Genomic DNA, 57,671 nt, shown 5'->3' on the forward strand with positions numbered 1-57,671 from the left:
GGAGTGTTGCCGTAATTTCCGGTAGGATCACGCGGCTGCTCATTCCAACGAAAGCAAGTGGCATCACGAAGGCGCCAGACAGGGCAAAACGGTAGCGCCACGAGAGCGTCAAAAAGAGCGCCACGGTGCTGAAAGCGAAAAGTGCCAGCGTTACGTACGGTTTTTCGAGTGGCAGATACCCATACTCGCGATACTCAATGCCAAGCACCAGAAAATTCAGCAATACGCCAAATGTAGCGCTAAAATAGGCCGCGTTCTTATTGCGTTCCGTATCATCATTGATAAAGCGGAAAAAATACCATGACGCGACAAGGTAGAGCGCTAAACTCAGATGATAAATAATAAATTCCATTATGAGACTCCTCTTGGACGTACAAGCAACTGTGGTGCCGCAAAACGCTTCGTAATCGCTGCTGCAATCGCTTCCAGCGGAAGAATATCGTCAATCGCACCACGCCGAACCGCTTCTTTGGGCATCCCATAGACCACGCAGGTTTCTTCGTTCTGCGCAATCGTATAACCACCCGCCTGCTTGATTTCAGACATACCGAGTGCTCCGTCATCACCCATGCCTGTCAAAATCACCGCTGTCGCATACATTCCCACCGCTTGCGCTACCGAACGAAAGAGCACATCGACGGAAGGGCAGTGGCGTGTCACGGGTGGACCTGCAACAACATTAACAAAATACCCACTTCCATCGGCACGTACAACAAGGTGACTGCCGCCAATGGCAATTAACACCTCTCCATGGCGCACACGATCACCATCCGCTGCCTCTTTCACACGCATAGCGCACAGCGAATCAAGTCGCTGTGCAAAGCGAGCCGTAAAGATCGGTGGCATATGTTGCACAACAACAATACCGGGCGTATCCGCTGGAAGCGCGCTGAGTACAATACGCAAGGCATCGGTTCCCCCGGTAGAAGAGCCTATCGCTATTATAGGCTCTGAATGTTTTCCTGCCTTGTAAGGAGCAGGGGGAAGTATGACATCAGGAAGCAACTTCGGCGCGGCATGCGCGGCTTTCCGTTGCGACGGCGTTTTCCCGGAAGAAGATCGAGAGGGTGAGAGTGGCACGCGGTTCTGTTGACCTCCACAGGTATAAATAGACCGCAAAATCTACCACGCCTCGCCCAAATCTGCAAACGCTTCTCGGTGCAACTCACATCAAAGTTGCTTGCAGCCCCGCACCAGAAATTATGCTGGGCAATAAAAAATCGCTCCACCGTTCTGTATATTTTTTACGCAAAAGCAGCCTTTGCCCTTGACAAGATATTCCCCTGAAGAATAGTATTCCGGTGTTGGCACTCTCTTTCGTGGAGTGCCAATTGTAATGGAGCGTACTATGCATGTGTTTGATGAAAGAAGCCAGGTCATCCTGAATGATATTGTCAAGCTCTACATTGAGTCGGGCGAACCAGTTGGATCGCGGACGCTATCGCGCAGCTCGGGTTTAAACCTGAGTGCTTCTTCAATTCGCAATATCATGAGCGATTTGGAGTACATGGGCTTTATTGCTCAGCCGCATACCTCCGCAGGGCGCATTCCAACCGATGCAGGCTATAGGTTCTTTGTCGATACCCTCATCACGCATCGAGGAAAATCGACCACCGAACCCGGCATGCGCAATGAGATCCGTCTCCGCTTGGAGCAACAGGCGGGCGATAAGCAAAAGCTTTTTCATGAAGCAAGCCGCCTCCTCTCCTCGCTGACCTCGTGCATGGCGATTGTCAGCGCTCCGCGACTCTCGTCGCTGCCAGTAAAACATATCAGTTTTATGGCGCTCGGCGACCGCAAAATGCTGGTCGTTCTCGTTACCGCAGGCGGTATGGTGCAAAATGCCATCGTCGACACACAGCACGTCATCACTGCCGATATTCTGGAGCGGATAAACCGCTTTATGCAGGAACACATCAATGGACACTCCCTGAGTGATGCCAGAAAAAAGCTGCGTCGCCTCATGCGTCAGGAGATGGAAGAGTTCCGCACGTTGCTGGAAAAAGTGAGCGAACACAAAGATATTTGCGATAATCAACTTTTCATGGATGGCTTTCTGCAAATGTTCGATGGGCGGCAAGCTCCCTCGGGTGATATTGCTAAAATGCGCCAGCTCTTCAGCGCCTTTGAAGAGAAAAAAGTCGTCTTTGAGTTGATCGACAAATGCATCGACGCTTCTGGGGTAAAGATCTTTATTGGCACCGAGAACCCTGTGGAGTCAATGTCCGACTATACCGTCGTCACACAGAACTACGGCTCCGACCCACTCTCCCCAATGGGAGCCATCGGCGTCATCGGCCCCAAGACCATGAACTATCATCACGTCATTGACATCATCGACATAACCGCTTCTGCGCTCGGTGCGATGGTACGTGAATAATACCAAAAGAACATTCAGCAAAATGGAGTGGACATGAATCAATCACATGAAGAACAACTGAACACCAACACAGAACCATTGCCGGAAAATGACGCTTCCGCAGAAACTTCCGCCGGTTCGGAAAGTATGGAGCAGGTGATCGAAAAACTCGAAGCGCGCATTGCCGCTAAGGAAGACGAACGGATGCGTTTGCTTGCCGAATTTGACAACTTCAAAAAGCGCAACACGCGCGAGCGTCACGACGCTATCCGCTACGCAAACCAAGGGCTGATCGGTGAAATGCTTGGCGTGCTCGACACGTTTGACCTTGCTGTTAACCATATTGCCGATCCCGAAGCGAATAAGTCCATCGTCGACGGCATTGACATGATGAAGAAACAACTTATGACCGTGTTGAAAAAACACGGGCTTGAGGAAATCACCTCGTCCGGAGAGTTTGATCCGAACTTGCACGAAGCCGTGATGCAGAGTGCTTCGGACAACCATGAAGACGGCCATATTGTCGCCGTCATGCAAAAAGGCTATCGCCTACACGACCGCGTTATCCGACCAGCAATGGTCAGTGTGTGTAAGAAATAAACGAAACATTAAATACGGAGGACACTCTCATGGCTAAAGTTATTGGAATCGACCTAGGAACCACGAATTCGTGTGTATCAATTATGGAGGGTGGCGACCCAAAAGTTATCGCCAACGCTGAAGGGAACCGCACCACCCCAAGTATCGTTGCTTTCACCGACAAAGGGGAACGGCTGGTTGGTCAAACCGCCAAGCGTCAAGCTATCACGAACCCTGAAAACACTGTATTTGCCGTCAAGCGTTACATCGGACGGAAGTTTGATTCAGAAATCGTACAGCGCGATCTGAAAAACCTGCCGTTTAAACTGGCTGGCGCCAGCAACGGCGACGTGAGCATCTCCGCTCAAGGAAAAAATTATTCGCCGCAGGAAGTCAGCGCAATGGTACTGCAAAAAATGAAGCAGACCGCTGAAGATTACCTTGGCGAAACCGTGACAGAAGCGGTTATCACCGTTCCCGCTTACTTTAACGACGCCCAGCGTCAAGCGACCAAAGATGCTGGTAAAATCGCTGGACTCAATGTTCTGCGGATCATCAACGAGCCAACCGCCGCTGCGCTGGCGTATGGTTTGGAAAAGAAATCAGACGAAGTGGTTGCCGTCTACGACCTTGGCGGCGGAACTTTCGACGTTTCTATCCTTGAAATCAGTGAAGGGGTTTTTGAAGTTAAATCCACTAACGGCGACACGCACCTTGGCGGCGAAGACTTCGACCAGCGGATCATCAATCATATTGCTGACGAATTCAAAAAAGAGAGCGGCATCGACCTGCGTAACGATAAAATGGCATTGCAGCGCTTGAAAGAAGCCGCAGAAAAAGCCAAGCATGAACTTTCCGGCTCCATGGAAACCGAAATCAACCTGCCGTTTATTACGATGGATCAATCCGGCCCAAAACACCTGCAAATGCGTCTGAGCCGCTCAAAGCTGGAGCAATTGGTCGAAGATCTGATTGCCCGCACCATTGAGCCATGCCGCAAAGCGCTGGCGGATGCTGGCCTGAAAGCATCGGACGTCAACGAAGTTATCCTCGTTGGCGGGATGACACGGATGCCAAAAGTACAACAAGCCGTAAAAGATTTCTTCGGTCGCGAACCGCACCGTGGTGTCAACCCCGACGAAGTAGTAGCCATCGGCGCCGCCATCCAAGGTGGTGTCCTGAAGGGCGACGTAAAAGACGTTCTCCTGCTTGACGTTACTCCGCTCAGCCTCGGGATTGAGACGCTCGGTGGCGTCATGACGAAAATCATTGAGCGCAACACCACGATTCCAACCAAAAAGTCGCAAACGTTCTCGACAGCCGCTGACAACCAGCCTTCTGTCAGCATTCACGTCCTACAAGGCGAGCGCGAAATGGCCAACGCCAACAAATCCCTTGGCCGCTTCGACTTGATGGATATTCCACCAGCGCCACGCGGTTTGCCGCAAATCGAAGTCACCTTTGACATCGACGCCAACGGGATTGTCGCCGTTTCAGCCAAAGACCTTGGCACGGGCAAGCAGCAATCCATTGTCATCCGCGACTCTTCTGGCCTTTCTGAAGAAGAGATCGAAAAAATGGTCAAAGATGCCGAACTGCACGCCGAGGAAGATCGCAAAAAGCGCGAAGTGATTGAACTGAAAAATCAGGCCGACACACTGCTCTATTCAACCGAAAAAGCCCTTGGCGAGCATGGCGACAAGCTCCCAGCTGGCGATAAAGAAAACATTCAGTCCAAGCTAAATGCCTTGCGCGAAACGCTCAAAAGCGAAACACCCGCAAAAGAAACGATAGAAGTACAAATCAAAGAGCTTTCCGAAGCCTCCATGAAGCTCGGCGAAATCGTCTATCAGGCCTCACAAGGTGGCGCTGAAGAGACAGCTGGAGGCGGTTGTGGTTCTGGTGGCTGCGGCACAGAATCAGCTCCGCACGAAGAGCCAAAGAAAAAAGATGATAACGTGATGGATGCAGAGTTCGAAGAGGTTGACGAGAAAAAGAAATAAGGTTTATGGTGTTCCACAGAATGACCGCACCTTACGTGCCATAAACGCGCGTTGCCCGCAGTATAGTGTTTTACTGCGGGCTTCGTAGCTTACTGATTAGGATAGTATCATGTCAAAACGGGACTATTACGAAGTACTTGGTGTCAACAAGAACGCTTCTGATGTTGAAATCAAAAAAGCGTATCGCAAGCTTGCCATCCAGTTCCACCCCGATAAAAACCCGGGCAATGCCGAAGCCGAAGAGAAATTCAAAGAAGCAACAGAAGCGTATGAAGTCTTGAGCGACGGGCAAAAACGGGCGCAATACGACCAGTTCGGCCACTCCATGAATGGTGGCTTTGGCAACTACAAAAGCCAAGGATTCCAGAACGTTAATTTTGAAGATATTTTCGGCGACTTCGACGATATTTTCAGTGCTTTTGGTGGCGGAGGTTCGCGCCGCCGTTCTTCGCACAGTGGGCCACGTCCACAAGCCGGAAACGACCTGCTCTATACGCTCGATATCACGTTTGAAGAAGCCGCCTTTGGCGCCAGCAAAACCATCCGCGTCCCACGTAACGAAACCTGCCCCAAATGTCAGGGCTCAGGTGCGAATTCACCCGAGGATGTCGAAACCTGTCAAACCTGTGGCGGCAAAGGACAAATCCGCCGCTCGCAAGGGTTTTTCAGTATTTCTCAACCCTGCCACTCCTGTCAGGGGCTCGGAAAAACAATCAAAAATAAATGTTCCCACTGCCGTGGACAGGGCTCAGTACGGGTTGAAAAAAGCCTCTCCGTCACCATTCCTGCCGGAGTTGAAACCGGCAACCGTCTCCGACTCACGGGAGAAGGCGAATCTGGGCGACACGGTGGCCCTGCGGGCGACCTCTATGTCGAAATGCGCGTCGCGCCGCACCCAATCTTCAGACGCGATGGCAATGATATTTTCTGCGAAGTGCCCATACCCTTTGCCACCGCGGCACTGGGTGGCTCGCTTGAAGTGCCAACCCTCACCGGCAAAGCCAAATTGAAAATCCCCGAAGGGACACAATCCAATAAGCTTTTCCGCCTGAAAAGCAAAGGAATTGCCGATGTGCGTGGGCGCGGCATTGGCGACCAGATTATTCAGGTTGTCGTCGAAACGCCAACCAACTTGACAGAACGACAGCGGGAGCTTTTACGTGAGTTTGACGAAGCGAGCAGCGAAAATCATCCGATGGGGAACTCTTTCTGGGAAAAAGTAAAAGGGCTGTTTCAGTAGCGGATACTCGCGCCGCCTGCGCAAAAGACTATAACTACTATCAATCTACTTGACTAACAAGAGGGGCTGCGCTAAATTCCCTGCTGCTGGTATCTTTTACCCAAAACAAGGAGGCATCATGTCACACAAAGCGGAAACCATTTTACTCCATGCCGGCCACACACCCGACAGCACAACCAACTCACGTGCCGTGCCGATTTACCAAACAACGTCCTACTCGTTTGACAGCAGCGAGCATGCGGCTAACCTTTTTGGGTTAAAAGAGTTTGGCAACATCTATACTCGCCTAATGAACCCAACCACGGATGTTTTGGAAAAACGTATCGCCGCGCTGGAAGGTGGCGTTGGTGCGCTGGCTGTTGCCTCCGGCCAATCGGCCATTACGCTCGCCCTGCTCAGCTTGGCGCAAGCCGGCGACGAAATCGTTTCTTTTAATAATCTTTACGGCGGCACCTATACCCTGTTTAATTACACCTTTGCCCGCATGGGAATTAAGGTAAAATTTGTCGACTCATCTGATCCAGAAGCAATCCGTGCTGCCATCACGCCGAAAACTAAAGCGGTATACGCCGAAAGTCTGGGCAATCCAAAGCTGAATGTTACCGACCTCGCAGCGGTCAGTCGCATTGCCCACGAACACAACCTCCCGTTTGTGCTCGACAACACCCTCACCCCGTACCTACTTCGTCCTTTCGAACATGGTGTAGATATCATCGTCTACTCGGCGACCAAGTTCATCGGTGGTCATGGCACATCGCTGGGCGGCTTGATCGTTGATAGTGGCCGTTTTGACTGGACGGTCAAAGAAAATGGTGCGCCGAAATTCCCGCTCGTGAGCGAACCAGAACCAAGCTACCACGGCATCAACTTTGTCGAGGCACTCGCGCCGATGGGGAACATTGCCTACATCATTAAAGCTCGTGTGACACTGCTGCGCGATATGGGGCCGGCTATTTCGCCCTTTAATGCATTTCTCCTGCTGCAAGGGCTGGAAACACTCCACCTGCGCATGGAACGCCATTCGCAGAACGCGCTTGCCGTAGCGAATTTTCTGACCACACACCCCAAGGTCAATTGGGTGAACTATCCGGGTCTGCCACAAAGCCCCGAAAAATCACGCGCCAACACGTACCTTCCGCTCGGCGCGTCAGCCATTATCGGCTTTGGCATTCAGGGGGGCAAAGAGGCTGGCATTAAGTTTATCGACAGCGTCAAGCTCTTTTCACACCTTGCCAACGTGGGCGATGCCAAATCACTGGTCATCCATCCCGCGAGTACCACCCACTCGCAACTCAGCGAAGCACAACAAGTGGCAACCGGCGTTTCACCCGACTACATCCGCCTTTCGATTGGCATTGAACATATTGACGATATCATTGCCGATCTCAATGCGGCGCTTGCTGCGGTGTAATGGACTATTTCCTTCTCCGCGCTGTTGTCGATGAAATCAACGCGCATACGGCTGGGTGCCGTGTGCGCGATATCGTTATGCCCGAATGGCATCAGCTTTTTATGGTGCTGAGCAACCAGCGCGTGTTGGCATTCAGCGCCCTTGCCTCGCCCAACTATCTCGCCCTCGCCCCGCAAGGTCACCCGATTACTGGTGTTGATCGCGACTATCCTTTTGGTCGCATCCTGCGCCATTCGCTCAAAGGCGCCTACTTACTCAAAGCGGCGCTCTTTGGCGTTGGCGAACGGTTGGTTCGCTTAACCTTTGGCACCGTCAACGAAGGGCGTAAGCAAAAATTTCACCTCGTCTTTGAAGTGATGGGACGCCACTCCAATCTTTTTTTTCTGAGTGAGGCAAAGGAAATACTGGCCGTTCTGAAAGAAAACAGCGACCTCTCCACTGCCCGACCGCTGCTAAACGGTTCGTCCTATTCACCGCCACCCAGCTCAAATCGAGCCTGGCCGGAACACGGCACCGACTTTAGCGACCTTCCACAGGCGAAGAAGTCTATCGCCTTCCCCCCATATTTGATCGAATACTTTCACCGCTTTCCTGATGAATTTCCTCCATTCATGCAAGCTATCGAAGCAAAACACTATCAATGCGTGCGTCATGAATTTGGCACACGCGAGTTTTATTCCGTCGTACCGCTGACACATGCCGCCATACAGGAATATTTTACCTCGCCCTCGGCGCTTCTGCTCCAAGAAAAACAACGCGAACGCAGTGGCTGGATGGTGCAGCGCGACAAACTGGTGCGCCGTATTGATGAATTGATCGCACGTGAGCGCGAACGGATTGTAGAATTCACCGCGGAAAAAGAAAAACGTCAGAATTATCACGACCTTCTGAAACAAGCGGAACTCTTGAAAGCACATCTCTACGTGCCCATTGTCGAAAACAGTGTGCATTGCGTCGACTATGCCACCAACACAACAATGGATATTCCCATTCCACCCGATACTACGCCGACTGAATACATGAACGCGCTTTTTATCCGTGCCCGCAAAGATCGCACGGCGCTCTTTCACCTCGCCGCGCAAATTGCGAAACGGGAGGAGCGCCTGGCCACACTGGAACAAGAGCAGTATCACCTCCGCTGGGCGCAAGGGATGGAAGAAGTTGTCGCCACCCGCGAATGGCTGTTAGGGCAGAAAACCCTTCCGAAAAAGGGCAAACGAAATCAAAACAAAGGGATCAGCCGCATTAAACGGCTAGAGGTTGAGGGTTACGAGGTAGCGGTAGGTTTAAGTAGCCGCGCCAACGACGAAGTCACCCTGAGCGCCCGCCCCGACGATTGGTGGTTTCACGCCAAAGATATCCCCGGCTCGCATGTCGTCATTCGCGCCCACAACCGTGCGGAACCACCGGAAAATGTTCTCTTTACAGTGGCCGCTATTGCCGCGTATTATTCACGTGCTTCCGACGCAACAAAAGTTGAAGTAGACGCCACGCGCCGCAAGTATGTCCGCAAAGTTGCGGGCGCCGCGACCGGACTCGTCTACTACACGCATCAGCGCAATTTTATTATCAGCGCTGAAGCCATGCAAAACGTACCGTCACTGACGCTCTGTTGAAACACTCGCAAACACTCAGGATGGATGAGCACCCTGACAAAGGAACGGATATGCAACCATCAGTCGCCTTACTGTTCGGCATTCACTGTCACCAGCCGTACAAGAATTTTTCGTGGGTCGTTGAAGGAGCCTCCAAACAAAGCTACGCACCATTCCTTGAAGTTGCCGAATCTTTTCCTGACTTTCGCTTTGCCGTCCACTATAGCGGATGGCTCTTCCAGTGGCTCCAGCAGAATAGCCCCGACGTGTTTGAACGGATGCAACGAATGGCTCGCCGTGGCCAAATAGAGTTTTTTACCGGTGGCTTTTACGAACCCGTCCTTGCGGCCATTCCACATGAAGATCGCATCGCGCAAATCGAAATGCTTTCGGAATTTATCCGTACCCACTTTGGTCAACGGCCACGCGGCCTTTGGCTGACAGAACGGGTTTGGGATGCTTCGATTGTCCCTTCGCTTGTTGCTGCTGGTGTGGAATACGCCATTGTCGACGATTACCACTTTTTTTCGGCGGGTTTTACCCCCGAAGCGATGAATGGCTACTACCTGACCGAGGAGGGTGGCAAAAGCCTGAAGCTCTTTCCGATCAGCGAAAAACTTCGCTACACCATCCCATTCAAGCCCGAATCAAAAACCATTGAAGTGCTGGAAAACGCGGCTGATCCCAAACGGCTCGCCGCCATGACCTTTTTTGACGATGGCGAAAAATTTGGCGTCTGGCCGAATACCTTCCCGTGGGTGTACGGCGACCGCAAATGGCTGGCGACATTCTTTGAAACTCTTTTGCAAAAACCGCACATTATCCCAACGCATTTTAGCGATTATATCGTGCAAGAGCCCGCCCTCGGACTCGCCTACTTGCCGACCTGCTCCTATCAAGAGATGGGGCAATGGAGCTTGCCACCGCATCAGGGAACCGTTTTCGAACAGTTTACCCATGAAGTAGCGGCCACCAACCCAGAGCGCGCGGCCTTTGTCAAAGGGGGCATCTGGCGTAACTTTCTCGTGAAATATCCAGAATCAAATAACATCCATAAAAAAATGCTCCGTCTCGCAACACTCGCCAAAGGGTCGAGCGCACGCGAAGCACTCTTTCAGGGGCAATGTAACGACGCACTGTGGCATGGTGTCTTCGGTGGACTTTATCTGCCAAACCTCCGCTATAACGTGTACGAAGCGCTGAACCGCTGCGAAAAGCTCTCGGGCAAACGCGGCATTCAAGCTGGCGATTTCGACCTTGATGGGTACGACGAAATACTTGCCCGTACCGAGCAATATTTTGCGGCGATTTCGACCCGTCACGGTGGGCAATTATTTGAACTCAGTTCGCTTGAAACCATGCTCAATTATACCAATACCCTTTCGCGTAAACATGAAGCGTACCACGAAGCCCTGAAAAAACCGGCCACCCCCGCCGAAGAACCAACGGCAGAGGCGACCCAGCCGACAACTCAAAGCGACGAAATTGCGACGATTCACGGTGCCGATGCCGTGGCAGAAGATTACTCGGTCCACTTGCTTTACGACTGGCACCTGAAATATTCGGCCATCGACCACCTGATGGGGCGGATGCCAACGGTGGAAGATTTTCGCTGCGCAGATCTGTGGGAACAAGGCGACTTTGCCAACCAGCCCTTTCAGATCGAACAGCGGACGCTCAGCGATGTTGAGCTGGTACGTCATGGCGGCATCTATCACTGGGATAAAAAAACGGCTGATGTTTCGATTCGCAAAAAATACCGTTTCCTTTCTGGCAGCATCGTGGTCGACATCACCATCACCACGCCATCGACCACGCCGCTTGAGTGTATCTATGGATGCGAATGGAATATCCACATTCCATCGGATGGTGCGCTGCAAGTCGGCGACGAGATATACGCCAAAAGCGAATCGTTTAGCTGCGAGCACGCGCGGAGTGTAGAAATGACTGACCCTATGTTTCATACCCCGTTACGCCTTTCGACGTGCACGGCAAAACACCTGCTCTCGTTTCCAGTATCAACCGTTTCCAAATCCGAAGGGGGGATCGACTTGACCTATCAAGGCAACTCGCTACTCTTCGCCGTTCCGCTGCGTCTCAGCGCGGAAGCGCCAGCAAAATTTAGCTTTATGCTTGCGCTGAGTGGTGAATAAAATGTCGACTACCTTGCGTCGGGATCTATTTCAGCGCTTTGACGTCGTCTACGAGCCAGGTGTTACCCGCATGCCGCTGTGGGAGCGTGTCGCACCCGGCGCACATAACACTACACGCCCACCGCATGACCCACACTGCCCGTTCTGCCCAGGCAATGAAGTGTACGCTTCGTTCACCATTGCCCAAAAATTGAACCGCAAAGATGGCTCATGGCAACAGCGGGTAATCCCGAATCGAGTTCCACTTTTCTCTGTTGAAGGGGAAAATGATGCGCACGGCGATGGCGTGTATGACGTCACGAAAGGCGTCGGGGCGCACGAAATCCTGATAGAATCGCGCCTACATAACCAACACCCCTGGGATATGAGTGTGGTGGATCTCGAAACCAACCTTCACCTCTGCGCAGAACGCATGCGAGATCTGGCCAAAGATATTCGTTTTGCCTATATTTCATTTAGTCGACACGCAGGAGTATTTAGCGGGAGTGGCATCGCCCATCCACACACGCAGATATTCGCACTGCCGGATGTTCCACTTGAAGTCAGGCGGGTGGCAAACGCACAGAACGAATATGCCACCTTCCGCAACCGCTGCTTAGTCTGTGATATGATCCACCAAGAGCGCGAACATCGCAAACGGGTGATTGCGGAGAATGAGGCATTTTTGGCCATCGCGCCGTATGCCTCCCGTTGTCCCTTTGAAATGCATCTGTATCCCAAGAAACATCAGGCTGATTTTGCCGACTTAGAAAGTGGAAAGTTTCTGTCACTTGCTTCTTTGCTCCATGAGTGTTATGGAAAGTTACACCGTGCACTGGGAAATCCGCCGTTTCATGTCAACCTTTTTACCCAATCAAGAGGAGATACCCCCTCTTGCTCTCATTGGCATATTGAAATACTTCCTTGGGTCGCACCGATCGGGTCGCTCACGACCGCAACGGGGATCTACATGAATCCGGTTACCCCGGAAATGGTGTGCGGGGGAGAAGGCTCTGACCGATGAACTTTTGGAGGAATAATGGAAAAATTACTTGAGCTACCACGTGAAGAATTGATTCGTATCGGGCGAAGCTTCAATATTATCGGACGCACGCGGATGAGTAATCATCAGCTAGCAGAAGCTATCTTCCGTATTTCGCGTGAGAGTGGAGTGTCATCGTTTTTCATCCACCGCAATGAAGGCGAACACCTGCGCATCGAATTCAACAATATCTACCTTCCGAACGAAATCGGGAGCACGCGAGCCTGCATACTCTACCGCGATCCGCTGTGGGTTTTTACCTACTGGGAAGTGACACGCGCCCTCTTGCCAGAGGGCGATAACTACCAGTTTACCCTCCGCGTGGTCAATGCTGCCACCCACCACGTGCATACAACGGTTGACGATGTGGAGCGCATTGGCCGCTGGTATCTTTGCTTAAATGCCCCAGAAACAGAATTTTATGTTTCTATTGGCGTTACCTTTGCCAATGGCGATTTCCGGGAGTTCGTCCGTTCCAACACCATTAAAATGCCAGCAATCAGCGTGGCAGAAGAATCAGCCGTGGCGCAATTCCTGAATCGCGCCACAGGAGCTATTGCTGAATACAACGTTGCTGAATCGGAATTGCTACGCGAAGAGTGGGATCAGCAGATTATTGTCGAAGAACTCGACTCGTCCCTCAGAATCCATCTCCCAGGTTCGAGTGGAAAATACCACGACCTTCGCAATTCTTCATCAGGCGGATACTAATATGGAACATCAACCCCGCGGGTACGTCAGCATCGTACTCCATTCACATCTACCATTTGTAAAGCACCCAGAACATGAACGCTTCCTAGAAGAAAACTGGCTCTACGAAGCGATGATGGAAACGTATATTCCGTTTTTGATGTCACTAGAAAAGTTGGAATCCGAAGGGATTTACCCCCGCATCACCGTTTCTATGACGCCACCACTGTGCCACATGCTGGAAGACGAACTCCTCAACCACCGCTTTGAAGAGCACCTCCTGCGTCTGCTCGAACTGCTCGACAAAGAAGTACAGCGCGTTGCAGGTGATGGCGAAGCCGAGCAGGTGGTCTATTTCTACCGCGAACGCTTCCAGTCAATCCTTGCGTACTATCGTGACACGTTACAGCGGAGTATCCTTGGCGGCTACCGTCGCTTTATGGAAAGCGGCGCTATCGAAATTATCACCTGTGGTGCCACCCACGGATTTCTTCCCAACCTGCGCGTCACCCCGCGCAGCGTTCACGCGCAAATCGCCCTTGGCGTTGCCTCGTACAAACGGATTTTCGGTCGCCAACCCCGTGGCATCTGGCTGCCCGAATGTGCCTACTACGAAGGATTGGAAGATGTGCTTGCCGAACACGGCATCGAGTACTTCCTGACTGACACCCACGGCCTGCTCTTTTCCCGCCCACGTGCCTTGTATGGTAACTACGCCCCTATTGTCAGCCCACGCGGCGTCGCCGCCTTTGGCCGTGACCAAGAATCAAGCAAACAAGTCTGGTCGAGTAAAGAAGGGTATCCCGGCGATATCCGCTACCGCGACTTCTACCGCGATGTCGGTTGGGATTTGGAGTACGAATACATTAAACCCTATATAAATCCAGATGGAAAGCGCGTTTTTGTCGGCCTGAAATACTACCGCATTACCGGCGATAGCGATCATAAAGAACTCTACGATCCTGCCGCAGCGCAAGCTATTGTGCAGGAACATGCCAGCAACTTCCTGTTCAACCGTGAAAAGCAAATCGAATACCTACAAGCGGCGATGGGCAAAGCTCCAATAGTCGTTTGCCCGTACGATGCGGAACTCTTCGGCCACTGGTGGTACGAAGGGATCGACTTCCTCTACCACTTCTCGCGCAAGATGGCACAGGATCAAGATAGCATTGCTCCAATCACGCTTGGCGAATACCTTGACCGCTTCCCCGAACAGCAGATCGCCAGACCGGCAGCTTCCACTTGGGGCGATAAAGGGTACAACGAAGTATGGTTGAACGAAGGCAACGACTGGATTTACAAATACCTGCATGATTGCAGCATTACCCTCAGCGAACTTGCCCGCAAGTACGCCACCAGCGCGACACCAGAGCAAGAACGACTGCTGAACCAACTCGGGCGCGAATTGCTCCTTGCCGAATCGAGCGACTGGGCATTTTTGATGACCACCCGCACCGCTGCGGAGTATTCGTCAAAACGCACCGTTGAACACATCGAAAACTTCCGCCGCGTGCGCCACATGCTGGAAGGCAGCGAACCTATTGACTGGGATTACATCGAGTCGATTGAATTCAAAGATTCAATCTTCTACCGCGAGATGGACTTCCGGCTCTACTGCCCGTAATATGCAAGCCATTTGAAAAGAAAAACCCCACCGGCAGTAACGTCAGTGGGGTTTTCTTATAAACACAAGGCGCGGGCTCTTCGCTATATTTTCGTCATAGAGATTACCGTACTGGGGATTACAATAATTTGCAAAATTGAAGTTTCGGCTTTGAAAGCCTATTGCTAGTCAGCGGGAGGTTTCCTATGAATTTTGGCATTCTTGTATTCAATCAGGTAGAGGAACTTGATTTTGTAGGGCCGTGGGAGATGCTCGCCATGTGGAAGAAAAATGCCAATGGCCCAGAAAACTGCATCATTGTTAGCCAATCGCTTGAGCCAATCATTTGCGCAAAGGGATTGTCAATCAACCCACATGTTTCGTTTGCCACGTGCCCTCCACTTGATTTCTTACTCGTTCCAGGTGGACAAGGGACGCGGCAGGAAGTGAATAATCCAGTGCTTGTCGATTTCGTTGCAAACCAAGCAAAGAATTGCAAGGCGATCCTATCGGTATGTACTGGCTCCTTTGTGCTGCATGCTGCTGGGCTTTTATCAGGTAGGAAGGCAACAACTCACTGGGGTTCGCTGGAGCGCTTACGTGCGCTTGGGGACGTAACAGTTGTTGAACAACGTTACGTCCAAGACGGTAACATATGGTCATCCGCTGGTGTTTCCGCTGGAACTGATCTCATGCTCGCATTTATTGCCAGTACTGCTGGTGACGCAGCAGCAGGCAAGGTGCAATTTGCTTCAGAGTACTACCCCTCCTCAATCAAATACGGCGGGTTTGAAAACCATGAGCAAGCTCCTGCATATATCAAAGCCAAAGCTATTTAACGCTTACTCTGCCAAAAACGCGAACCGCGCCAGAAACAGCGCTGCCAGCGCCCACACCAGTGGACTCACTTCGCGGATTCTTCCCGAAAGTGCCTTGACAATTGGATACGAGATGAATCCGAACGCCAGCCCCGTTGCAATACTAAACGTCAACGGCATCATAATCATAGTAAGAAAAGCGGGGATGACTTCGCTCATGTCGTCGTATTCAATATGCAACGCGTTCTGTAGCATCAGACCGCCGATGATAATCAGCGCTGGAGCGGTTGCGACGGCAGGGACAACGCCAATAATTGGCGTAAAGATCAAGGCAACCAAGAAGAGCCCACCAACAACCACGGCGGTCAGTCCGGTTCTTCCCCCTTCGGCAATCCCCGAAGCACTTTCAAGATAGGTCGTTACGGTACTGGTTCCCAAACAAGCGCCGACGGTGGTGCCGATACTGTCAGCCATCAGTACGCGGTTGGCGCGCGGAAGTTCCCCTTTTTCGTCGAGATATCCCGCTTGTTTGCTCAGGCCAAGCACACAGCCGATGGTGTCGAACATATCCACGAACAGAAATACAAAAATGATCTCTAATACGCCGAGCATGATAGCGGCTTTAAGGTCGAAGGCTAAAAATGTGGTTTCAATATCGGTTACGGCAGGAAGGCCAAAAATAGCGTCTGGCAACTGCGCCACGCCTGCCAGCAGTGCCAACACGGTACTCGCAATGATTCCCCAAAGAATCGCCCCTTGGGTTTTGCGCGCAATCAGTGACGCGGTAAGGAGGAGCCCAACAATACCGACCAACACGGCAGGCTGCGTTAAATCGCCCAGTCCAACGAGCGTGGCAGGATGAGCGACAATAATCCCCGCATTTTTCAACCCAATGAATGTGATAAACAGGCCAATCCCCAGCGAAGTGCCAAGTTTAATCCCATTAGGAATAGCGCGGATCAGCACTTCGCGTAGACGCAATGCAGTCAGGATGATAAAGATTACTCCGGAGATAAACACCGCTCCCAGCGCCGTTTCCCACGCGTATCCCATGCCAAGCACCACAGCGTAGGTGAAATAGGCGTTGATCCCCATGCCAGGCGCAAGGGCGAAAGGGTAATTGGCGTACAGCCCCATAATCAACGACGCGGCAGCCGCCGAAACGCACGTGGCGAAGAGTACGGCATTGAAGTTCATCCCGGCGCTACTGAGCATGTTGGGATTGACAAAAATAATGTAACTCATGGTGATAAAGGTCGTGACGCCTGCCATGAATTCTTGTTTCGGGTTTGTTCCATGGGCTTTGAGTTGAAAATACTTCTCTAGCATGTTGTCTGCTCCTCCCTTATCTTCTACGACGCGGCGCGCGCGGCCTACCGGTGTTTCTCCCTGCACTCTCTTCTTCTGGTGGCAGTGCCACCATCGCTTCACGCGGTGGTGGCGCAGTCATGCTTTCATCGGGATGAATGTATTCAAACTTCTGTCCGATATACGTTTCGATATCCGGCAAAAAGAACGAGTCATCTTCATCGGCAAAACTGACAGAAATGCCCGATGAACCTGCTCTGCCGGTTCGTCCAATGCGATGAACGTAATCTTCCGGATCGTTTGGAAGCGAGTAGTTCACAACGTGCGAAATCGCATCAACGTGAATTCCCCGCGCAGCAACATCCGTAGCAACCAGCACTTTAATCGTTCCTGCTCGGAAAGATTCCAGCGTTTTTATCCGCTTTCCTTGAGCAATGTCACCAGAAAGAATGGCACTTTTAATACCATAGCGGTTCAGCTTTTCGCTGAGGCGGCGCGTTTCGTCACGTCGATTAGCAAAGACGATAACTCGCTCTAAGCTATTTTGAATAAGCAGGTTATAAAGCAGTGGGAATTTTTGATCGCGTGTCAGGATGTACACGGTTTGTGTAATAGTCGAGGCGGTGACATGGTCGGGCTCAATTTCGACGCGTACCGCATCCGTCGTCCACTGTGACGAAAGATTAACCACATCCGTCGTCAGTGTTGCGCTGAAAAAGAGTGTCTGGCGGCGATTCTTGGGCGGCGTAGCATTGATAATCTGTTTAATATCGGGAATAAATCCCATATCGAGCATACGGTCAGCTTCATCGATAACCATAATTTCCACTTTGCCAAGATGGACGTCGCCACGGCGTTTAAAATCAAGCAAACGTCCGGGAGTCGCAACAATAATATCTACCTGCTGCTGCTCAAGCAAACGGCGCTGTTTTTCAAAATCGATACCACCGAACAGGCAGACGATTTTAGCAGACATATATTTGGCCAGTACTCGAGCATCTTTCTCGATTTGCAATGCCAGTTCACGCGTCGGTGCCATAATAAGCGCCCGTGGTGTACCTGGGCGGATGCCTGGCAGTGGCGACACGAGCAGACGATGGAGGATAGTCAAAAGAAAGGCTGCGGACTTCCCCGTTCCGGTTTGCGCTTTTCCAGCAGCATCCTTTCCTGCCAAGGTATGCGGCAAGATGAACCCTTGTATCGGAGTACAGTAGGTAAAGCCCGCCTCCGATATCGCCCGCATAAGCTCCAGCGGCAATCCAAGGTCGTGAAAGCGGATTTTTCCCTCTTCCGGTTCAACACGAAATGACTCCAGTTCCCACGGCTCCTGCTGCAGTATTTCTGGGATAATCGGCTCGGGCAGTGATGAGAGAACGTCACGCCCACCTTCTGCCTGTAACGATTTATCTCGATTTGGTTTACGGCGACGACGGCGCGACTTTGGCGCAACCTCGCCATCAACAGATTCCGTGTGACTTGAATGAGACTCTTGCGCGGGGGTGTAAACGGGTATTTTGGCTGGTGCCGCAGAAGGATGGCGGCGAGAAGGAAGGATAACTTCTTCAGAAATAATGACAGGTGCTTTGCTGGCGCGGCCAAACCACTGCTGGAGTTTTTTGCGAATTTTCCTGATCAACGTTCATTCTCCTCATGGCATTTAAGATAGGATGCTATCGTATACAATCGAATTGCTCAGCCGAGAAATATACAACACCAGTCAAAAAAGCGCACTTGCTATTTCGTTGCTCCCACGGCACTATGCGCGCCATATTTCCCCGTTGGAGCGATTGCGATGTATCTTCCTGTTAGCCGTGCCGAAGCCCACACCCTAGGCTGGGATCAATTCGATATTATCCTTGTCAGTGGCGATAGTTACATCGACAGCCCGTTTATTGGTGTCGCTCTACTGGGGAAAATTCTGGTCGCGGCAGGTTTTCGCGTCGGCATTATCCCACAACCCGACATGAACAGCAGCGACGATATCACGCGCCTAGGCGAACCGCGCCTCTTCTGGGGAGTGACGGCGGGCAGTGTCGACTCAATGGTTGCCAACTACACCGCCCTGAAAAAGAAGCGGCAGCAGGATGATTACACCCCCGGCGGCGCCAACACTCGCCGCCCCGATCGAGCTTGTATTGCGTATACGAACCTCATTCGCCGCCATTTTAAGCCTACCGTCCCCATTGTCCTGGGAGGCATTGAAGCGAGCCTGCGCCGAGTAGCGCACTACGATTTCTGGGATAACCGTATCCGCCGCTCGGTGCTGGTGGACGCCAAAGCTGACTACCTCCTGTACGGCATGGCGGAGCGATCGATTGTCGAACTGGCCTGCGCCCTGCGCGATCGGCAGCCCGTTTCGGCTCTTCGCGGGCTCTGCTTTCTCAGTCGTGAAATGCCAGTAGATGCGCTTGAAATACCGGATTACGAAACCGTAGCCGCCGATGCTGACGCCTTTACCGCGATGTTCCACATGTTTTATGCCAATAACGATCCACTGACCGCCAAACCGCTTGCGCAAAAACATGGTGACCGCTATCTGATCCAGCAGCCACCGGCGCATTACCTCAGCGAAGCGGAGCTAGACGCCATCTACACGCTGCCATTCGAGCGCGAACTCCACCCAGCGCACCGCCCGCAGGGAACCGTGCGGGCGCTCGACACCATCCGCTTTTCCGTCGCCACGCATCAGGGATGTTATGGCGAGTGTAATTTCTGCGCCATAGCGGTGCACCAAGGGCGCACAGTACGCTCCCGCTCGGCACAATCAATTGAAAGCGAAGTGCAAGCATTTACCCGCCACCCAAAATTTCGCGGGATTGTTTCCGATGTGGGTGGGCCAACCGCTAACATGTACGGCTACGAATGCAAAAAAAAGCTGCGTCACGGCAGTTGTCAGCATCGCCGCTGCCTCGTGCCACAGCGCTGCGAGCAGCTTCCCGTCGAACACCAATCCCAGCGCAAATTACTGGAACGGCTGCGCAAAATCCCCGGCGTAAAGAAAATCTTCGTAGCCTCAGGAATTCGCCATGATTTGATTCTGGAAGATAAACAACACGGCCTCGCCTACCTTGAAACACTGGTCGAGCACCACGTTTCTGGGCAAATGAAAATTGCCCCCGAACACACCGAACCCAAAATTTTGGAACTCATGGGGAAACCAGCGGCGGGAAATCATCTGGAAAAGTTTTGCGAACTCTTTGCGTCTTTAAACCGCAAACACCAGAAACAGCAATTTTTAACCTACTACTTTATCGCCGCACACCCCGGCTGCGACGAACGCGCGATGGAAAAGCTTCAGAACTACGCTAGCCGCGTGCTGCACATTCAGCCGGAGCAAGTACAAATCTTTACGCCAACACCATCAACCTATTCCAGCCTCATGTATTACACAGGAAAAAATCCTTTTACAGGCGAAAAGTTGTTTTCAGAAAAGAATATGGCCGGAAAAGAGCGGCAAAAAATGCGGTTACAGAAAAAAAGCCGGTAGGCACTGGGTACTCTATCCGATAATCCCCCCATTATTAGATAGGGGGTGGGAGAGACATTCCACAGTAAGTCGCGGTTTGCTCCATTGCCAGAGTTTTGCGTTCGGCGGTGTGAGCACTTTTTCCCAAGTGCCTCTTTTCAAAGCTCGGCATTTGGCTTTCCGTATACATTCGCTATATCAAGAGCAATCAGCGATGAACGATCGGATACCCTTTCGCTTGCCAGTCGGGGTATCCGCCGCGGTACGTGTAGACATGGCGATAACCAGCAGCATACGCCGCCATCGCTGCGTCTGGGGCTAGACTGCAATTGTATCCACGGCAATAAAAAATCAGGGTTGTCTCTTTATCTGGCGGCAAAAAGCGGGCGATGGTACTGAACATGTTTGATTCTTGAGAGGTAATATTGATCGCTCCGCTGATATGTCCCGTCACGTACTCTTGATTACTCCGAGTATCCACCACAACAGTATTCTGCGCACTTTCGATCCGCTGCTTCAGCTCTTCAGAATTCAAATCAGCAACTTGCGCGAATACCGATGACGATCCCCAAAAGCATATACACAATAGTCCAATCAGGCTTACCACGCGACGAGTCATATTATTCCTCCGATACGGTTTCGCCATGTACTTCGCACATGACGAAACAAATCTAGTACGCCCAACGGTGGGAAGCAACCACATTTATCCTTTATGAGGCATTTTTCAGTAAACTACACTCAGGCCGCGAAACCGCTGCCCATTATCGAATAAAGACCTACCGGATGGAAAAAGTTCCGCCAACGCAGAGTGTTGATCATATCCCGCCTCCAGCACCAGCGCACCTCCAGCAACGAGATATTCCGGCACCTGCCGCGCGAGAATACGATAAAAATCGAGTCCATCGCTTCCGCCATCCAGTGCCTGAGCCGGTTCCGCTTGCACGTCGCGATCTAACGCCTGCATGTGAGCCGCATCAAGGTAGGGCGGATTGCACACAATCAGCGAAAATTTCCCGGTAACTTCGGCAAACATATCGCTTTGAACAACGCTCACCGCGCTTTCGCCACCATGACGCGTGACATTTTTTTGTACATACCCCAGCGCAGTGTCGTCGATATCAACCAAGGTTAGCGCCACTTTTTCCGCACGACCAAGCTTGACGACGGCAATCCCAAAAGCACCACTGCCGCAACACAGATCAAGGATGCGCAACACGCCATCAATGCGGGGCAACTGTGGCAGCAGGTCAATGGCGGCGAGAGCCAGCACTTCGGTGTCATAGCGAGGAATCAGCACCCCTTTGCCAACGGTAAAATCAAGGCCAAGGAAATTCTGTTCGCCCACAATATACGCCAACGGCTCACCGGCAACGCGCCGTTTCAGTAAGCCTTTAAATGTCGTCAGTTCTTCTGGTGTAACCGGACGATCAAAATAGCGGTAAATATCCATTCGATTCGATAGCTGGCAAGCAAGAGCAATTAACGTCTCCGCACAAAAACGCGGCGCGTTGACATCGCGCTCAGCGAAATAGTCGCTCGCCCATTTCACCAGTCGTTGCAGCGTCCAGATTTCACTCACCTTGACTGAGTTCCCCGGCGCGGACAGTGCGGATCAATGTTTCGATAATCTCATCAAGATCGCCTTCGAGAATGGCGTCGAGACGGTGCAGCGTCAGGCCGACACGGTGATCAGTCACACGCCCCTGCGGATAGTTATAGGTGCGGATTCGTTCCGAGCGGTCGCCGCTGCCAACTTGCTTTTTACGATCGGCACTGCGCTCATCGTCAGCCTCCTGCACGGCGTGATCAAGAATTTTAGCACGCAGAATCCGCATCCCTTTGTCTTTGTTTTTATGCTGCGAACGTTCATCCTGACAGGTAACGACAATGCCAGTTGGAATGTGGGTGATGCGAATGGCTGAATCGGTGGTATTGACGTGCTGACCACCAGCGCCACTCGATCGGTAGACATCAATCCGCAGGTCAGTGGGATTGATATCAATATCAACCTCTTCGGCTTCGGGTAAAACGGCTACGGTCACCGCTGAGGTATGAATGCGGCCACTTGATTCGGTCGCCGGAACGCGCTGCACGCGGTGAGTGCCGGATTCGTACTTGAGTCGCGAGTACGCCCCCTTGCCGTTAATCATAGCAATCACTTCTTTGTATCCACCAACGCCAGTTTCGTTGACACTCAACGTTTCTACTTTCCAGCGGCGACTTTCGGCATAATAACTGTACATGCGGAACAGATCGGCAACGAACAAGCCCGCCTCATCGCCACCTGTTCCGGCGCGGATTTCCAAAATAACGTTTTTATCGTCATTCGGATCTTTGGGGGTCAGCAGTTCGGTCAGTTCGTTTTTTAGGCTCACTTCGCGCTCTTCCAGCATTTCGATTTCGGCAATCGCCAGTTCACGCATATCGCGATCTTTTTCCGTCGCCACCAGTTCGCGGTTATCTTCAAGATCGCTAAGCACTTTTTTGTAGGCGTTAAATACCTGTACAATTTCAGAAAGGTCGCTCACCTCTTTCGAGATATCGCGGAATCGACGGTTATCTGCCGCCGTTTCTGGAAGCGTAAGTTGGCCGCTGAGCAGTTGGTAGCGTTCTTCTAGGGTCTGGAGCTTATCAAGCATAGGGGGAAACCTCGGTATAAATCAGTACAGCCGAGGAGTATAGCAGTCTGTTGAACTCTTGGAAACTAGAGAGGTGACTCGATAACCGCAAATTTCTAACAAAAAAAAGCCGGGGGAAAATCCCCCGGCAAAACATTAGATCCTGTCTGGCCCGGATAGTACACTCCTTGATGAGCCTGCGCTCCGTGCTATCCAATTCATATCGTATTCTTATGAAGTGATTAGCGGAGGAGCTGCATGAGCCCTTGTGGCAGTGCATTAGCCTGAGCCAGCATACTCTGAGCAGCTTGTACGAGCATTTGCTTCGAAGTAAACTTCGACATCTCTTTGGCAACGTCTACGTCACGGATACGAGATTCTGAAGCTTGCAAGTTTTCACCCGCTACACTCAAGCTGTTGATCGTGTGATCGAGGCGGTTCGATACCGCACCGAGTTTCGCCCGTTCCGAGTTTACCATACCAAGCGACTTATCGATCTTGGTGATCGCTTTTTGCGCCAGTTTCTGGTCGACTAACAGAACATCTTCAAGACCAAGTGCCTTCACATCCATCTGACCAATACTGGTGTTCATGGTCTGACCTTCGTTAGCACCGATCTGGAAATTGATCGAGTTGTCAACAAGGTGCAGATACATGGTTTCCGGAGTTGAGTCAGCGGTAAAGTCGAACTTCTGCAGGGTGCTGTTATAGCTTGCGGTGATGCCGATGTTCCCTTTGAAGGCTACATCGACCCCTTGGATGACGTTCTCCATCAATCCATCGCCAACAGTGTCTTTTCCGACAGGGCGGCCGGTGTGGGCATCGGTAACGTTGACGGTGTAAACGTTTTCTTTCGCAGATTGAATTTCGCTGAGGTTCAGTGCATCAAGTAGTTTTTGGTCAGCAACAAGGCTGATTTCACCTTGAGCACCATTAAAGAGTGAACGGAGCAGGATGGTGCCTTCGACAGCCGCATCAGTACCGCTGACGCCTGAACCTTTGCCGATGAACTGCGAAACCATATTATCGGTCTCTGCACTGCCCATGGTAATACCAAGGCCTTTGTCTTTATCAGTAATAGCAGTTTTGAATTTATCAACCAAGCTGCCAATCGTATCAGCCGACTCAAGGTAGACATCTACCTGCTTGCCATTGCCATAGAGGGTCATTTTCTGCGATACAGCAAATACGCTGGTTCCATCAGGAGTAATGAATGACTCTATGTCGCTCAGTTTCGTATATGCCGAGGCCAAACCTGACGTTCCACGAATCTCCATATTGACCGCACTGTCACGCATCGTCCCTTCTTGGTTCGCTTTGGTTTCAAGTGTGATAGAGCCGATCGTCATTGAACCGGTTTTTTCGTCAAGTTGAGCGATGTGGTAGTTGATGTCTTTTGGGCCAGCTGTCAAAATGGTGTTTTGGATACCATTCTCTTCACCAGCGATAAAGTATGCTCCCCGCAGTTCGCGTGGGGCTCCTGTGGCGCCATCGTCAAAGCGTTCGTCGATCTTAATCGCCCCTGCTCCCTGCGACATCAAAACACCGCTGGTGCTACCATCAAGCACGTTTGCAATGTTATCATCTATCGTCAGAAGAACTTTATCACCTTTGACAATTTTGTCACCCGTACCAAGCTGCATGATAGCGCCAGATTCAAAAACACTGGCAACTGCGGTTTTATCGTGCGTCTGTCCCGCAATGCCAGCAGCACCAAGTTGTACTTGACCCGTGTCACTGACCGTTACCTCAGACCACGCTCCGGCGGTTCCAGTTTTTACATCGATAAATCGAGCCCGTGCCGCACCTGATGCATCCCCAACAGAGCCACCAGAAGAGTTAACACTGATGTCGTTGTTGAATTCAATTTCGATATAGCCGTGCACTCCTTGTGTGATCAGATTCGCTGAACCTACACCTGATGCCACCAGCGCTTTATCTCCATCAATGGCAATATTAAACCGGTTTGTTCCATCATCAGAGAAAGCGCGTACTGACCAGCTTGAGCCAGTTTGCTGGTAGTAACCATTCACGGCGACACTATCAGCTAAGCTCATACTTTCGTTAACACCGCCACCAGTACCAATGTTTGCTGCCGTCTCACCAACAGCGTTAGCACCCGCAAAGGTACCGCCATTCGAAACTGCGGCAACGTTTACCCGATACGTACGATCGTCAATATCGCCGGTACGAACACCTTCAATCTCTTTAATGCCGACAATGCCAGACTGGTTCGTGGTAGCTATATTGCCAACACCAGTGGTGCCAGCGGATACGACCCCTTGTGCCGTCAAAATATCACCCGCCATCGCCCCAGATTTCAGGGTCATGATGTCGGATTTCTGCACTTGGTTAGCACCAACTTTTGCCGTTACATCAAGCTTGTAGTTACCAGTAACGACTTTATCGCGCACGATCGCTTCCATCTTGTCAATGTCAGAGGTCGACCAACGAGCAGTAGCGTCACCATTTAAGAGTTTTTTAGTGTTGAATTCGGTTGAGGTAGAGATTCGGTCGATCTCGTTTTTCAGCTGATCGACTTCTTTTTGGATTTCCTGACGGTCGTTAGAGGTGTAGGTGCCGTTGGCGGCTTGAACGGAAAGTTCCCGCATCCGTTGCAGGATGGAAGTTGTTTCGTTCAAGGCACCTTCTGCTGTTTGGATCAGCGAAATGCCGTCTTGGGCGTTCGATACGGCGCGATCAAGGCCGCGGATCTGTCCACGCATTTTTTCTGAAATTGCAAGACCAGAAGCATCGTCAGAAGCACGGTTAATCCGTAAACCAGATGAAAGGCGTTCGAGAGACTTCGTCAGATCCCCAGAGTTCATCCGCAGAGCGTTCTGCGAATTCATCGAAGGGATGTTGTTGTAAATAGACATACTCATGACACTATCCTCCATGATATTGGCAAGTGGTACCAGCACTTGCACGGTGTTCACCCTTCATCCGTGAAGGGCGTAAAGTTGACGAAGACGTAGCGGCAAGAATTTACGTCGTGCGTTGTGAGAGTGCCGAAGATTCTCCTTTCCGTACTCCGTTGTTATTCTCACCGCAGGAAAAGCAAGGAGTTGCCCTTTCCTGCGGTGCCTGATACCCCAAACGGGGGAGAGATCAGGAGTCGATACTCGTTGCTGGGGGGATTTTTCCCTCTCCCTCAACAAACACCGGCCAAAAACCTCTCTTGCAAGTCACGTTACTGTTCTTCTGACCAAACTGTTTCCCTGACCAATTTTGTGATATCAGCCCGTCATCTCGAACGCAGTGAGAGATCTCAGATTTCTCCTCGCTACGCTCGTTCAAAATGACACGGTAAAACGGGCGATCTGCTTCGGAAAAACTTTGCTGCGATTATTTCCCCTCATATTCCCCCGCCGCGATCGGCGGGGGAATGGGAGAAAGCGGCGTATTATCCGCGGAGAAGCTGCATGAGCCCTTGCGGCAATTGGTTGGCCTGCGCCAGCATTGACTGTGCGGCCTGTGACAACATTTGCTTGGAAGTAAACTTCGACATCTCTTTGGCAACGTCTACGTCGCGAATACGAGATTCAGAAGCCTGCAAATTTTCACCCGCTACACTCAAGCTGTTGATCGTATGATCAAGGCGGTTCGATACCGCACCGAGTTTAGCGCGTTCGGAGTTGACGGTTACCAGCGCCTTATCAATCTTGGTGATCGCTTTTTGCGCCAGTTTCTGGTCGACTAGCGTTACATTCTCCAACCCAAGTGACTTGACATCGACTTGACCGATGCTGGTATTCATGGTCTGGCCTTCGTTGGCACCGATCTGGAAGTCGATCGAGTTATCAACAAGGTGCAGATACATGCTGGTTGGCTTTGTTTCAGCCGTAAACTCAAATTTCTGCAAACTGGTATTAAAAGTTGCACTGACACCGATGTTCCCTTTGAAGGCTACATCGACCCCTTGGATGACGTTCTCCATAATGCCATCACCCACGGTGTCACTACCAACAGGACGACCGGTGTGGGCATCGGTTACTCGAACGCTATAAACGTTTTCTTTCGCAGATTGAATTTCGCTGAGGTTCAGTGCATCAAGTAGTTTTTGGTCAGCAACGAGGCTCACTTCACCCTGAGCGCCATTAAAGAGCGAACGGAGCAGGATGGTGCCTTCGACAGCCGCATCACTTCCCGCAACGTTTGAGCCTTTGGCGATGAACTGCGAAACCATGTTATCAGTTTCGGCACTCTTCATTGTGATTCCAAGCCCTTTATCTTGGCTTGTCATAGCGGTCTTGAACTTATCAACCAAGCTGCTAATCGTATCAGCCGCCTCAAGGTAGATATCTACCTGCTTGCCATTGCCATAGAGGGTCATTTTCTGCGATACAGCAAATACGCTGGTTCCATCAGGAGTAATGAATGACTCTATGTCGCTCAGTTTCGTATATGCCGAGGCCAAACCTGACGTTCCACGAATCTCCATATTGACCGCACTGTCACGCATCGTCCCTTCTTGGTTCGCTTTGGTTTCAAGTGTGATAGAGCCGATCGTCATTGAACCGGTTTTTTCGTCAAGTTGAGCGATGTGGTAGTTGATGTCTTTTGGGCCAGCTGTCAAAATGGTGTTTTGGATACCATTCTCTTCACCAGCGATAAAGTATGCTCCCCGCAGTTCGCGTGGGGCTCCTGTGGCGCCATCGTCAAAGCGTTCGTCGATCTTAATCGCCCCTGCTCCCTGCGACATCAAAACACCGCTGGTGCTACCATCAAGCACGTTTGCAATGTTATCATCTATCGTCAGAAGAACTTTATCACCTTTGACAATTTTGTCACCCGTACCAAGCTGCATGATAGCGCCAGATTCAAAAACACTGGCAACTGCGGTTTTATCGTGCGTCTGTCCCGCAATGCCAGCAGCACCAAGTTGTACTTGACCCGTGTCACTGACCGTTACCTCAGACCACGCTCCGGCGGTTCCAGTTTTCACATCGATAAATCGAGCCCGTGCCGCACCTGATGCATCCCCAACAGAGCCACCAGAAGAGTTAACACTGATGTCGTTGTTGAATTCAATTTCGATATAGCCGTGCACTCCTTGTGTGATCAGATTCGCTGAACCTACACCTGATGCCACCAGCGCTTTATCTCCATCAATGGCAATATTAAACCGGTTTGTTCCATCATCAGAGAAAGCGCGTACTGACCAGCTTGAGCCAGTTTGCTGGTAGTAACCATTCACGGCGACACTATCAGCTAAGCTCATACTTTCGTTAACACCGCCACCAGTACCAATGTTTGCTGCCGTCTCACCAACAGCGTTAGCACCCGCAAAGGTACCGCCATTCGAAACTGCGGCAACGTTTACCCGATACGTACGATCATCAAGATCACCCGTCCGTACCCCTTCGGCATCCTTAATGCCGACAATGCCAGACTGGTTCGTGGTAGCTATATTGCCAACACCAGTGGTGCCAGCGGATACGACCCCTTGTGCCGTCAAAATATCACCCGCCATCGCCCCAGATTTCAAGGTCATGATGTCGGATTTCTGCACTTGGTTGGCGCCAACCTTGGTGGTGACATCAAGCTTATAGTTGCCAGTAACGACTTTATCACGCACGATTGCTTCCATCTTGCTGACATCTGAAGTCGACCAACGAGCAGTAGCGTCACCATTTAAGAGTTTTTTAGTGTTGAATTCGGTTGAGGTAGAGATTCGGTCGATCTCGTTTTTCAGCTGATCGACTTCTTTTTGGATTTCCTGACGGTCGTTAGAGGTGTAGGTGCCGTTAGCCGCTTGAACGGAAAGTTCCCGCATCCGTTGCAGGATGGCTGTGGTTTCGTTCAGCGCCCCTTCAGCCGTTTGGATCAGCGAGATGCCGTCCTGGGCGTTCGATACGGCGCGATCAAGGCCGCGGATCTGTCCACGCATTTTTTCTGAAATCGCAAGACCAGAAGCATCGTCAGAAGCACGGTTAATCCGTAAACCAGATGAAAGGCGTTCGAGAGACTTGGCGAGATCCCCGTTATTGACCCGCAGGGCATTCTGGGAATTCATTGAGGCAATGTTGTTGTAAATTGACATACTCATGGCGCTATCCTCCGTGATAGTTCGATTCGGCATCCTTGCCTGCTGACCATTTCGGATTTCACACGGGGAAACTTGAACAAAAAAAAGTCGGGGCGAACCCCGACTCAAGAAAATCAGCCAATAGTGCTGTTACGCGTTATCGTCGTAGAGCACACCAAGATATTTTTTTACCTCTGAGATCCGTTTCAGGTCGAAATCATTGGGAATCTGACGGATCTTCTCCCCTTTTTCGGTATCGTAAAGGGTAATCACCATCTGGCCACTACTTTCGTCGACCTCAAACTGCCGCGACACATGGAGATTTTTTAGCGACCGATTGATTTCGTCAATAGCTTGCCGCATCTCCTTTTGCTGTTCGGCAGTACGTGCTGGTGGCGCAGTTTCGTGCGCAGATGGAGCTTGGGGATCTCGACCCGCTGACACCTCAGCCGAGTCGCCACCTCCCCGACGCACCATCTTTGAGGGATTCTCACCGGTGCCGCCTACATGCAACGTTGATACTCTTCCAATGCTACTTTCAATATTCATGACACATCCCCCGCAAGGTGATTTGCCAATAGAGGTTTAGCCCCTACTGAAGCAAATCGGTTAACGCAAGAGTGCCATCAGCCCCTGTGGCAATGCATTAGCCTGAGCCAGCATCCCCATAGCGGCTTGTGACAGAAGTTGCTTTGAAGTAAACTGGGTCATCTCTTTAGCCACATCAACGTCACGAATACGAGATTCAGAGGCTTGCAGGTTTTCACCGGCTACGGCTAAGCTATTGATGGTGTGATCAAGTCGGTTCGATACCGCACCGAGTTTCGACCGTTCTGAGTTCACCGTCACGAGTGCTTTGTCAATAAGGCTGACCGCTTTTTGCGCGCTTGTCTGGTCGATAACGACAACATTTTCCAGCCCCATCGCCTTAATGTCCATCTGAGCAATGCTGGTATTCATCGTCTGACCTTCGTTGGCTCCGATCTGGAAGTCGATGGAGTTGTCGACAACGTGCAAGTAGGCTGTGGCAGGACTGGTTTCGGCAGTAAAATCAAATTTTGACTTTGAAGAATCCCACGTGGCATCAATACCAATGTTCCCTTTAAACTGAATCCCAAGTCCTTGGATCGTGTTTTCCATAATACCATTGCCCACTGTTGCCGCCCCTACTGGCCGGCCGTTATTGGCGTTGGTCACCGTTACAGAGTACACATTTTCTTCTGATTTTTGAATTTCAGCAAGGTTAAGGGCGCTCAATACTTTTTGGTCAGCAACAACTTTAATATCACCCTGCGCTCCATTGAACAATGAACGGATGATCATAGTTCCTTCAACGGCTGCATCGGTGTTTGTGATACTCGAGCCTTTGGCAATGAATTCAGCCACCTTGCTATCGGTATCGGCTTTCCCCATAGTGATACCTAAACCAGTCGACTCGCCAGTAATCGCTGATTGCAGTTTTGTTATGAGGTCAGCAATCGTGTCTGCCGCTTCAAGGAATACATCAGTTTGCTTTCCGTTGCCGTACAGGGTCACTTTCTGCGAGACGTTGAAAACGTTGGTACCGTCAGGGGTAATGAACGCTTCAATATCGCTGAGTTTTGTATAGGCTGACGCGAGTCCACCAGTGCCACGGAACTCCGCTAAAATTTCGCTATCTTTCTGAGTACCCACACTGTTGGCACTCATATCCAAAGATATTTTTCCGATAGTCAGCGAGCCTGTTTTTTCGTCTAGTTGCGCCAAGTGATAGTCGATGGTTTTTGCGCCCGCCGTCAACTGCGTATTCTGCAACCCATCAGCACTCGTAGCGACAAAGTAGGCGCCGCGCAACTCGCGAGGTGCTCCTACCGCTCCATCATCAAATCGCTCATCAATTTTAACCGCTCCCGCTCCCTGTGAAGAGGTCGCAGTGCCTTGCCCAAGAACCGTAGTGAAATTATCATCAATGGTAAGAAGTACCTTGTCGCCCTTCACCACTTTGTCGCCGGTTCCAAGCTGCAACAGGGAATTAGCAACAAAGACACTTGACGATGTAGTTTCATCCGATTTTTTCCCTGACACACTGGCGGCACCGACTTGCAGGCCACCGGTAGTATTGACGGAAACATCACTCCACGAGCCAGCTTCACCTGACTTCACATCAATAAATCGCGCCCGCGCTACAACCCCGGCCGTGGTGCCACCAGCAGCAGAACTGACTTGCAGGTCACTGGTAAATTCCAGCTCAAAGTAACCGTGAACTTTTGCGTCAATAATGTTTAGGTTAGCGGCGGCACCAGAGAAGACAATCGCTTGATCGCCATCAATGGCAACATTATTACGTGTGGTTCCATCCTCACTGATAGCCCGAATGGTCCAACTTGATCCTGTTTGTTGATAGTAACCATTTACTGCCACCGAGTCTGCAACACTGATTGTTTCAGCAGTACCGCCACCTTGGGCAACGCCAGAAAATGCACCACCGGCAGAAACAGTCGCCACATTAATGCGATAGGTGCGGTCATCGATATTACCAGTACGAACCCCTTCTAAATCTTTAATGCCTGCAATACCCGATGTATTGTCACTTGCGGCTACCGAGCCTACACCTGCCGCAGCTGTCAGTATATCGCCAGCGACTGCCCCTGATTTCAGGGTCATAATGTTCGACTTCTGCACCTGATTTTGACCAACTTTGGCAGTAACATCGATTTTGTAGTCACCACTGATCACCTTCCCACGCACCAACGCTTCGATCATCGTATTATCTGACGAAGACCAGCGTGCCGTTGCATCGCCGTTGAGCAGTTTTTTGGTGTTAAATTCAGTGGATGTGGAGATACGGTCGATTTCGCTTTTCAGCTGATCGACTTCTTTTTGAATTTCTTGGCGGTCGTTGGAAGTGTACGTGCCGTTAGCGGCTTGCACCGAAAGTTCGCGCATCCGTTGCAGGATAGACGTTGTTTCGTTCAAGGCACCTTCAGCGGTTTGAATCAGTGAGATACCGTCTTGAGCGTTTGATACGGCGCGGTCAAGGCCGCGAATCTGGCCACGCATTTTTTCTGAAATGGCCAAACCAGATGCGTCATCAGACGCACGGTTGATCCGCAAACCGGAAGAGAGGCGCTCAAGAGATTTCGTAAGGTCACTGTTGTTAACTCGCAGCGAGTTCTGCGAATTCATCGACGAAATGTTGTTGTAAATAGACATACTCATGACTGTATCCTCCGTGATGGTGGCAAGTGGTACCAGCACTTGCAATTACGTGACTTTCCAATCCTTGGAAAGGGGTGCATCGGGCAGTCAGTACGAGGCAAATTCCGTAACACCTCCGGCCTCTAAATTCCTGCTGAAAATCCCTTTTGCAAATTTTGTAAAATAATTCCTTAAGGTTTTGTATACAGCAGCCGAAACGGGTGTTGTATACGACGACAGAGGAGACCCAAGGGGTAAAAACGACCAGAGAAAAAACGACTTGCACGCTCATAGAGGCGCGGAAGCTTCCTTGCTATGGTGTAATCCCATCCGTGGTCACACTACAAGGCGCAAGAATATGTGGAAAAATAAAAACGTCAAGAAAAAAATGGCGTTATTTTTTCAAAACTACGGTGTTTATGAACACCCTTTGGCGCAACATCCACCGCGCGGGGCGGACTGCTGCCGTTCTTGATGCTGACCTGCCTGATGCAAAAAAGTTCGCAAAGCGATCTCTCGGCCTGACTGGAACGACCCGTCACAGCTCACATCAAGATAGGGGACGTGAAGTTGATGGCATAACGGTTTCAGCACCGCACTCGCCACCGTACTTGGCATGCAGGTAAAGGGATAGACATTCACAACTCCATTAAAGCCATGATCAATATACTCAATAGCCCCGCCGATACTGAGCGGAGCTTCTGTACCGATACGCGGGTCAAATAAACCGCTCTGTTGAAGTTTTTTCTCGATCTCATCCAACGAATGATCACCAGCAATATCGAGCACAACCTGCACCGTCTGATACATTTTCTTCTGTCGCACCTGAATGTATTTCAAATCAATTGCCGCCACAGCCCATTTTTTTGTTTGCCCGAACAGCGCCCCAAAACGGCGCAACTGCCAACTATTGGCAAGCTCACGGCGCGCTGCCGCTAATTGCTCATACGACACAAACTGGAGCCATTCGCCAATAGAGGCATTGACCACTTCCGCGCCATGCGCCTCAAGCGACTCAATCAATTCCTGATTGGCTTGCGGATGGGATCGCAGGTAAATTTCACCAACAATACCAATGCGCGGACGCATTGTCATATCCGGCGCTGTCAACTGCCGTGCTTGAGCAGCAATCTGGCGCAGCAGTCGATGCAATCCCCGAAAATCTAAGCGACTCCCTCTCTGCTCAATAAACGACTCAAGTTGCGCCAGCCACGTCTTTGCCGCCTGATCAACACTCCCCGCCACCTTTTCATACGGACGGGTACGCCAGATAATGCGGTCAAGTACATCAGCGGCCAGTGTCGCTTCGTACGCTAAGCGACGAAATTTCGACGCTACACCATCAGGAAGCAGCGAACCAGAACTGTACGCATCGCCCGTTGACATATAGACAATCGGAATATCGCGGAACTCCGGAAAGCGGTCGAGCACCAGCCGTTGCATTTTTGTATACATACCAAAACGACACGGCCCCTCCGCTTCGGGGAGAAAATAGACATACTGCGCGGGGTCAAAGCGCTCCCCATGCCGTGCTTTTTCGCGCTGCAAGTGGTGCAGAATATCTCCCAGCGTGATTTGACACGGGAAGCATTCCTTGCCGGAAGTGTATTCTTTGCCTAATGCTAAACCGCTATAGGTTTCCATAACTTCGGCATGCACGCCAAAAGCACGGAAACTGGCAGCCAAAAGGCGTGAACCATGCGGCGTCATATCGGGAATCAGGAGTTTCTTTCCGGCGAGCAAGAATTTCCCAACCCTTTCAGAAAGCGCTTGAAAGCCAGTTGCCTGCGGGTTGGTCATAGCACTTCATCCCCCCAATTCCTTACGACATTGCGAAAAGCCTCAATGCGCGTCACGATTCCCGCCGCCGCACTATGTTCATCCAACTCCAGTATCAACGACGGTTTTTGTCCCATAATATGGTGGTAGAAATGCTCTAGGAAAGAATCGGCGCCACACGAAAAATTAGTAATATGCACGCCGTACCAATGTGGAGTACGCGCCGTTAAGCGCGCCGTTTTCAAAATACGCGCTCCAAGCCCCCAGTACATGCGCGGGAAATCGCTGAGATCTTCACTGGCAACTTCCAGAAAGTCCATTGGCAACGCGCGAATACCCAGCTTGGAAAACTGCTTCCCAACCTGTAGGTTCAGGCGTTCGTCGTATAAATTATAAGGACGACCAGTAATGATCCAAAGCGGCTCACCCGCAGGAATCTGGCCGAGAATTTCTTTGCCGCGCACCATGAGCGACTGCTCAAATGCTGCTTGCGCTTCCCATGCTGCACGACTTGCCGCCTGCACCTCTGCCAGAGATGGCAACATTCCCTGCGGGAAAACATCACACAAACGGCGCGCCAGAATATCCGCACCATCTTTCAGATGAACCGTCGGTGCAATAATCTGCGCCCCCCCAAGTGACAAGGCCGCCTTCACCATAAATTGCGAGCTTTCCACCAATGGGCACAAATATCCCTGCTCTTCCGGTGCGCTCGGCATGTTAATGACATTCGGTAAAAACAGCAGAGGAACATTCAACGCACGCAGAATATCAACATGACCATGAAATACTTTTACCGGAAAACAGGTTTCCGAACTCATCGTTTCAATACCCCGTTGCACCGTGTTCCCATTGGTTGGAGCGGTAAGCACTACTTCAAACCCAAGTGCATGAAGCAAATGCACCCAAAACACACCCCAGTCGAGCATGTGCAATGCCAAAGGGACACCAATGCGTGGCTTGGTCGCAGTCGGCAATACTGTGGACTCGGTAACGATATGAACGTGGCATGCCGCTAAGGCCTGCAAAAACAAGGCATGCCGCAGTGCAAAATAATTTTCGGTTGGCTTGGCGTCGTGATGCGTTGTTTCGTAGCGGCCACAATCGCCACCCCACACGCTACGCCGTTCACCAAACTGATAGGTTTTCAGTTTACATTCGTTATGACAATTCGCTTCGGCACGGCAAATGCTTTCGCGCGCGCTGACATTAATGGCAAATAACGACGGCAGGTTACGCACTTTCGGCTCTGCTGGAGCCTGCTCACGCGCTACCAAAGCTGCGCCATAGGCTCCCATGACTTCGCGGTGACGCGGCACAAGAATCGGACGTTCCAGCACCCGCTCAAAAGCGGCCACAATCCCTTTATTCAGTGATGGCCCACCAAGAAACATAATCCGCTCGCCGACATGCCGCTTTTCCACCACGCGATGCAAGTAGTTATGCACAATCGCGTAACACAGCCCGGCAATTAAATCGTGCCGCGATGCCCCTTTCTGGGCATATCCCGCCATATCCGATTCCATAAACACCGTACAGCGCTCGGCAAGGGCAATCGGCGTCTTGGCATCAAGGGCAATTTCCTGAAACTCGCCAAAGATATTGATCCCCATTTTATTCGCGAGTTCATGCAGGAAACTCCCCGTGCCAGCAGCACACACCTTATTCATGACGAAATCAACCGGAGAGCCATTCTCTATCGCGATATATTTTGAATCCTGCCCGCCAATTTCAAAAATTGTGTCGATGGTATCATCCATCGCCAGCGCCCCACGCGCATGAGCGGTGATTTCGTCCAAAATAACATCCGCCGAAACAAAGTCCCCGATTACGTTGCGCCCGGAACCAGTCGTCGCAATCGCCTGCAACTGAAAGTAACCCCCGGTTTCCTGCCAAAGGTGCATTAAAAGCTGCTGCACTACTTCAATCGGTTTCCCTTGTGTCGGACGATAACATTTATGCAGCAGAGCGCCATGTTCATCAATCAGGGCATATTTCGTCGACGTTGAACCAATATCGATACCCAGAAAAGCCTTGGGCGCGACCGGCTCATCCCAACGAGCGGAACGTTCAAGGACATTAGAAGGGTCGAACACACTGTATTGTAATGTCAGCGGCTCGGTAAGGGGAAAACTCTGACCATTACCGTGATCCAGGTCAAGGCATGAGACATCAAGCTTGGCACGCGTCCCAGCTTGCAGCGAAAGTAAGGCTGCCCCAAGCGCTCCTAAAGAACAGTGCAACGGCGGAACAACAATATCGGGGAAGTAGGCGGAAAAGGCCTGAACCTGCAAGGCATTTGACGCCATACCACCAATGAATGCTATCGGGGCATGAAGGGCGCGTCCGGCTACCAATGTACTAACGTAATTCGCCGCGTTTCCGGCATGCAGGCCGGAAATGATGTTGGCCAGCGGCTCACCTTTATTTTGCAGATGAATCATGTCGGATTTCGTGAATACAGTACAACGACACGCCACGGCGGCTGGATATTTCGCCTGCTTCCCCAGTGCAATGAAGTCTTCCAATAACTTTTGCTGTCGCTCTTGTGCTGCCGAAGCTTCTGCCTCACCGTACATCGCTCCAGCAAGCCGTTCGGCCTGCTGATCAATAAATGAACCTGTTCCCGAAGCACACGGACCGTTCATGACAAAGGAATCAAGAAACCATCGCCCATCAGGGTGATAGCCCACCTCAAAAAGTGCCGCATCCTGCCCACCCATGGCAATAATAGAACGGACACCGGGCATAACCGCAACCGTACCAGCCACTTGAGCGATCGTTTCCACTTCATGAGGCATTCCAAGCAGGGAGGCAAAGTACATTGATTGCGTACCGGTAAAGGTAATACAGTCGAGCGTGTCGACGGAATAGCGCTCCAGAATCTCAGAAAAAACCACACGAAGTTCGGCTTTCGTGTGGCCAAAATGGCGACGATAGGGGAGTTCAAAGACGATTTGCCTTTGTCGATTCAGAATAATTGCATTGATACTTACAGAACCGACATCAATGCCGACACTATACATCAGCCCCCCTCTCTGGCGGTGACGCAAAATACTGTGAATATTGCACAGGGAAAAATTGTCCGATTCTTTACATTTTTCTTCTTACAAGAGCAAGGAAAAACGGAAATAGCGTTCTATTCCCGCCCGTAGCGCTCGCTCTGCTGCCACAATATGGTTCGTTCGCCATTCATTTCCGGGTCGCGCAACGGGTAGGCGCTGTCACTTCGCTGTAACTTGCCCGCAAGGTCGATAGGCACAAGTTCCAGCAAAGATGGCGAGGCAATCGTGCCAGGACGAATGCCACTATCGCGCAATACGGGCGGATGATACAAGGTAAAGCCAGCCATCTGGAGCGCAAGACGTATTGGTGTGGCTTGCGAATAGGTCGTCAACACCGCATGATCACAACAGCAAGCGCGCACCGCCTGAAAGTATTCGTAGCTCCACAGTTCAGGATTTTTCCGGGGACTAAACGCATCCTGATAGACAAGATCAAACATTTCATGTGCCTGTTTGATATACACCCGCGCATCGCCTTCATATACGACCACTTTCACCGAACCGCATTGATAATACCGCTCGCGCGCAATACCATCAAGACAAGCACGATACGGTGCCAGTTCGGTAGGATACAAGAGCGTTGGCAAGGCATTTAACAAAGCGCCATCCATTTCAGGTGCATGAATCGCTACTGTTCCCTGATAGCGCTGCTGATCGAGATACCAAAGGGTAACGAGGGTATTATAGCCCAACCCAAAGCAGATATCGAGCACCGTAAGGTGCGAACGCTGCCGGAAACCTATCAATTCAAGCCCTGGCTTTACATGCTTCTCCAGCGATTCGCGCCACGCACCATCGCGCACACTATGATAATGTTCCTGAAACTCAGAGGAATAAAGCGTCGCGGATCCATCAGACGTAACAACAGAAAATTTTGCGTGGTCATCCATACGGAAATCCTTTATTTTTATTGGGTGATCTGGTAGATAGTGGCGCACTTTACTTGGGGGACCTTCACTATGGATTTCAGTATTATCTCCGTTTTCATGCACGCCAGCATTTTCGCCAAATTCCTGATGGTGTTTTTGATCATTATGTCAATCGCGAGTTGGGCCGTTGTCGTCAATAAATGGCTTGTCTTTAGACGCATCGCTTCAGAAAACGAAAACTTCATGAAAATTTTCTGGTCACAACGGACGTTTGACCAGATTTCCATGAGTGCCGAAAACATGCGCTCCCCGCTGGCGGACATTTTCCGCATCACCTACAAAAACTTTAGTGACTTCCAGGGAGCTGGCGCGGACGCCGACCAGCAAATGATATTTGCCGAACGAATTATCCGCGCGGAGTCTATTCTAAAAATACGCGAGATGGAAGCCTCTCTGAACGTGTTAGCCATTACCGCCTCTTCCTCTCCCTTCATCGGACTCCTTGGCACCGTGTGGGGGATCATCAAATCGTTCCACGAAATCGGCAGTATGAAAAGCGCCACCCTTGCCGTTGTCGCCCCAGGAATTTCCGAAGCACTTGTTGCTACGGCCTTGGGACTATTCGTCGCCATCCCAGCGGTCATTTTTTACAATATTTATGCCAACCGTGTAAAAGAGGAAACCGCTGCCATGGAAGGATTTGCTGACGAATTACTCGCACTCTTAATGAAAAGGCGCTAATCCATGAAACTTCGACGTGATTTTTATCAGCCCATGGCCGAAATAAACATCATCCCGCTGGTGGACATCGTACTGGTACTCCTGATTATTTTCATGGTAACGGCACCGCTCTTGCAGCACGGCATCACCGTTGAGCTGCCAGAATCGCAAGCCAGCCTAAAGCTCGACGAGCAAAAAACACAGGTCGTCGTCACCGTGAACCACCAAGGGAAAATCGCCATCAACGACGTCACCATGGACATCGCCACCTTCCGCCAACGGCTGAAGGGACTGGTTGCGATACCAGATAAAACCTACGAAGTCGTAATTGAAGGCGACCGTCGCGTTGACTATGGCGCGATTGTAGCGGTTATGGATGCCGTCAAAGGCGAAGGAATCACCAGCATCGGACTCGTAACCAAGTAGGGACTATGACGCCTTCATTGCAATCATTGCCAACACCAAGTGCTTTCGGTATATCGTTCGTCCTTCACCTTGCGGTGATTGCGATCACGCTGCTGGCCTCCCAGTGGAGCGTACCACGCCCTAAAGTCGTGCCTGACTTTCAGGTTAACCTTGTTGCACCTCTGGAAAAGGTAGACCTCAGTACGGGCGCAGCACCAAGCAAACCAAAAGCGCCAGAAGCCCCGAAGGCACCACTGGTGGCGCCGGTCAGCACTCCAGCAAAAACACCAGTAGCGACACCACCGGCTCCAACACCGGCACCGGCACCAACACCAGCACCGGCGAAAATGGCCACACCAGCCAAGACCGCCCCAGCTGTTGACGCAAAAAAAGAAGAAGCTCAACTCAATAAGGCACTGGAGCAACTGCGGCAAGCCGCACAGAAAGAGGAACTGGAGCGGAGCACGCGCGAAGCCATGAACGCACTTGCGCAAACCAAGCCCCAACCAGCACCACAAGCAGCGCCAGCGCCGCGACCATCGACCGAATCTACCGCTGGCCAAGGTGTTGGCCCACGCACTGGCGAGCGCGACACCACAAACTACCTGACAGCGATCAGCGCCATTATTCAACAGAACTTTAAGAGTCGCGTCGATTTCGCCCACCAAACCACACGCGACCCCATCGTCCGCTTCACCCTGCGCCGTGACGGCAGCGTTGTGCCAGACTCAATCACCATTGAAACCTCAAGTGGCTCAACGGTGATTGACCGCTCACTCGTCCTCGCTGTACAACGGGGCAATCCGTATCAGCCGTTTCCAGCAAGCATTGACCGTTCTTCGATCACTATCAACGTAAAAGGAAATCTCCAATGATGCTACCGAAGCACCTTTTTGCCTCCACACTCTATCGCCCGTTCCACACCATTCTTGCGGTGCTGCTTCTTGCGCTCACACTTTTGCCAGCACACGCTCAGGATACCTACAATATAGAAGTGTCTCCCGTCGGGTTAACCTCGATTCCCATTGCGCTGCCACTTCCACTCCTTAGCACCGGCCTAGCACCGCAGTTCGCCCAATCCTTCCGTGATATTATCCTTTCAGATTTGAGCTATGCAGGCATTATCAGTGTCTTGCCTGAACAAGCTTACATTGCTGATGGGCATAGCGCCGAAGTGGACTACCGCAACTGGCTGTTGATCGGCGCAGAATTTTTGGTCAGCATTGAGTTAGTGTTAGATGGCGCCGATATCGAAGGGCGACTCCGCGTGCATGACATGGCACTGAAACGAGAGAAAGCCAATGTGCGCATTCGCGGGCGTTTCGATGACCATATTTTGCTTGCCCATGAAATTGCCGGACGAATCCTTTGGGAAGTCAGTGGCATCAAAGGATTTTTCAACTCGCGTATCGCTTTTGTGTCTGATCGCGCTGGCGATGGGAAACAAATTCACGTCATGGATTTCGATGGACGAAACCTCCTTAACTTGACGCGTAACAATAGCATCAACATCATTCCGCATTGGGTTGACGAAGCAAATATTGCCTTTACTTCGTACGTCAGACAGCGCCCTGAAGTGTTCGTACGCAATCTGACGGCTGGCCGCACTTCCGTGCTCGCCTCCTATGGCGGAACGAACACTGGTGGCATTGTCAGCCCCGATGGTCGCTATTTTGCGGTTACCATTTCACGCGACGGCAACTCGGACATCTTTTTGCTTCACCGTGACGGACGGATGTTCAAACAGTTGACCGATCATCGCGCTATTGACGTTTCGCCATCGTGGAGCCCAGACGGCAAACACATCGCTTTTGTGTCTGATCGTTCCGGCTCACCACAAATATACAAACTCAACGTTGAAACATTGCAAGCAACACGCCTCACTTTCAAAAACCGCTATAATACTTCCCCTTCATGGAGCCCAGATGGAAAAAAAATCGCATTTACTTCCCTAGAAAATAACGTTTTTAACATTTACACCGTCGATGAGAATGGATATAATCCGCGCAAGCTCACTGAGGGGACAGGACACAACGAATCTCCCCAGTGGTCGCCAGATTCGAATTATCTGGTGTTTACCTCAAATCGTACAGGCGAATATAAGCTGTATATTATGGATAGCACCGGAACGTTTCAAAAGCGCCTTCCCGACGGAGCTGGCAACAATGCCATGCCAAGCTGGTTGGTCTTTTTGCAATAAGGTTGTTAGGGTTTTTGGTATAAAAATTGTCGAGGTAAGAACAAAGGGGGCTTTTGTATGATGCGTTCACGTGTGATTATGAGTTTGTTGATTGGTGGTCTTTTAGTGAGTGGCTGCGCCAAGAAAGTCGTTATAGAAGATGCTGATGCCGGCAAACCTTCCGTAAGCACCAGCGCACCACAGGGTGGACAAGTCATTGACGGCCTTGCTGATCGCGAAAAGTATGCATTTTTCTCGCCAACACTCGGCAAGATTTACCTTGATGGCACATCACTCTACACCGTTCACTTTGACTTTGACAAATCAGAGCTGCGCGACGACACACGCCGCATTCTTGACAACAACGTACTCTTCCTGCGCAACAACGCCTCAACACGCGTTGTTATTGAAGGCCACGCAGACGAACGCGGCACCAACGAATACAACATTGCCCTTGGTGATCGTCGCGCAAAAGCCATCAAAGACTATTTGGTAACCAGCGGCATCGAAGCAAACCGCATGGAAACCATTTCTTATGGCGAAGAGAAGCCAGTTGATGGCCGTTCAGTTGAGAGCGCATGGTCGAAAAACCGTCGCGGAGAATTTGTTGCCGTCAGAAACTAATCAATTACGCTAAAGGACTATTACGCTTGCCTGCCCTTTCTCCTTGGGCAGGCAATTTTTTTCATTTTTTCTGGAATCGTAAAGGGACAACTATGAAACGGATACTTCTCTCCTCGACCCTCGTCGCCGCACTCTTGCTTGGTGGTTGTGCCACAAAAGATGACGTACGGACATTGCAAAATCAAATCGCCTTCTTAAACCAAAAACTCGAAAAAACCTCTACCGAGAGCCAAGCGAAACTCCAAGGCATACAACAAGATCAAGAACGACTCCGCCCGACCATTACCCGTTCACAGCTTGACATTTCCCTTCGCATAGAACAAATCGAACGCGAAGTAGCCAATTTAACGAACGCCCTTGAAACGAATGCGCGTCAATCGACCACCGCAACCAACAGCTTGACGCGACAACTGGAAACGCAGAACACCGAACTCCGTGCCGAAATCGCCACTCAAATCAAACAGAGCCACGACCAGCAAACCCTGCGCCTCAATGCAATTGCCGACTCGCTTGAAGCGCTCCGTATCGCTCAAGCCAGCCGACCAGCGCCAGCAGTCGCATCGCCATCTACCGCCGCAGCAACCAAAACCCCTAGCAAGCAAGCCACAGACGAAAAACCATATGACTACGCCCGCCGCCTTTATCGCGAAAATAAACACTCGCAACTCAAACAGGAATATGCTCAAATTTACGCCTCCGCTCCGGCAGGAGAAAAACCTGGCATCATGTATTGGTATGGCTCATCCGTACTCACGCTGAACGAATTTCGCGACGCCGCGCTGATTTTTGACGACTTAATCAAAAAATATCCCAGCCACTGGAGCGTTCCCTTTTCCTTACTGAAGCAGGGGCATGCCTTCCGCGGGTTAGGCGACAATAAAAGCGCCGAACTCTTCTATCGGCGCGTCCTCGCACAGCATGGCTCCAGCGACGCCGCAAAGCACGCTAAAACCGCACTGGAACAGAAATAAGGTCGAGTTTTTTCGCGACCGCACACACAACCACTCCATTTACGAAGGACACGAAATGCAAAAAGTTCTGAGCGGCATGCGCCCTACCGGACGGCTCCACCTTGGAAATTACTTTGGCGCCCTTGCCAACTGGGTCGACCTGCAAAACCAAGGGTATCACTGCCATTTCTTTGTGGCAGACTGGCATGCCATAACCACCAAGCATGACGAAACCGGCACCATTCGCCAAAACTCCCTTGAAATGGCGAAAGATTGGATTGCTGCCGGACTTGATCCACAAAAATCCGTGCTCTTTGTACAGTCGCTCGTGAAACAGCATGCCGAACTCTTTACGCTGCTGGCGATGATCACCCCAGTCGGATGGCTTGAGCGGTGCCCCACGTATAAAGAGCAAAAAGAACAACTCGGCGAAAGCAAAACCGCCCACCTCGGCTTTCTGGGTTACCCCGTCTTGCAAGCCGCCGATATCGTACTCTATGACGCCGACTTTGTCCCCGTTGGCGAAGACCAATTGCCGCACCTTGAAATTACGCGCGAAATTGTGCGCCGCTTTAACTTTATGTACGGCGAAACGCTCGTCGAACCACAAGCAAAACTGACGCAGGCACCAAAACTGACCGGAACCGATGGACGGAAGATGAGTAAGTCGTACGATAACTTCGTCGAACTTGCCGAAACCTCCGAGTCACTCTGGCAAAAAATTCGCAATATGATTACCGACCCAGCGCGCGTCCGGCGCAACGATCCCGGCAATCCCACTATTTGCTCCGTTTACGACTTCCATAAACTGTTCAGCAGTGCCGATGATCGTGCGCTGATTCAAACCGGCTGCACCACCGGATCAATGGGCTGCATGGACTGCAAAAAACTCCTCCGCGAACGGATGGATGCCTTTTTTGAACCGATGCGTGAACGGCGCGCTCAACTACACGATGACGATGTGCTGCACATCCTGCACGAAGGGTCACGCCGTGCCGCCGAGCACGCCGAAACCGTCATGCGCCGCGTCCGCCATCACATGAATCTGGATATTTAGCATGTATCAAATCCGGATCAAGGATTTCGAAGGGCCAATGGATCTTCTGCTGCACTTGATCTATAAAAATGAACTCGACATCAGCGAAATTAGCGTCAGCGCCATTGCTTCCGAATACCTGAGCTACGTCGAACAGATCGAAGCAGAATCACTCGATGTGGCCGGAGAATTTTTGGTCATGGCCGCCACGCTCGCCCTGATAAAAAGCAAAAGCCTTTTGCCGGGCGCTGCTGGAAGCCCCGACGATCCTCGCATAGAACTCGTACAAAAACTGCGTGAATACAAGAAATATCGCGAACTCTCCCTCACGATGGGGAGCATGGAAGAGGACGGCGAGTTTATCCTGCCGCGTGGCATTGCGCTGGAAGTGACTGAAGACGTTGAGACAGACATCGATTTCGAAGGTGGGCTCTACGACCTGGCACAAGCGTACGTCGGGTTGCTCGCGATGCTAAAACTCCGCAAAAACCACGAAATCACCATCTCCAGCATCAACATCATGGAACAAATGGAAAAAATCTTTGCCTATATTGTTCAAGTTAAACGGGTTGATTTTATGGCACTCTGCTCACTCTGCCTCAGCCGACTCGAAATGGTGGTCAGTTTTGTGGGACTTTTGGAACTTACCCGCCTCGGAAGAATCACGCTTGAAGCAGAAGAAGGACGGCTCATCGCATGTCATCGCAACAGCTGACCCCAGAAGAAACCCCTCAAGCATTGCCGGAAAAACATCGCGACGTTCTCGCTTTTGTTGAAGCCGCTCTGTTTGCTGCCGAAGAACCCCTGACTCCAGCACGCATCAGCCGTATCATTGACATGCCCGGCATTGGCGAAGGGACGGTTTCGGGTGCCATTCAGCACCTTAAAGCGAAATTCACGCATGGCATAACACTCAACGAGGCCGACGGCGCCTACTACTTTGGCACAACGAAAGAATCAGGTCGGGTCGTCAGTAAAGTACTTCTTGGATCACGCCGTTCCCGCTCTTCACGAGCACTGCTCGAAACACTAGCGATTATTGCGTATAACCAACCCGCTACCAAGAGCGATGTCGAAGCGATCCGCGGCGTCGACAGCACTTCACCCGTCAAACGGCTGCTGGACAAAGGGTTGATTGCTATCGCCGGACGACGCGAAAGCGCCGGAAAGCCTTTTTTGTACACCACAACACGCAAATTTTTGCAAACCTTTGGCATCAACAATATCGGCGAACTTCCCATCCCCGGCGATGAAAGCGAAGTTTTTGCACAAGACGAAGAATAAGAAAGAAGGATCTCCACTCTATGAAAAAGCGCTTCGCTCTGCGTAAAGAAAGCTTTTTGATTGCCATTGCCGTTGCCGCCTTAACCATTGCCTTTTGGGCACTCCTCAACCGCCCCGAACCAGAACCACCATGGCCGCCAACGATACAGGGATTCTCTTTTGCCCCTTTTCATGCCGACCAATCAGGGATCGATCAAACCTACCCGACACTCGAACAAATTGATGCGGACTTGGCACTGCTTGCCGGACGAACACATGCCGTGCGCACATATTCCGTCGATGGAACGCTTGGTGCCATCCCATATCTGGCGAAAAAACACAACATCAACGTCGCGCTGGGCGCGTGGATTGGCGATAATCACGACTCTAACGAAAAAGAAATCAACACCTTACTTGCCATCACGAAAACCGCAAAAACCATTGTCCGCCTTGTTATCGGCAACGAAGTGGTGCTGCGCGGTGATATCCCCGTCCCTGAACTTATCGACTATATCAAACGGGTAAAAAGCGAGACCGATCTGCGTGTCAGCACCGCTGAACCGTGGCACGTCTGGGTATCGCACCCTGAACTTGTCCCGCATGTCGACTACCTCGCCGTCCACATGCTCCCTTACTGGGAAGGGATCGACCATGAGCGCGCTGTGGAGTACGTTGTAGAAAAAATCGACCTGCTCAAGTCACTCTATCCCGATAAACCCATAGTCATTGCCGAGGTTGGCTGGCCAAGCAATGGGCGCACGCGCCTTTCCGCCGTCGCATCTCCCGCCAATGAAGCAACCTTCCTGCGCCGCTTCCTGACTCGTGCCAAAGAAGAAAATTATACCTACTACATTATGGAAGCATTCGACCAGCCGTGGAAGCGCGTCAATGAAGGATCGGTTGGAGCCTACTGGGGCGTATATGACGTTCATCGCCAACCAAAATTTACCTTTACCGAACCGATTGTCAAAATTCCGGACTGGCCGCTGCTGGCTGCAATTTCGGTCGTCGTCGCACTGATCACCTTTGCCCTGCTGCTGATCGACTCGCAGCGACTGACGCCGCGTGGCCGTGGCTTCCTCGCAATTATCGCTTACAGCGCCGCCACTGCCGCAGTGTGGGTCATTTACGACTACATGAACCAATACCTGACCACCACCAGCATTATCGTCGGCATTCTGCTGACGCTCGGGATGATCGGCGTTATCGTTGTCCTGCTGGCCGAAGCACACGAGTGGGCCGAATCGCTCTGGGTGCGCGAATACCGTCGCCTGTTCACACCAGAAACCGTTCCAGACGACCAATTACCGATGGTTTCCATCCACGTTCCCGCCTACAACGAACCGCCGGACATGATGATCGAAACGCTGAACGCCCTCGCCGCGCTGGATTACCCACGCTACGAAGTCATCGTCATTGATAACAACACTAAAAACCGAGCCGTCTGGCAACCCGTTCAGGAGCACTGCGAGCGCCTAGGAGAGAAATTCCGCTTTTTCCATGAAGATCCGCTGGCAGGCTTTAAGGCCGGTGCGCTGAACTTTGCCATGAAGCAAACCGCGCCCGAAGCCGAAGTTATTGCCGTTATCGACTCCGACTATCAGGTCAGTGCTCGCTGGCTACGCGACCTTGTGCCCCAGTTTGCCAACCCGAAAATTTCGATTGTCCAAGCACCGCAGGACTACCGCGATGCCCACGAAAACGCCTTTAAATCGATGGCATACGCCGAATATCGTGGCTTTTTCTATATCGGCATGATTACCCGCAACGAACGCAATGCCATTATCCAGCACGGCACCATGACGATGGTGCGCCGCTCAACCCTTGAAGAAGTGAACGGGTGGGCGGAATGGTGCATTACCGAAGATGCGGAACTGGGACTGCGTATTTTTGAACGGGGTGAAGAGGCAACCTATATCCCCCAAAGCTACGGACGCGGCCTGATGCCCGATACCTTTATCGACTACAAAAAACAACGCTTCCGCTGGGCGTATGGCGCCGTGCAGATTATGCGCCGCCACACTGCCAGCCTGCTGCGTGGCGGATCGAAAGGCGAACTGAGCTATGGCCAGCGCTACCACTTCCTCGCGGGCTGGCTCCCGTGGATGGCCGACGGCATCAACCTGCTCTTTAACCTCGCGGCGCTGTGCTGGTCGCTTGCCATGCTGATTGCGCCTACCAAAATCGACCCGCCCCTGCTGGTGTTTTCGCTCCTGCCACTGGCGCTGTTCGTCTTTAAGATCGGTAAACTCTTTTACCTCTACCGCACTCGCGTTGGTGCCACCTTCTTACAGACCATGGCCGCCGCCCTTTCAGGACTGGCACTGACGCATACCATCGGGCTGGCTATTCTCAAAGGATTCACCACCAGCGGTATGCCGTTTATCCGCACGCCGAAGCAGGCAAAATCGCAACCACTGCTCGGTGCCCTGCAGGCCGCGCGCGAAGAAACACTGCTGATGCTGGCACTCTGCCTCTGTGCCGCAGCTGTTTTACTGCAACTCGGCACCGATACACTTGATCTGGTCGTCTGGTCAGCCGTGCTGCTCTTGCAGGCCATACCGTACAGCGCCTCACTGGTAGTTTCCATCATCAGCGCCTTCCCGTGGCTCCCAGCACGGCTGATCGGCGAAACCGGCAGCATGAAAGAAGCAGCCAAAAGCGTCCTTGAACCATCATCAGAGCAACGCTGACAACCTGTCAAACAACAAATCCCCGCACGGTATACCGTGCGGGGATTTGTTGTTTCTATCTCATCGCGCAACAGGCGCGGTTGTAACCATTATGCTGAAAGTGGCGCGACCTCAGTAGCTTCTTCTTTCTTCTCCAAAGCCGTGCGCTGCTGCGCCATCGCTTCCATCACCTGATCCAGTACCGATTTCACCGAAAGCGACTTGCCAAAAGCGTTTTCCAGCGCTCGACCCAACATACCCTTAAAGCGGTTATTTTCTGTGCCGAGACGATCCTGACTGGTGCGTCCCTCTTCGGCAAAACGTTCCATCAACGGATGCTTTTTCTCCGCACCCACTTGGCTGCGCGTAGACTGGAGCGCTACCATTTTCGTCTCTTCCAGTTCCATGCGGAAAGAACCAAGCGAGTTCGCTTTGAATCCCATGATCTCGTTCAGATTCATCGGCTTGCCCGCAAAAAATTCATCGGCGGCTGCCCCCAACCTGCTGGTCAGTGCCTCAATTTCCTGCCGTTCTTCGTCGGAAAGATCGCCTTCCACTTCAAACGAAAACTCATGCCGCTGCGCTGTGTATTCAAGCGATCCCGATTTCTGATACGCACCACCGGCCATCGTGCCATTGGCCGAATAGGTTCCAAACGCACTCTGACTCTGGCGCGCCATGGTAATGGTCACGCGGTCGCCTTCTTTGGTTTGCACTTCTATTTTTGCCTTTTGATCAGACGCAACAAGACCACTCAGCGACTGGGAACTCCCCTGCTGCATGGCGGTATTGGGATATTGGCGGGCATATGGATTGGATAGTGTTGAAAGCTCCACGGTTCACCTCCCTGTGATCCTGTAGTCAGGTATCGGCAGGGAGGCGCAAAAGCATAAGTAAAAACTACTCGACCAGCACTCCGTTCAAATATTTCAGAATATCCGTCTTGATCGGCATAAAATAGATATCAAAACCACTGCGCCGCACGAACTCAAGCGCCTGCCGCGCAAACTGCTGGTTCCACTCCAAAGTGGGGGCAAACGAGCGCGGGAAGATGGCATTGTTGCGCGTTTCCCAATAAAAACGCGATTTTTCTGACGTTACCGGCGAAACCCCCCAGAACACCGTCTGCCCCTGTAGTTGATCACCGTACATCTCCATCAGACGCAAATCAAAAAAGGGCTGTGTGAAAAACCCGTCCGCCCCGACATCAAGCTTGTGGCGAATATAATCGCGCTCCACCCGGAAACTGTTGCGGTACGGATCAATCGCTGCATACACCTTGATTTCAGGCGCTTCACGCTTGAATTTACGGATAATATCCACGCTGGTGGACGGGTAAATGACCCGCTCGTGATTCTGCGGCGGATCGCCCGCAATCACCAACACTTCGCCAATCTCATGCGCGCGCAGATAGTCGATCATGTGCAGCGGATTGTACGGGTGCATATCAATAGCGCGAATATGGGCAATCGTTTGCGGGAACCACTGCCGTGCAATCGCGCACCCTTCCCAACTGCGAATATCAAAGCGAAGCAGATCGGGAATGTTGATCGCCGTGATATGGGGAAAATTCTGCTGAATCTGCTGCAATTCAAGCTCCAGCGCCTCGCGCGTGCGAGGAACCAGTTCAATAGCAATACGGGTGGTCATAGGGCAAACAGCCTCCGGGCATTTTCGTTAATCTGGGCGCAGCAGGTGGCAAGATCAATCCCTTTAATATCAGCCAACGCCTGATAAATGTGTGGCATATACGCGGATTGATTCTCTTTGCCGCGGTGCGGCACCGGCGACAGGTAGGGCGCATCAGTTTCCAGCACAATCCGGTCAAGCGGAACAAAACGCGCCGCCTCGCGCAGGGCATCGATCTTTTTCGGAAACGTGATAATCCCCGGGAAAGAGATATAAAAACCAAGGTCAAGATAGGCCGCCGCCTCATCCTTCGTACCCGTAAAACAGTGGATAACCCCGCGCGCCTTGGTACGACGCAATGTGTCCACCGTATCCGCCCACGCTTCACGGCTGTGAACAATCAGCGGGAGATTTTCGCGCTGCGACAGAGCAATATGCGCTTCAAACGACGCCTGCTGCGCTTCCTTGGTTTCCGTCGTCCAGTAGTAATCCAAACCCGTTTCGCCAACGGCCACCGCCTTCGGATGGGCGCACAAAGGGGCAACCAATGCCAGATCCGCCTGAACCTGCGCGATGCTTTTACATTCCGAAGGATGAATGCCGACCGCAAAAAACACTTCCGCCCACTGATCAGCACAATCACGGTTGGTAAAATTATCCACCGTGTCCGTGCCGATAGTGATAATCGTCGTCACGCCATGTTCGATGGCAGTAGCAATGCGCGCCGCCGGAGTGGCCGCGTAGTTGTAATCTTTCAAAAGCAAATGTGTGTGAATATCGATGTAGTTCATAGATGAGAAACAGCCCATTGATCTTTCTATACGTATACTGCACGGGTGCCAATACCACGCAGCGTGTGAATATTTCACTTTTTCCCCAAAGAATCAATACGCCAGCGCACAATTCAACTCAGCAAGTGCCTTCTTGCCGCATGCGCCGTGTAATAAAGCGGATAAACCAGATGCCGCGTTTCCTGTAGCAGCGAGCCTTGTGTGCCAGTCAGTTTGATGGTCTTCGTCGGATTACATTTTTCGATATACGATTGGAGCGATTTCGCCCGAGTACGCGTACCGCTTTTCACTTCCAGCGGGATAACATTTCCGGCCTGATCCGTAGCGATAAATTCAATCTCTGCCCTGGCGTCGTTCCAGGAAAAAGTCGGGTCAATCCCCATCGCCACCAGTTCTTGCTGTACAAAGTTTTCTGCAACATAGCCCTTATATTCATATTTCTGCTGCTTAATTTCTTTGTAACTTATGCCCAGCATGTGATTCAACACACCAACATCCATCAAAAACAACTTCACCATATTTTCTTTTCTGTAAGGCATCAATGGGCTGCGGGGATGACCTTCGACGGGGTAATTTTTCAGCACAAGGCGGCACTTTTCAAGCCAAGTAATTCCGCTTTCAAGCTCCTGATAACGGGATTTACGCTCATGGACATTTTTAAACTTGAACCGCTTGACCGACTCATCCACCACCGCAGCAAGCTGCGATGGAACCGCCCTGAAAACAGATTCAATCAAACCCGCATCCACTTTTCCAGAATACTTGCCAAAATCCCGCACATACCCCGACACCAAATCCGCATGAATGCGCGTGACGGCTTTGACACGCTCGACAATGCTTTGATCCGCCATTTGAAACCAAGTGCTCACCGCTTCCGGCATACCACCCGTAAAATAATAATCCGTCAACATATCAAATAGCTTCGTATGCGCGGCCGCAGAGTTGACCTCGTTGTCATACGCTTTGAGCAGCACTGGCTCATTGGCGGCCACCAAAAACTCGCGAAACGTCAGCGGACGCAAATTGTACTGCTCAACTTTACCAACAGGAAAGGTGTTCAATAACCCAATATTAGAACCACTCGCAGCAAGAAACAGGTGTGGTGCCTGTTCGGCAAAATATTTCAAAGAAGTAACCGCACGCGGGCACTCCCCTATTTCATCAAAAATCAACAAATCGGTTTGCGGATGGAACACCTGACCGGTCAGCAACTCGATATTTGACAGCACCTCTTCTGGCGTAAGCGAGCCAGCAAAAGCCTGCGCCATGTCCGGAGACTCCAGAAAATCAATCCGCAAAACCCGCTCAAAACTTTGCCCCAGTAACGTCTGCAACAAATACGTTTTTCCCGTCTGCCTGGCACCATCGACAAGCAAAGGCTTTCGCTCGTTTTTCGCTTTCCAACCAAGTAATTCCGACAGCAATGCACGTTCCACAGCACACCCTCCCGCAAGTAATCGGGAAGACTCTACACTTTTTCGCGCAATAAAAGAAATAAAATCACACTTTTATGCGCGTAAAAATGCAGATATGAAATATTTGAGGTGTAGAAAAAGCGCTATAGTACCAGCAGTGTAAAAAACGGACTCAAGCTTTTGTCACGCGCAGGAAAACTTAAATATCAATATTATAAGGCGTTGTCGCTCTCACCCGTCATCTCGAACGAAGTGAGAGATCCAGATTTCTCCTCGCAGTGCTCGTCGAAATGACACGGGAATCAACTAGGCGGAAATAATAATTACCACTTTTAAATTAAATCGGACAGTTTCATTCTCGCTTTCCCGTAAAAGCCATGTCCCATTTTAGAAGATCACCAGCTCGCAATGCGTATTTTTGCACGATCCCATTTCTTCAGAAGAGCTTCTACAAACCATTCATGATCAAATTTGTAAAAATCTTTCTCTGATATGTCAAGGTAGCCATCTGGAGTAATCTCTGCGAAGTGAATAGAATTTTCATGCGAGTTATCGAACAGATAAACCCGTTTGCACTTTACCGCCATGTCAAAAAGGTGCAATAAGCTCTTTCTGTGGCGTTCCACTATTTTTTCCTGCGGCACGTCGTGCCCACCATTATCCACCCGCTGGCGCACACGCTCTATATTGCGTTCGGGATCTGAAATACAAATATAGTAGAGATAAACTTCGTAACCACTTTTTATAGCGCGATCAACAAAATCCAAATGCCGCTTATCACTCATCACGGACTCGCACGTCATAGAAAGGCCAAGCTCAACCCAATCTTCGCGAAGGCCAAGGGATACATTTTGAGCAAGAATGGCAGCAAATATATTTTCAAAATTCGAGGAAAATTCTTTTGGTTTACGGTCACTCCCAACAAAGCCCCTCTCATTGTACATGCCATCTATAATTGCATTTATTGAAATATGGCGCGCAATATCATCCGGGTTCAGATATTGCCCAAGTGGTATGTTTTTTCGAATCAACTCCTTTGTCAGCGTTGTTTTTCCAGAGCCATTCGGGCCAGCAACCAGCCTTAATCTTGGCACAAGTACTCCCGCAGATTAAAAGGCTTTTTTGCCTGCAGTTTACGCACCTTGACGATCCCGTTCGCAGGTGTCTTTTTGACAAGGTAGCCATCACGCTCAAAAAGCACCGGAACATCAGCCGATAAACTCTGCTGAATAGCATGGCGCGAAGCCTCGCTGGCAATGCGTGTTAGCGTCCGATTGTCTTCCATTGGTTCTTTGCGACTATGCTTGCGGATTACTTTCAGATTATTTTTTTTCATCGCATTACCTCCGAACTGTTGAAGGATGTTATAGAGAAATTCAGGGTTCTTTTTTCGATTAACATTTGCAACAGCGGCACGCAAAGTGATTCCGGTGGATGAAGGACACAAACTGATTGCCATTGAACGTAATCATTGTCCGAACTCTGACAACAAATGCCCCATCTTTTTCGCCTTAGTCTCCAAGTAAGGCTTAGTGTCCTCTGTCGAATCAATCTCTAAGGGTACTCTATCCACATCAATTCCTGCGCTTGTTAGCCCTTCAATCTTCCGAGGATTATTGGTTAGAAGCTGTATCTTTTCGAGACGGAAATGCTTGATTACTTCAGAGACCCGAAGATACTCCCTTGGGTCTTGAAGTAACCCAAGCTTCCTATAGGCGTCAGATGTATCAAGGCCTTCCTGCTCGCCAAGCGCCATACCTCTCAACTTGTTCAAAAGGCCTGCACCTCTGCCATCGCAGAGCATATAAATCAAATAGCCACCATTTTCAGCAATAAGTCTTTGGCTCTTCGAAAGCTGAGCATGACAGTCGCAGTCTAAGCTGCGAAAAATCTCCGCCGAATAACATGCGCTCTGCACTCGAACTAGTGGCGCACCCGAGAATTGATCGTTTTCAAGAACCAAAATGTTGTCTTCTTCATGCAGACCCCAAGAGAAGCAATGAAATCTGAACTCACCAAATCTTGTTTTGAGATTCGTTGACGAATGCTTCATGTTATATTCCCACCTTATCCCATATTTTCGGGACTTGGAACCATTGGAAGCCACTCATAGTGTGCATCCAAAGCGATCTTTGTGACGTTTTCAACTAACATTTTATCTGGACTCTCAGCCTCGGCGTAGCCTCCCACTGAAAAGCGGTACTTTTGCAGGTTGTCTTCAAGTTTTCTTTGTGAGGTTCGATACAGTGACCAAAGTTGCTGCGGCTTACGCAGCTGTAGCCAGCCGGTTGAAAAAGCAACGCACGCAGAGAGTATGCTCGGAATTACCTTTTCCAGCCAGAACGTAGCACAAGCCCACCCAAGAGCCTCAGCAATGCCAGACCCCAGAGCTATAAAAAACGGCGCGAACAGCGCTCCCCCCATTGAAAACCAAAAGCACAGCATTGATTCACTTTTATTGTGTGAGGCCTTTTCTTCAAAACCCCTAATAACCGCCAAACAAAATTCTTCCGCAGTCTGTGGTTTTGTTTCGGACTGCGACGGTTGTTTCCTTCTTTTCCACATCAAAACGCTCCTCTCCACTGCTCATCGCGTATAACATGCCCCTATGCTTGGAAAATTTTCGATCTATCGTAATATTCAAGCGCCAAACATGGAAAACTCACGTGTCCACCTTCCATATTTACTCAACCGACCCGGTTTCTATTTATCCCGATGATATGAGCAAAACACCGAAAACCCGAACTTCACGTGACCCCCTCTCGCCAATCCACACCACCATTTATAGCACAACATCCAAGCGCTATCACCCATCTTCTGTGTCATTCCTACTGTCGCCACAGCCATCGTTACCTACTGCACTTTCTTCTCCCCAACTCACGCGCCCCGATAAAACTCCCCGTCACGCTGCAATACGCCGCTCTCCACCAGCGTTTGCAGCACTTCGCGCAGCGAGCCTCGCTCCGCGCCGATGGCGCTCACCATGTCTTCTTCAGTCGAAGGGCGCAACGTTACCAGGGCAATCACGCGGTGGCGCAGCTCGTCCTGGTCGATGCTTTCCACTGCACTCGCGGCGTAGCTCCGCGTGGGCATGGTGGCGGTGTCAAAAAATCGTGCTAGTTCCGCCATCCGTTCGGGGCGGAGGGGTTGCAGTTCGTGGCAGGTGCCGGGGCGGTCGAGGGTATGCACCTGCACAAGGGTGTGGCGGATGGTGCGGCAAGCGTCGGCAATGCGCTGCACTTCGGCGTTATCGTCATTGACTCCCGGCAACAGGAGCACTTCAAGTTGTATTTCACCTTCAAACTGCTGTGAAAATTCGCGGAGGGCGTCGATGATGGCGCTGGCGCTGGTGCCAGCAGCGGGGCGGTTGATCTGTTCAAATACTTCTTGGGTAACGGCATCAAGCGAGGGAACCACGAGATCAACCCGCGCAACTTCCGGCCAAACCGCACGATCGGTGAGGAGTGTGCCATTGGTCAGCAGGCACACGCGGTAGGCGGGAAAATGTTTTTTGAGAAAGTGGACGATTTCGCCAAATCCGCTGTGCAGCAGGGGTTCACCCGCTCCGGCAAAGGTAATGTAATTCAGCGCGGGTGCGGTGGCGAGGAACAACTCCAGCTCACGGCAGACCTCAGCGGTCGGCACATATTCGCGCCGCTCGGTCGTTAGTTCCGTCGTTGTGCCGCATTCACAGTAGATGCAATTTTCGGTGCAAACTTTGGCGGGAAAGAGGTTGATCCCCAGACTGCGGCCATAGCGCCGCGAATTGACTGGCCCAAAAAGGTGTTTCCAGCGCGGCGGGTTCATGCATCAAGCTCAGCCAAAAGGTGAGCAACAACGTCGGGCATGTGGTCGGCCAGAAACACTTTGCCAGGATAGCATTCCGCAAGATACTGGAGGTTATGATCTCCCGGAGTGACTCTGCCAATCCGATTCAGAATAATTGCGGCCAGTGGGATTTTCTGTGATGCGAGGTAGTGGGCGGTCAATACGGTGCTGTTGATCACGCCGAGTTCATCTTTCGCAACGATGATAACGGGGCATTTGAGCGCGCGCGCCAGATCACCATACGTGCGGTGCGGCGTAATGGGCACGGCAATGCCGCCCGCCCCTTCGACAAGCAAAAAGTGACTTTCCAGTTGATGTCCGACCACGAAACGGCATACGCCATTAAAATCTGGCATTTCACCAACGGCTTGCGCGGCGTGGAGTGGTGACAGCGGAGCAAGATAGCCTTTGCCAAGGGCATCTTGCGTGCCGATTTCTGGCGTCGACGCTTGGCCAAGCAGCGTGGCATCCCACTGTTTTTTGGCAACTTCTGACAGTCCTGATTCCAGCGGTTTTATACCGCGCACCACGGCGCGTGATCGCTGGCGTGCCACTTCACGCAATAATTCGCACCCGACCCAAGTTTTCCCAACGCTGGTATTGGTGCCAGTTACCAGCCACGTTAGCGCTGACATACGGCACCTATGGCTTGCGGCAACACCGCAAAAATGGAAGCGAGTTCATCACGCGACGTGACATGCGGTGGCATAATCACCAGCGTATCGCCCAATGGCCGCAGGAAAATTCCGCGCTCCGTTGCAGCGCGGCAGATATGGAATCCGGTACGATTTGCCAGCGGAAATGGCTCTTTGGTGGCGCGGTCGCGGACGATTTCGACGCCACTCATCAAACCGCATTGGCGAATATTGCCCACGAAAGGGTTCTCACGCAGAAGCTGTTCTAAATGCTCGCGCAGCGCGGCTATCAGCGCGGTAACATGCTGCTGAAAAGGTACATCCATCATAGTAAGGTTCTCCAGTGCCACGGCGCAGGCCAGCGGGTGGCCGGTGTAAGTATGTCCATGATAAAAGGTTTTGAATGTCATGTAGTCATCGTAAAAGGCTTGATAAATTTCGTCGGTTACCAACGTGGCCGCCAGCGGCATGTAGCCGGCGGTGATCCCTTTCGAAAGGCACAGGATATCGGGCTCAACTCCTTCGTGATCAACGGCGAACGCGGGGCCAGTGCGGTAAAAACCGGTGGCCACTTCGTCGCAAATCAAAAGCACACCAGCTTTGCGGCAGGCATCGGCAATACGACGCAGCATGCCCGCCGGGTACGGGATCATCCCGCCTGCTCCTTGCATCATCGGTTCAATCACACATCCGGCAAACTGGTCGCCTTCGCGCGTGAGGAGTTGTTCGAACGGCTCAAGACAGGCAAGGTTACACGTGGTGTTATCCGCACAACCAACCGGACAGCGATAGCAATAGGGGCTATTGATCGTCGCCGTGGGGAACAAGAGCGGCCCGTACGCGGCATGGAATAGATCAACGCCGCCGACACTCACGGCGCCAAGGGTATCGCCGTGATAGGCGCTGGTCATTTTAATAAAGCGCTTGCGGGTATTTTTTTCGCCATGCAGATTCAGGAAGTATTGGTAGGCAATTTTCACCCCGACTTCAACGGCGGTAGAACCGTTATCGGAATAAAACACGCGAGTCAGATTTTGGGGCGTCATGGCGACCAGCGCTTCGGCCAGCTCAATCGCCAGCGGGTGGGTCAGGCCAAGCATGGTGGAGTGTTCGAGTGTAGCGGCTTGGCGCTGCAACGCGGCATTGAGACGTGGATGGGAATGGCCGTGGACGTTGCACCACATGGAGCTGACGCCGTCAAGTAAACGGTTGCCATCCATGTCGATCAGATACACCCCTTCACCACGAACGATCACACGCTGTTCAAGCGCGTCCCACTCTTTCATTTGAGTAAAAGGGTGCCAAAGTACGCGCTTATCGCGCTGATTCATGGAGAGCTGTGATGCGGAAAGTGTCATAGTGGTATCCTTATCCTGCGATTACGTTTTCAAATTCAAGGGGTTTGAGTAGATCCAGCAAGTCGGCGGACTCAATCTGCGCTGCCCCTTCACTGGCGTGATACATCCCCTGTGTCAGTACCTGTTTGCGCTCTTGCAATGCCAGAATTTTCTCTTCCACGGTGTGTTCGGTTATGAGTTTATAGACAAAAACCGGCTTATCCTGCCCAATGCGGTACGCGCGATCCGTCGCTTGCTGCTCTACCGCTGGATTCCACCACGGGTCGTAATGAATGACGGTATCAGCCGCCGTGAGATTTAGTCCAGTTCCACCCGCTTTCAGGCTGATAAGAAAAACGCTGGCATCACCCTCCTGAAAGGCAGCGATGGCTTCTTCACGTT

The 57,671-nt window shown here is 51.4% G+C and carries 48 protein-coding genes (2 of these 48 cut by a window edge); 22 read left to right on the plus strand and 26 right to left on the minus strand.

What is annotated here, in order from left to right:
* Both P304_RS0111690 and P304_RS15430 read right to left on the minus strand, forming a co-directional pair.
* Positions 1-352, minus strand: partial view of a cytochrome C assembly family protein gene (locus P304_RS0111690; RefSeq protein ID WP_027390680.1) — the start only. The gene continues 467 nt to the left of window position 1, outside the view; only the first 352 of its 819 coding nucleotides appear in the window; it begins with the start codon at positions 350-352; its stop codon lies beyond the left edge, outside the window.
* On the minus strand, positions 352-1,080 hold the full coding sequence (locus P304_RS15430) for a CheB methylesterase domain-containing protein (protein WP_201766970.1): 729 nt from the start codon (positions 1,078-1,080) through the stop codon (positions 352-354). Before P304_RS15430 ends, P304_RS0111690 begins: the two co-directional genes overlap by 1 nt.
* A 268-nt stretch (positions 1,081-1,348) precedes the next feature.
* On the opposite strand from P304_RS15430, the gene hrcA reads away from it, so the two are divergent.
* The 11 genes from hrcA to P304_RS0111750 all read left to right on the plus strand — a co-directional run bounded on the left by hrcA (position 1,349) and on the right by P304_RS0111750 (position 15,493).
* Positions 1,349-2,380: a heat-inducible transcriptional repressor HrcA gene (gene hrcA, locus P304_RS0111700; RefSeq protein WP_027390681.1), complete on the plus strand. Its 1,032-nt coding sequence runs from the start codon at positions 1,349-1,351 to the stop codon at positions 2,378-2,380.
* 33 nt (positions 2,381-2,413) lie between these two features.
* Positions 2,414-2,959 carry a nucleotide exchange factor GrpE gene (gene grpE / locus P304_RS0111705; protein WP_027390682.1) on the plus strand — a complete coding sequence of 182 codons (546 nt, stop codon included), beginning with the start codon at positions 2,414-2,416 and terminating at the stop codon, positions 2,957-2,959.
* A gap of 29 nt (positions 2,960-2,988) precedes the next feature.
* Positions 2,989-4,941, plus strand: coding sequence for a molecular chaperone DnaK (dnaK, locus tag P304_RS0111710; RefSeq protein ID WP_027390683.1), 1,953 nt, complete (start codon positions 2,989-2,991; stop codon positions 4,939-4,941).
* A 109-nt stretch (positions 4,942-5,050) separates the two neighbouring features.
* A complete protein-coding gene (gene dnaJ, locus P304_RS0111715; RefSeq protein WP_027390684.1) occupies positions 5,051-6,181 on the plus strand; it encodes a molecular chaperone DnaJ in 1,131 nt (376 codons plus the stop codon).
* Positions 6,182-6,299: 118 nt separating this feature from the next.
* A complete protein-coding gene (locus tag P304_RS0111720; protein ID WP_027390685.1) occupies positions 6,300-7,592 on the plus strand; it encodes an O-acetylhomoserine aminocarboxypropyltransferase/cysteine synthase family protein in 1,293 nt (430 codons plus the stop codon).
* Positions 7,592-9,208, plus strand: coding sequence for an NFACT RNA binding domain-containing protein (locus P304_RS0111725; RefSeq protein WP_027390686.1), 1,617 nt, complete (start codon positions 7,592-7,594; stop codon positions 9,206-9,208). Before P304_RS0111720 ends, P304_RS0111725 begins: the two co-directional genes overlap by 1 nt.
* Before the next feature lie 50 nt (positions 9,209-9,258).
* Positions 9,259-11,340, plus strand: coding sequence for an alpha-amylase/4-alpha-glucanotransferase domain-containing protein (locus tag P304_RS15435; protein WP_051321648.1), 2,082 nt, complete (start codon positions 9,259-9,261; stop codon positions 11,338-11,340).
* Between the two features lies 1 nt (position 11,341).
* The gene (locus P304_RS0111735; RefSeq protein ID WP_027390687.1) at positions 11,342-12,343 is read left to right on the plus strand and encodes a galactose-1-phosphate uridylyltransferase; all 1,002 of its coding nucleotides are present in this window, start codon (positions 11,342-11,344) and stop codon (positions 12,341-12,343) included.
* A gap of 15 nt (positions 12,344-12,358) precedes the next feature.
* On the plus strand, positions 12,359-13,072 hold the full coding sequence (locus P304_RS0111740) for a DUF4912 domain-containing protein (protein WP_027390688.1): 714 nt from the start codon (positions 12,359-12,361) through the stop codon (positions 13,070-13,072).
* A 1-nt stretch (position 13,073) separates the two neighbouring features.
* Entirely contained in the window at positions 13,074-14,675 is a 1,602-nt protein-coding gene (locus P304_RS0111745) for a glycoside hydrolase family 57 protein (protein ID WP_027390689.1), read from the plus strand.
* Between the two features lie 185 nt (positions 14,676-14,860).
* Positions 14,861-15,493, plus strand: a complete 633-nt coding sequence (locus tag P304_RS0111750) for a DJ-1/PfpI family protein (RefSeq protein ID WP_027390690.1) — start codon at positions 14,861-14,863, stop codon at positions 15,491-15,493.
* 3 nt (positions 15,494-15,496) lie between these two features.
* Here the strand turns inward: P304_RS0111750 and P304_RS0111755 are convergent, their stop codons facing one another.
* Positions 15,497-16,801, minus strand: coding sequence for an NCS2 family permease (locus tag P304_RS0111755; protein WP_027390691.1), 1,305 nt, complete (start codon positions 16,799-16,801; stop codon positions 15,497-15,499).
* Positions 16,802-16,817: 16 nt separating this feature from the next.
* A complete protein-coding gene (locus P304_RS0111760) occupies positions 16,818-18,404 on the minus strand; it encodes a DEAD/DEAH box helicase (protein ID WP_084417733.1) in 1,587 nt (528 codons plus the stop codon).
* A gap of 168 nt (positions 18,405-18,572) precedes the next feature.
* Between P304_RS0111760 and P304_RS0111765 the strand changes: the two genes are divergently transcribed.
* Positions 18,573-20,267 (plus strand): YgiQ family radical SAM protein, encoded by a 1,695-nt coding sequence (locus P304_RS0111765; RefSeq protein WP_027390693.1) that lies wholly within the window; start codon positions 18,573-18,575, stop codon positions 20,265-20,267.
* 187 nt (positions 20,268-20,454) lie between these two features.
* Here the strand turns inward: P304_RS0111765 and P304_RS15440 are convergent, their stop codons facing one another.
* The 10 genes from P304_RS15440 to P304_RS15455 all read right to left on the minus strand — a co-directional run bounded on the left by P304_RS15440 (position 20,455) and on the right by P304_RS15455 (position 37,806).
* A complete protein-coding gene (locus tag P304_RS15440) occupies positions 20,455-20,865 on the minus strand; it encodes a rhodanese-like domain-containing protein (protein WP_084417701.1) in 411 nt (136 codons plus the stop codon).
* Between the two features lie 105 nt (positions 20,866-20,970).
* Positions 20,971-21,825 carry a peptide chain release factor N(5)-glutamine methyltransferase gene (gene prmC, locus P304_RS15445; protein ID WP_051321649.1) on the minus strand — a complete coding sequence of 285 codons (855 nt, stop codon included), beginning with the start codon at positions 21,823-21,825 and terminating at the stop codon, positions 20,971-20,973.
* Entirely contained in the window at positions 21,818-22,885 is a 1,068-nt protein-coding gene (gene prfA / locus P304_RS0111780; protein ID WP_027390694.1) for a peptide chain release factor 1, read from the minus strand. Before prfA ends, prmC begins: the two co-directional genes overlap by 8 nt.
* A gap of 221 nt (positions 22,886-23,106) precedes the next feature.
* Positions 23,107-25,749 (minus strand): flagellin N-terminal helical domain-containing protein, encoded by a 2,643-nt coding sequence (locus P304_RS0111785; protein ID WP_027390695.1) that lies wholly within the window; start codon positions 25,747-25,749, stop codon positions 23,107-23,109.
* Positions 25,750-26,270: 521 nt separating this feature from the next.
* Positions 26,271-28,916 (minus strand): flagellin N-terminal helical domain-containing protein, encoded by a 2,646-nt coding sequence (locus P304_RS17535; protein WP_027390696.1) that lies wholly within the window; start codon positions 28,914-28,916, stop codon positions 26,271-26,273.
* Between the two features lie 129 nt (positions 28,917-29,045).
* Positions 29,046-29,444 carry a flagellar protein FlaG gene (locus P304_RS0111795; protein WP_027390697.1) on the minus strand — a complete coding sequence of 133 codons (399 nt, stop codon included), beginning with the start codon at positions 29,442-29,444 and terminating at the stop codon, positions 29,046-29,048.
* 60 nt (positions 29,445-29,504) lie between these two features.
* Positions 29,505-32,093 carry a flagellin N-terminal helical domain-containing protein gene (locus P304_RS17540; protein WP_027390698.1) on the minus strand — a complete coding sequence of 863 codons (2,589 nt, stop codon included), beginning with the start codon at positions 32,091-32,093 and terminating at the stop codon, positions 29,505-29,507.
* A gap of 396 nt (positions 32,094-32,489) precedes the next feature.
* Positions 32,490-33,872, minus strand: coding sequence for a CoA activase (locus tag P304_RS0111805; RefSeq protein ID WP_027390699.1), 1,383 nt, complete (start codon positions 33,870-33,872; stop codon positions 32,490-32,492).
* The gene (locus tag P304_RS15450; protein WP_034765437.1) at positions 33,869-36,877 is read right to left on the minus strand and encodes an acyl-CoA dehydratase activase; all 3,009 of its coding nucleotides are present in this window, start codon (positions 36,875-36,877) and stop codon (positions 33,869-33,871) included. The genes P304_RS0111805 and P304_RS15450 overlap by 4 nt, the downstream gene beginning before the upstream one ends.
* A gap of 113 nt (positions 36,878-36,990) precedes the next feature.
* The gene (locus tag P304_RS15455) at positions 36,991-37,806 is read right to left on the minus strand and encodes a tRNA (5-methylaminomethyl-2-thiouridine)(34)-methyltransferase MnmD (RefSeq protein ID WP_051321651.1); all 816 of its coding nucleotides are present in this window, start codon (positions 37,804-37,806) and stop codon (positions 36,991-36,993) included.
* A 69-nt stretch (positions 37,807-37,875) separates the two neighbouring features.
* Here P304_RS15455 and P304_RS0111820 point away from each other — a divergent pair, with 69 nt between their 5' ends.
* From P304_RS0111820 to P304_RS15470, 10 genes are all read left to right on the plus strand, one after another.
* Complete coding sequence (locus P304_RS0111820; RefSeq protein WP_027390700.1) at positions 37,876-38,526, plus strand: MotA/TolQ/ExbB proton channel family protein; 651 nt, start codon at positions 37,876-37,878, stop codon at positions 38,524-38,526.
* A 3-nt stretch (positions 38,527-38,529) separates the two neighbouring features.
* Entirely contained in the window at positions 38,530-38,931 is a 402-nt protein-coding gene (locus P304_RS0111825; RefSeq protein ID WP_027390701.1) for an ExbD/TolR family protein, read from the plus strand.
* Positions 38,932-38,936: 5 nt separating this feature from the next.
* Positions 38,937-39,785 (plus strand): cell envelope integrity protein TolA, encoded by an 849-nt coding sequence (tolA, locus tag P304_RS0111830; RefSeq protein WP_027390702.1) that lies wholly within the window; start codon positions 38,937-38,939, stop codon positions 39,783-39,785.
* Positions 39,782-41,110 carry a Tol-Pal system beta propeller repeat protein TolB gene (gene tolB, locus P304_RS0111835; RefSeq protein ID WP_027390703.1) on the plus strand — a complete coding sequence of 443 codons (1,329 nt, stop codon included), beginning with the start codon at positions 39,782-39,784 and terminating at the stop codon, positions 41,108-41,110. The genes tolA and tolB overlap by 4 nt, the downstream gene beginning before the upstream one ends.
* Positions 41,111-41,167: 57 nt before the next feature.
* The gene (pal, locus tag P304_RS0111840) at positions 41,168-41,713 is read left to right on the plus strand and encodes a peptidoglycan-associated lipoprotein Pal (protein WP_051321652.1); all 546 of its coding nucleotides are present in this window, start codon (positions 41,168-41,170) and stop codon (positions 41,711-41,713) included.
* A gap of 92 nt (positions 41,714-41,805) precedes the next feature.
* Entirely contained in the window at positions 41,806-42,684 is an 879-nt protein-coding gene (locus P304_RS0111845; RefSeq protein ID WP_027390705.1) for a hypothetical protein, read from the plus strand.
* A 55-nt stretch (positions 42,685-42,739) separates the two neighbouring features.
* Positions 42,740-43,720 carry a tryptophan--tRNA ligase gene (gene trpS / locus P304_RS0111850; protein WP_027390706.1) on the plus strand — a complete coding sequence of 327 codons (981 nt, stop codon included), beginning with the start codon at positions 42,740-42,742 and terminating at the stop codon, positions 43,718-43,720.
* A gap of 1 nt (position 43,721) precedes the next feature.
* The gene (locus P304_RS15460) at positions 43,722-44,414 is read left to right on the plus strand and encodes a segregation and condensation protein A (protein WP_027390707.1); all 693 of its coding nucleotides are present in this window, start codon (positions 43,722-43,724) and stop codon (positions 44,412-44,414) included.
* Entirely contained in the window at positions 44,396-44,983 is a 588-nt protein-coding gene (scpB, locus tag P304_RS15465; RefSeq protein ID WP_051321653.1) for an SMC-Scp complex subunit ScpB, read from the plus strand. Before P304_RS15460 ends, scpB begins: the two co-directional genes overlap by 19 nt.
* A gap of 20 nt (positions 44,984-45,003) precedes the next feature.
* Complete coding sequence (locus P304_RS15470) at positions 45,004-47,655, plus strand: glycosyltransferase (RefSeq protein WP_084417703.1); 2,652 nt, start codon at positions 45,004-45,006, stop codon at positions 47,653-47,655.
* A gap of 89 nt (positions 47,656-47,744) precedes the next feature.
* On the opposite strand, the gene P304_RS0111870 is transcribed toward P304_RS15470, so the two are convergent.
* From P304_RS0111870 to P304_RS0111925, 12 genes are all read right to left on the minus strand, one after another.
* Complete coding sequence (locus tag P304_RS0111870; protein ID WP_027390708.1) at positions 47,745-48,470, minus strand: hypothetical protein; 726 nt, start codon at positions 48,468-48,470, stop codon at positions 47,745-47,747.
* Between the two features lie 64 nt (positions 48,471-48,534).
* Positions 48,535-49,284, minus strand: a complete 750-nt coding sequence (locus P304_RS0111875) for a methylenetetrahydrofolate reductase (protein ID WP_027390709.1) — start codon at positions 49,282-49,284, stop codon at positions 48,535-48,537.
* On the minus strand, positions 49,281-50,054 hold the full coding sequence (locus P304_RS0111880; protein WP_027390710.1) for a TatD family hydrolase: 774 nt from the start codon (positions 50,052-50,054) through the stop codon (positions 49,281-49,283). The genes P304_RS0111875 and P304_RS0111880 overlap by 4 nt, the downstream gene beginning before the upstream one ends.
* 113 nt (positions 50,055-50,167) lie before the next feature.
* A complete protein-coding gene (locus tag P304_RS0111885) occupies positions 50,168-51,490 on the minus strand; it encodes an ATP-binding protein (protein WP_027390711.1) in 1,323 nt (440 codons plus the stop codon).
* Between the two features lie 374 nt (positions 51,491-51,864).
* Entirely contained in the window at positions 51,865-52,563 is a 699-nt protein-coding gene (locus P304_RS0111890; protein WP_027390712.1) for an ATPase, read from the minus strand.
* Positions 52,551-52,805 carry a hypothetical protein gene (locus tag P304_RS0111895; RefSeq protein WP_152514546.1) on the minus strand — a complete coding sequence of 85 codons (255 nt, stop codon included), beginning with the start codon at positions 52,803-52,805 and terminating at the stop codon, positions 52,551-52,553. The genes P304_RS0111890 and P304_RS0111895 overlap by 13 nt, the downstream gene beginning before the upstream one ends.
* 132 nt (positions 52,806-52,937) lie before the next feature.
* Positions 52,938-53,522 carry a GTP cyclohydrolase II gene (locus P304_RS15475; protein WP_051321655.1) on the minus strand — a complete coding sequence of 195 codons (585 nt, stop codon included), beginning with the start codon at positions 53,520-53,522 and terminating at the stop codon, positions 52,938-52,940.
* A 14-nt stretch (positions 53,523-53,536) separates the two neighbouring features.
* On the minus strand, positions 53,537-54,034 hold the full coding sequence (locus P304_RS15480) for an SLATT domain-containing protein (RefSeq protein WP_084417704.1): 498 nt from the start codon (positions 54,032-54,034) through the stop codon (positions 53,537-53,539).
* Positions 54,035-54,346: 312 nt separating this feature from the next.
* The gene (locus tag P304_RS0111910) at positions 54,347-55,276 is read right to left on the minus strand and encodes a radical SAM protein (RefSeq protein ID WP_027390714.1); all 930 of its coding nucleotides are present in this window, start codon (positions 55,274-55,276) and stop codon (positions 54,347-54,349) included.
* Positions 55,273-55,932: a dethiobiotin synthase gene (gene bioD, locus P304_RS16375; RefSeq protein WP_051321656.1), complete on the minus strand. Its 660-nt coding sequence runs from the start codon at positions 55,930-55,932 to the stop codon at positions 55,273-55,275. Before bioD ends, P304_RS0111910 begins: the two co-directional genes overlap by 4 nt.
* Positions 55,920-57,290 carry an adenosylmethionine--8-amino-7-oxononanoate transaminase gene (gene bioA / locus P304_RS0111920; protein WP_034765441.1) on the minus strand — a complete coding sequence of 457 codons (1,371 nt, stop codon included), beginning with the start codon at positions 57,288-57,290 and terminating at the stop codon, positions 55,920-55,922. The genes bioD and bioA overlap by 13 nt, the downstream gene beginning before the upstream one ends.
* A 10-nt stretch (positions 57,291-57,300) precedes the next feature.
* Positions 57,301-57,671, minus strand: the final stretch of a protein-coding gene (locus P304_RS0111925) for a DEAD/DEAH box helicase (RefSeq protein WP_084417705.1). It continues 3,055 nt past the right edge of the window; the window shows 371 of its 3,426 coding nt (coding positions 3,056-3,426); its start codon lies beyond the right edge, outside the window — the gene reads right to left on this strand; it ends in the stop codon at positions 57,301-57,303.

Source organism: Chrysiogenes arsenatis DSM 11915, from assembly GCF_000469585.1.
In the GTDB taxonomy this organism is placed as follows: Bacteria; Chrysiogenota; Chrysiogenetes; order Chrysiogenales; family Chrysiogenaceae; genus Chrysiogenes; species Chrysiogenes arsenatis.

Excerpts from the sequence above, each read along its gene's own strand:
- P304_RS15480 (WP_084417704.1), bottom strand. The coding sequence starts at position 54,034 with ATGTGGAAAAGAAGGAAACAACCGTCGCAGTCCGAAACAAAACCACAG.
- P304_RS15470 (WP_084417703.1), top strand. The coding sequence starts at position 45,004 with ATGAAAAAGCGCTTCGCTCTGCGTAAAGAAAGCTTTTTGATTGCCATT.
- P304_RS0111820 (WP_027390700.1), top strand. The coding sequence starts at position 37,876 with ATGGATTTCAGTATTATCTCCGTTTTCATGCACGCCAGCATTTTCGCC.
- P304_RS15435 (WP_051321648.1), top strand. The coding sequence starts at position 9,259 with ATGCAACCATCAGTCGCCTTACTGTTCGGCATTCACTGTCACCAGCCG.
- prfA (WP_027390694.1), bottom strand. The coding sequence starts at position 22,885 with ATGCTTGATAAGCTCCAGACCCTAGAAGAACGCTACCAACTGCTCAGC.
- dnaK (WP_027390683.1), top strand. The coding sequence starts at position 2,989 with ATGGCTAAAGTTATTGGAATCGACCTAGGAACCACGAATTCGTGTGTA.
- P304_RS0111875 (WP_027390709.1), bottom strand. The coding sequence starts at position 49,284 with ATGACCACCCGTATTGCTATTGAACTGGTTCCTCGCACGCGCGAGGCG.
- grpE (WP_027390682.1), top strand. The coding sequence starts at position 2,414 with ATGAATCAATCACATGAAGAACAACTGAACACCAACACAGAACCATTG.
- P304_RS0111795 (WP_027390697.1), bottom strand. The coding sequence starts at position 29,444 with ATGAATATTGAAAGTAGCATTGGAAGAGTATCAACGTTGCATGTAGGC.
- P304_RS0111785 (WP_027390695.1), bottom strand. The coding sequence starts at position 25,749 with ATGAGTATGTCTATTTACAACAACATCCCTTCGATGAATTCGCAGAAC.
- bioD (WP_051321656.1), bottom strand. The coding sequence starts at position 55,932 with ATGTCAGCGCTAACGTGGCTGGTAACTGGCACCAATACCAGCGTTGGG.
- P304_RS0111745 (WP_027390689.1), top strand. The coding sequence starts at position 13,074 with ATGGAACATCAACCCCGCGGGTACGTCAGCATCGTACTCCATTCACAT.
- P304_RS0111755 (WP_027390691.1), bottom strand. The coding sequence starts at position 16,801 with ATGCTAGAGAAGTATTTTCAACTCAAAGCCCATGGAACAAACCCGAAA.
- P304_RS0111720 (WP_027390685.1), top strand. The coding sequence starts at position 6,300 with ATGTCACACAAAGCGGAAACCATTTTACTCCATGCCGGCCACACACCC.
- hrcA (WP_027390681.1), top strand. The coding sequence starts at position 1,349 with ATGCATGTGTTTGATGAAAGAAGCCAGGTCATCCTGAATGATATTGTC.
- P304_RS0111735 (WP_027390687.1), top strand. The coding sequence starts at position 11,342 with ATGTCGACTACCTTGCGTCGGGATCTATTTCAGCGCTTTGACGTCGTC.
- P304_RS17535 (WP_027390696.1), bottom strand. The coding sequence starts at position 28,916 with ATGAGTATGTCAATTTACAACAACATTGCCTCAATGAATTCCCAGAAT.
- P304_RS15460 (WP_027390707.1), top strand. The coding sequence starts at position 43,722 with ATGTATCAAATCCGGATCAAGGATTTCGAAGGGCCAATGGATCTTCTG.
- P304_RS0111895 (WP_152514546.1), bottom strand. The coding sequence starts at position 52,805 with ATGAAAAAAAATAATCTGAAAGTAATCCGCAAGCATAGTCGCAAAGAA.
- P304_RS0111825 (WP_027390701.1), top strand. The coding sequence starts at position 38,530 with ATGAAACTTCGACGTGATTTTTATCAGCCCATGGCCGAAATAAACATC.
- pal (WP_051321652.1), top strand. The coding sequence starts at position 41,168 with ATGATGCGTTCACGTGTGATTATGAGTTTGTTGATTGGTGGTCTTTTA.
- P304_RS17540 (WP_027390698.1), bottom strand. The coding sequence starts at position 32,093 with ATGAGTATGTCTATTTACAACAACATTTCGTCGATGAATTCGCAGAAC.
- P304_RS0111880 (WP_027390710.1), bottom strand. The coding sequence starts at position 50,054 with ATGAACTACATCGATATTCACACACATTTGCTTTTGAAAGATTACAAC.
- P304_RS0111750 (WP_027390690.1), top strand. The coding sequence starts at position 14,861 with ATGAATTTTGGCATTCTTGTATTCAATCAGGTAGAGGAACTTGATTTT.
- P304_RS0111740 (WP_027390688.1), top strand. The coding sequence starts at position 12,359 with ATGGAAAAATTACTTGAGCTACCACGTGAAGAATTGATTCGTATCGGG.
- P304_RS15455 (WP_051321651.1), bottom strand. The coding sequence starts at position 37,806 with ATGGATGACCACGCAAAATTTTCTGTTGTTACGTCTGATGGATCCGCG.
- P304_RS0111910 (WP_027390714.1), bottom strand. The coding sequence starts at position 55,276 with ATGAACCCGCCGCGCTGGAAACACCTTTTTGGGCCAGTCAATTCGCGG.
- P304_RS0111725 (WP_027390686.1), top strand. The coding sequence starts at position 7,592 with ATGGACTATTTCCTTCTCCGCGCTGTTGTCGATGAAATCAACGCGCAT.
- trpS (WP_027390706.1), top strand. The coding sequence starts at position 42,740 with ATGCAAAAAGTTCTGAGCGGCATGCGCCCTACCGGACGGCTCCACCTT.
- scpB (WP_051321653.1), top strand. The coding sequence starts at position 44,396 with ATGTCATCGCAACAGCTGACCCCAGAAGAAACCCCTCAAGCATTGCCG.
- P304_RS0111805 (WP_027390699.1), bottom strand. The coding sequence starts at position 33,872 with ATGACCAACCCGCAGGCAACTGGCTTTCAAGCGCTTTCTGAAAGGGTT.
- P304_RS15450 (WP_034765437.1), bottom strand. The coding sequence starts at position 36,877 with ATGTATAGTGTCGGCATTGATGTCGGTTCTGTAAGTATCAATGCAATT.
- dnaJ (WP_027390684.1), top strand. The coding sequence starts at position 5,051 with ATGTCAAAACGGGACTATTACGAAGTACTTGGTGTCAACAAGAACGCT.
- P304_RS0111765 (WP_027390693.1), top strand. The coding sequence starts at position 18,573 with ATGTATCTTCCTGTTAGCCGTGCCGAAGCCCACACCCTAGGCTGGGAT.
- P304_RS15440 (WP_084417701.1), bottom strand. The coding sequence starts at position 20,865 with ATGACTCGTCGCGTGGTAAGCCTGATTGGACTATTGTGTATATGCTTT.
- tolB (WP_027390703.1), top strand. The coding sequence starts at position 39,782 with ATGATGCTACCGAAGCACCTTTTTGCCTCCACACTCTATCGCCCGTTC.
- bioA (WP_034765441.1), bottom strand. The coding sequence starts at position 57,290 with ATGACACTTTCCGCATCACAGCTCTCCATGAATCAGCGCGATAAGCGC.
- P304_RS0111845 (WP_027390705.1), top strand. The coding sequence starts at position 41,806 with ATGAAACGGATACTTCTCTCCTCGACCCTCGTCGCCGCACTCTTGCTT.
- P304_RS15475 (WP_051321655.1), bottom strand. The coding sequence starts at position 53,522 with ATGAAGCATTCGTCAACGAATCTCAAAACAAGATTTGGTGAGTTCAGA.
- tolA (WP_027390702.1), top strand. The coding sequence starts at position 38,937 with ATGACGCCTTCATTGCAATCATTGCCAACACCAAGTGCTTTCGGTATA.